The sequence below is a fragment of the Blautia sp. Sow4_E7 genome (genome assembly GCF_052116245.1).
GTDB lineage: Bacteria > Bacillota > Clostridia > Lachnospirales > Lachnospiraceae > Blautia_A.
On record NZ_JBQKLL010000020.1, the window covers coordinates 1 to 57,671 of the forward strand.

Below are 57,671 nucleotides of genomic sequence, written 5' to 3' on the forward strand. Positions count from 1 at the left end.
ACTAGCTAATCCAACGCGGGTCCATCTTATACCACCGGAGTTTTTCACACGGAACCATGCGGTTCTGTGCGCTTATGCGGTATTAGCAGCCATTTCTGGCTGTTATCCCCCGGTATAAGGCAGGTTACCCACGCGTTACTCACCCGTCCGCCACTAGAAATAAATTAAATTGACCGAAGTTTCAATAAAGTATTTCCCGTTCGACTTGCATGTGTTAAGCACGCCGCCAGCGTTCATCCTGAGCCAGGATCAAACTCTCTGATAAAGTGTTTGATGTACTCAAGACAACCAACTAGCTTAGTTATCTCTCGTCATTACTGTTTTTAAAAGTTTCATTCGAAAATGAATTGTATAAAGAAATTTTCGAGAATCGTATGTGTTTCACTGTTTAGTTATCAAGGTTGTTCGCTGTCAGCTCTTTGCGACAGCTAATTTACTTTATCATATCTTCCAGATCTTGTCAAGCACTTTTTTCAAAAGTTTTTGAGATCTTTCAGACCGTATCTAAAGTTGTTTGTTTCTGTCGTTCTGTTTAAGCGACTTGATTACTTTACCATAAGTTCAGTCGATTGTCAACAGTTAATTTGAATTTTCTGAAAACTAATTTATTTTTCAGCATTTCAGAAGCAATTCCTTGCGACAGCTTATTTATAGTACCACTGCCGCAAGGAATCGTCAAGCACTTTTTACAAAAAAGTTGATATTTTTTTGTGTAACTTACTATCCAACATTTTTTCAGATAAAAAAGTCCTATTTCCAGGTCAGTTTTCCATTTTTTATCTGCATTGTATATACCTGATCGTAGCGAAGCCGGAATGGATAGCTGGATCTTTTTACCAGAAACAGGTTCTTATTAGTATGTGCTCTCTGCATACTGCAATCAATCATCCGCCATGAAGAACCAATCCGTACTTCACACCATCCATGCTCTGACAACGGATAGCCGGCTCCGCGAGCAGTAACTCCCCCTCCGGCCACACGGCTTTCATAGCCAAGGACTCTTGCAATATACGCCATTGCCGCTCCATAATAATAACAATCCCCTCGCTTGGACGAGAACATACTTTTTGCAAACGAAGGCATTTTAGATGCACTTACCTTATAATATCTGCCAAAATATGGATATTTGCATAAGGCCTTAAAGCATTGTTTTAAACGTTGGCGGCTGCTGGCTTTTGGATCGGAATTCTTTACCACAAAATTTACAGCCTGTTTTACTTCTTTGTTGGTTACCCTGATCCCATTCTTGTCTACATAGTAATAGCCTTTTTTCTTAGAACCCACAATTTTGTTTTTCGCAAGCCCGTTCTTCCTATCAAAATAATAATATAGCTTTCCTATTTTCTTCCATCCAGTACACTTTTTCCCACCGGCATAATAGAATTTTTTCCCATTCTCTACTCTCCAGCCATAAAAAGTCTTTCCAGTCTCATCACATAGACGACCATTTTGTACCGTATACGTTTTCCGTTGAGTCTCTTCTGCACGCACATGAACCGGCAGCAAAAGCACAGCCAATAACGCTGCGATCAAAATCCAGGTTCTTTTCATTTTCTCTTTCCTCCTTATTTGACCACCACCTTGCAAGTCACCGTTTTCTTTCCGGCTTTTACTTTAATGGTGGCTTTTCCTTTTTTCATAGCTTTGACCACGCCTTTTGAAGTTACCGTTGCAATCTTCTTATTGTAACTGGTATAAGTTAGTTTATCACTGCTGGTAATCGGATTCAAGACCGGTTTTAAAGTAAGTTTTTTTCCTTTTTTCAGAGTTACTGTTTTCTGGACTCCTGTGATCTTAGTGGTGGCAATCTTGCTGTTCTTTACCGTCACTGTCACTTTTGCAGAAGCACCGCTCTTCATAGTTACGGTAATAGTTGCTTTACCTGCCTTCTTTGCTGTGATCTTGAAAGTCTTATTATTGACTGCTGCCACTTTGGCGTTGCTTGTTTTTAAGGAAGAAATGCTGTCACCGAACTTCATGCCTGCGATCAGGGATTTTGCGGAAACAGACTTTTTCACCTGGACTGGCAGGGAGCCAGTGGCGGGAGGATGCAGATAAGACGCAGACTCAGATTGCAGAATACCTTGGTACTTCTCAGACCATGTACGCCCGTTACGAGCGCGGTGCCAATGAGATGCCGATCCGTTATCTGGTTGCTCTGTGCAAGTACTATCAGGTTTCTGCGGACTATATCCTCGGATTTACCAACAGGAAAATCCCCCTGCCCTCTGACACTTCCCGAAGAAAATAACAAATCCGTAACTGTTTTCCTTTTTAGGATGTCCGTTACGGATTTGTTATTTTATACAGGTTATTTGTCGAATCCTGTCGAACTCTTTTTCTTGCAAAATAGCCCAGGCTGTACTATACTATAACAAAGCATTTCATTTCAGTAAGTCTATTTGATATCATCTCTGGTATCCTCGGCGCTCTGCCACTTCAGAAATCTCATGCTTTTCCCATATAACAGCAGGAAGGTTTCTGATCAGAACACAGGAGATCTTATAAGAGGCCTTCCACCATCTTTATAAGGAGGTCTTTTATGAACAACATTCCTTTACCTGTGAACCGAATCTATAAGGACAGGCTTTACAAGATGATCTTCAATGACAAGTCAGAGTTACTGAAACTTTACAATGCAATCAATGGAACCAGCTACGAAAATCCCGAAATGCTCACCATCACCACACTGGATAACGCAATCTACATGACAATAAAGAACGACCTCTCCTTTATCATTGATATGCGCCTGGCCCTTTATGAGCAGCAATCCACGGTGAATCCCAATCTGCCTTTACGTTTTCTCATGTACATAACAGATATTTATTCATCCTACACGAGAGACATGAACCTGTATAGTTCTGCTAAAGTACAGATTCCGCAGCCTTCCTTTGTTATTTTTTATAATGGATCCGCAGCGCAGCCTGACCGGACAGAATATCTTCTGTCAAGTCTCTTCTGTCCTGCCACCGATGAACCAGCACTGGAGCTTAAGGCCATTATGTTGAATATTAATAAAGGACACAACCAGAAATTAATGGATGCCTGCCATACTCTCAGAGATTACTCTGAATATGTTGCACGCATTCGCATCTATTCTGCTGAACTGCCACTTTCTGACGCTGTTGAGAAAGCAATCACCGAATGCATTCAGGAAAATATCTTACGGGATTTTCTACTAAAGAACCGAGCGGAGGCGAAAGCTATGAGTATTTATGAATATGACGAAGAAAAAACAATGCGGATGTTTCGTGAAGAAGCGTTTGAGGAAGGTAAAATCCAAGCGACCATTGAAATGTGTTTGGACTTTAACCTCCCTTCAGATGACATTTTACAAAGGCTAATGACTAAATTTCAGCTTTCTGAAAGCCAGGCCCAGGAATATCTTGACAAATATGGCGCATCCGAGACAGCCCCGTCTCCAAATAAAGACTCTTAACCTATGCAAGCTTTACCCCAAAATGTTACCCCTTCCAAAGGTCAGGCAGAAGATTATCTTAAAGAAATTTTTCAGCCACCAACTCTTGACTAATTATAGTTGTGTAATATTCTTGTACAAAAGCGGCGGGGATAAATTCTTCCCTCGTCTGGAAGGACCTTTATCCCCGCCATCTTATTTCTTACAGAAACTCCTTCAGTTTCTCCACATTTTCCTCTTCAAATTCCTGCAGCCGCTCCATCAGCTTTTTGATGTCTTTTTCCACATCATTTTCGTACTGATGCAGTTTTTTCACGGCTTCGGTGATTCCCATGCTGCTGCCTTGGATCAGCATTTTGGCAATGTGGGAGGTGGAGGCGTCAGCCATAGTCTGGAGATTCACCATCAGGTAAGTGCGGATTTTTTCAAAGGTGCCAAGGCCTTTCTCATCATATCCATTTCGGTTCAGGATGTCCCGGGCTTCATTGTGAAATTTACGGTATCCTGTAAGCTGTTTTTCAAGATAAGACTGAAGCTTCTCATCCTCCGTGATCTCCAGCAGCTGCTCCAGGGTATCCACGCCCATCTGGGAATTCTGATATACATAGTTTAAAAATTCTACATTGGCATTCATTAGCAATTCTCCTTTGCTGTAAAACATATTTCTTACATGTGTTTCTCTATGCTATTGTAGAATTTCCAATTTTGCCATTATTATTCCAAGATGCACTTATGTTTTGCATTCCTGGCTATTTCCCTCATTTTAGCAAGACTTGCAACCATCCTTTTTTCCTTAAGTCATCCATCATTCATACTTCACGATTTCTTTTTTCAGCCTCTTCATGATCCGCTTTTCCAGCCTGGAAATATAAGACTGGGAAATTCCCAGAAGGTCAGCTACCTCCTTCTGTGTTTTCTCCCGCCCTTCCTGCCTTCCAAGTCCGAAACGCAGCTTGATGATGGTCTGCTCCCTTGGAGAAAGTTTGGAGATTGCTTTTCCCAGGAGCTTGATCTCTACCTCATCCTCCAGACGCCTGGAGATCACATCGTCATCCGTTCCCAGAATGTCTGAAAGAAGAAGCTCGTTTCCATCCCAGTCCACATTCAGCGGTTCGTCTATGGAAACCTCCATCTTCGTCTTGCTGTTTCGTCTCAGATACATCAGGATCTCATTTTCAATACACCGGGACGCATAAGTTGCCAGCTTAATATTTTTCACCGGATTAAAAGTATTGATCGCCTTGATCAGCCCGATGGTGCCAATGGAAATCAGATCCTCCACACTCACACCTGTATTGTCAAACTTCTTGGCAATATAAACCACCAGTCTGAGGTTGTGTTCGATCAGAATGGATTTTGCCTCTTTTTCCTCAGAAGTCCCAAGTTTCTCAAGAATCCTCGCTTCTCTCTGGGATTCCAACGGCGGCGGTAAAATGTCACTTCCGCCAATATAATAAACCTCTCCCTGTCTGCCAAGCAGAAATCTTGGCATTACCTGAAATGGATAATAAGCTGCACTTGCTGATCTGTTCATAGATGCGTCCCCTCCTAATGCAATATTCTGGAATTTAACAGTACCTGGTACTCTTTTCCCAAAGCAGAGGGTTCCACAGCCAGCGCCAGCACCGGATTTGCGACATGAATCACCTCCCTGGGAGTGTGAATACAAAGGTCCTCTAACACCACCGCCAGCATCACGCCCTCCTCCCCAATGGTCTGATAGGGTAAAAAGTGCGGGTGCAGGTCGGTAAGTTCTGTACCTTCCAGCTCCCCCGGGTTCTCCTTAAGGTGCCTTAGCCTGTCTGCCTTTTCTTCTGGCATCATCGCTTCCAAAACCTCAGGTTTTATAACAAAAACCTCTTTCTGGTTCATCGGGTCTACAAGCAGATTTCCTGTGTCCAAAAGCCCGAAAAACTGTTGTACATTGCCCTGGTAGGACAAGGTGACCGGATAAATATTTTTCCATCTGGCGCGAAAAGAATCGCTGAGATAGATCAGTGCGTCAAGCCCCATATAGGCTCCAAGTGCCATCACCAGGAACCGGATCAGCGTCATATTTTTTACAGGAGCCGCTTCCATAAGCCCTCCCATAAAAAAAGCCATCAGATAAACGGTCACCAGCGCTTTCAACAGCAGTCCGTTTTTCTTAAGATCCAGTCCAAGCACCAGCATGATCCAGGCGCATCCTCCATGTAAAAGCACCTTCACAGGAAAAATCCCATCCGGCAGTACATATAAGATGAGGCAGGAAAACAGAGCGCCAATGGCTGCCGCCAGCAAAATCCTTCCACGATTTCTTTTTCGCAGGAAAAGCTTTCCCACAATGCGAAGAAGAAGGTAATCCATTAAGAGATTCGTCAGAAAGACGATGTCTATGTATACGTCATAATACATAAAAAGCCCCCTGTGGCCTGTCATCCGCTGCCTTTTACAGCAGCGGCAATCCTTCACTTTGGTAAGTGAACCCATTATACGGTCACAGGGGGCGCAGATTTTGTCAAAAAGGGACGGGAAACCTTAAGAATTTCTCGTCCCAAATCGACAGCATGATCTGTCATTTTTCGTTATTTTATTATTGATTCTTTCTATTATTCAATGTTTCATCTACTGTCATAAGCTGCGCAAACTTGCATTTCTTTGCGCAGATCAGCCTTCTTCATTCTTCTTATGCAAAGCATCCAGAAGACTTCTCAGCTCTCCAATTGGAAACTGTCCCGGTGCAGAAGCGGCGCCTACCGTTCCGAAGGTAATGCCGGAACCGAAATTTTCTCCGGAAATACGGGTAATAGAGCCAATGCTTCCCATAGCCATGGATACCAGCGGTTTTTCACTCTCCTGGCGCATGGCGTTGGTAGCTTCCATAATGGCTGCCACGTCTTCAAAACCTTTTGGCATAACTGCCATCTTCAAAATATCAGCACCGGAGTTTTCCATTTCCCGTAACCGGTTCAGAAGCACCTCCTGGCTGTCTGTTTTGTCAAAATCGTGGGAAGAAGCGATTACTTTCACACCTTCTTTTTGAAGCTCTGCAACCAGTTTTTTCTTCTCCTCCGGATTTCCCATTACTTCCACATCCACCAGATCCGCCTTTTTGCTCTTTGCGGCATTTATGCAGCAGGCAGCGTAATCCTCCAGGGAAATGGAAATATTTCCGCCTTCTTCGCTGGTTCTTATGGTAAAAAGCAATGGCGTTTCTCCAAGGATTTCAGCCAGTGCTTCAAGCACATTCTGGCAGGCTTCGGGATCAAGCAGTCCCTGAAAAAAATCAGCACGCCATTCCACCAGGTCTGCTGCCGCTTTTTTAGCAGCCTCCGCTTCCTGGCAGATTTTTTCCCTGGTGGTTCCGATCAGAGGGACGCAGATTTTCGGGATTCCAGAGCCGATTGTCAAATTCTTTATCTGAATGGGTTTTGTCATTTCTTGACATCTCCTTTCGCATAGAATAATATATACATAGTAACGCTTTAATGATTTCCAGTTTTAAACTAAATGAAAGTTCACGTTCCAATACCTTAAGGCTGTTCATGCCAACCTGGCTCAGTTATGGTGATTGTCCCGAACTTTCACAATAATAGAAACCTCAGGAGGTACCTTATGATTCCAATTACCAGTCACACACAGCTTACCGCACTTCTTGGAAGTCCGGTGGCGCACAGTATTTCCCCCCTTATGCACAATGAAGCTTTCCATCTTCTGGATCTTGATTACACGTATCTTTGCTTTGATGTAAATGAGGAAAATCTGGAAGCAGCTGTCACAGGACTGAAGACCTGCGGCATCCGCGGTTTCAACCTTACTATGCCAAACAAAAATAAGATCGTAGAGCTTCTGGATGAGCTTTCCCCTGCTGCCAGGTTGATTGGTGCCGTGAACACCGTTGTCAATGATAACGGGCACCTGACCGGATACAATACAGACGGTGTGGGCTATATGCAGGCCGTAAAAGATGCCGGATACGATATCACAGGTAAGACCATCACCGTCATGGGTGCCGGTGGCGCTGCTACTGCCATCTGTGCACAGGCTGCACTGGACGGGGTAAAAAAGATCCACATTTTTGCCCGGGAAACCAGCCGTTTCTGGGAGCGCACACAGAAGCTGGTGGAAAATATCAACGCCACACTTCCCTGCCAGGCTGTTCTTCATGAAAACAAGGATAAAGAAGCTCTGGCACATGCCATTTCGGAAAGCGCCCTTCTTCTGAATGCCACTTCTGTTGGAATGGCACCTAATACAGAGGGTACTATTATTGAAGATACCAGCCTTTACCATCCGGATCTGATCGTGTCAGATGTGATCTACAATCCTCGGGAAACACGCTTCCTGAGGGAAGCAAGGGAAGCTGGATGCCGCACCTTCAACGGTATGTATATGCTGCTCTACCAGGGGGCTGAGGCTTTCCATCTGTGGACGGGGAAAGAGATGCCGGTGGAGGAGATTAAGGCAAAATATTTCTCTGAGTCATAGAAAAAACATGCTGCATCGCTTCCCTGCAAGCTCAGCCATTAAACTCAGCAGATTTGCTTTAATATTTATAACATTTTTCAAGAAAGGCGCCGCATCTCACAGCAGCGCCTTTCTTTTATGGAAATCACTTTCCTATTTTTTCACTTCAAAACGTTCTGGCAATCCGGCCAGCGCGTCCAAATTATTTTTTCTCTTCCTGAACCTCTACTTTACGGTTCTCTCTGCTCTTGATCTCAGCTTTGATAGAAGTAATGAACTCACCAAGATCCTTTGCACCTTCGTCTCCAAGGAAACGGCTTCTTACAGAAACTTTGCCCTCTTCCTCTTCCTTCGCACCAACAACCAGCATGTAAGGAATCTTCTGAAGTCTTGCCTCACGGATCTTGTAACCGATCTTCTCTGCACGGGTATCGATTTCAACACGGATGCCAGCCTCTTTCAGCTCATCCAGGACTTTATTTGCATAGTCCATGTATTTGTCAGAGATCGGAAGGACTTTAACCTGTACAGGAGCAAGCCATGTTGGGAAAGCACCTGCAAAATGCTCGATCAGGATACCGATGAAACGCTCGATAGAACCGAATGCAACACGGTGAATCATGATCGGACGATGTTTCTCGCCGTCAGCTCCGATGTACTCGCAGTTAAAACGAAGCGGAAGCTGGAAGTCAAGCTGGATAGTACCGCACTGCCAGGTTCTTCCGATGGAGTCCTCAAGATGGAAGTCGATCTTCGGTCCGTAGAATGCTCCATCTCCCTCGTTTACCACATAGTTCAGGCCAAGGTCATCAAGAGCTCCGCGAAGAGCATCTGTAGCCATCTCCCAGTCCTCATCACTTCCCATGGAATCCTCTGGACGTGTGGAAAGCTCTACATGATATTTGAAACCAAACAGCTGATATACTTCGTCGATCAGTTTGGCTACGCCTTTGATCTCATCACGGATCTGCTCTGGCATCATGAAGATATGGGCATCATCCTGTGTGAAGCAGCGTACACGCATAAGTCCGTGAAGCTGTCCGGATTTCTCATGACGATGTACCAGACCAAGCTCACCCATACGAAGCGGCAGGTCACGGTAAGAACGCGGTTCTGACTGGTATACAAGGATACCGCCCGGGCAGTTCATTGGCTTGATTGCGAAATCCTGGTCGTCGATTACAGTTGTGTACATGTTTTCTTTATAGTGATCCCAGTGACCGGATGTCTCCCAAAGGTGACGGTTCAGCATGATCGGTGTGGAAATCTCAACATATCCTGCTTTCTGATGGATCTCTCTCCAGTAGTCAAGAAGAGTGTTCTTCAGAACCATTCCCTTAGGAAGGAAGAATGGGAATCCAGGACCTTCGTCACTTATCATGAACAGACCAAGCTCTTTGCCCAGTTTTCTGTGGTCACGTTTCTTAGCCTCTTCCATACGGTTGATGTACTCGTCCAGATCTGCTTTCTTTGTGAAAGATGTTCCGTAGATTCTGGTAAGCATTTTGTTCTTCTCGCTTCCTCTCCAGTAAGCACCTGCAATGCTGGTAAGCTTGAATGCTTTTACCGGTTTGGTTGTCATCAGGTGAGGTCCTGCACAAAGGTCCACAAACTCTCCCTGCTGATAGAAGCTGATCTCGGAATCTTCTGGAAGGTCTTCGATAAGCTCTACTTTGTATGGCTCATTTTTCTCTTTGAAGAATGCGATTGCTTCTTCTCTGGATTTGGTGAAGCGGGTGATCGGAAGTGCTTCTTTTACTACTTTCTTCATCTCTGCTTCGATCTTTGCAAGATCCTCTGTAGTGATCGGGTTCTCGCTGTCAATATCATAATAAAATCCGTCTGCAATAGATGGTCCGATCGCAAGCTTTACATCTGGATACAGTCTCTTGATGGCCTGTGCCATAATGTGGGATGTGGTGTGACGGAAAGCGCCTTTTCCACCTTCATCCTCGAATGTGAGAATGCTTAACTCACAGTCCTTGTCAACTACATGTCTAAGGTCAACTACTTCTCCGTCAACCTCTCCTGCACATGCAACTCTTGCAAGTCCTTCGCTGATGTCAGATGCAATGTCGATAACGGATTTTGCTTCTGCGTATTCTTTTTTAGAACCGTCTTTTAATGTGATAATCATGATTCGTGTCTCCTTTTCTTTTTCTGAAACTGTATCTGGCAGGAAACTGTCTGATACGAAAAACGTATGGTAACGTTTGACTGAGCACTGAAAATAAACCTTTTCTTGTACTCCCATGCAGGGACGAGACGGGCAAATTAATAACTTCTTCAATTCGCTCGCTTGCAGTATACGCCAAAGTCTCATACAAATATAAACTTTAGCACATTACTTACATAAAACAAAAAAGCCCCTTACAATGTTCTCACACTGTAAGGGACGAATATACTCGCGGTTCCACCCTGCTTGCCATAGCATACGTATCTGTAAACCAGGCCACTTATTTGATGGTAACGGAATCACCGGACCGGATTAGGGCCACTCAGAGGTAGTTTTCGACTGCTTCCTGATAAGGCATTTCCAGCTGCCTGCCTCTCTCTGAAACATTCCACAGTTTACTCTTCTCGTCAACGTGTTTTCTTATCACTGTGTCCCATTATAGCCTCGGGCCTTAAGTTTGTCAATAATCTGCGAAATAAAGATGATAAAAAATTTCGGTTACCCTTCAGATATTCCCACAGATTTTCGCCTTTATAAGTGCTGCCACTTCCCTTACCACATAATGCACCTGCATGATCGGATCTGATGCGGCGGCAATTCCATATGGATGTTCATAGCCTGCCTTTTCTGCTATTTTTACCGCCCGGTACACATGAAAATTATTAGACAAGACTCCCGTATTTTTCTTACTGCATCCGGTAAGCTCATCAGAAAATTTCAGATTTTCCTTCGTGCTTGTGGACTTTTCTTCCAATACCAGCCGATCACTGGAAATGCCATGTGCCGTCAGATAATTTTCCATACATTTCGCTTCCGTAATGTCCTCCCCGAAGCCCTGTCCACCGGAAAGGATCAAAATGGTATCCTCATTCTCCCTGGCATATTTCAGCGCTGCTTTCAGGCGAAGCTCCAGAGCCTTGGATGGTACGTCGCCTTTTACATGGGCGCCAAGCACTACCACATAGTCCAGATTTTTCTTCGCAGACGTCTTCATTCCGGAAATGATACGGCTACAGAGAAAGCCAAAACAGACAATCCCAGCCAGTACCACCCCAAGAGCTACAGTTCCCAGCCACCCTGGGAAAAATCCCGGATGATTTCTGCCATAGCGGATCAGCACTGCAGTTCCCTCCAAAACTGCCGTAAGCAGCACCCAGAACCATGCAAAATCAGCTGTGATCCCAGCATATACCACGATCAGTACATAATAAGCCAGGCTTAAAATCCCGGCGCAAAAACAAAATAAGCTCAAATTCTCTTCTCTCTTTCTTATATACACGAAACGGATTGCCTGGCAGTTATCCACCATTGCAATCCGTCCCCTCGGCCGGAATCCACCGGATTCCGGTCTATATTCACATTCGATTATTTATTTCTGCCACAGCAGAATTTGTATTTCTTTCCGCTTCCGCATGGACACGGATCGTTACGTCCGATCTTGTGTGCCTTTACAACAGTACCGGATTTCTTCTGCTCAAGATAAAGCTCTTTCCGTTTCTCTGGAGTGAAAATCTTGTCCCACTGTGGAAGATTGTACAGCCAGTCAGCCTTCGCATCTACCATGTTCTTGTAAAGAAGCTCTTTGTCAAAGCAAAGGCTTACGGTAGTGTTCTCATCCATGGTCTCGATCGGGTTCTGGATCTTAAGGCTGTCGTTGATTCCATCAAGGAAACCAACCATGGTAAGTACTTCCTGATTATATTTCTCTGCCAGCTCTTTTACGGTACCGGTAACTACTTCGTCCGGATTCTCAAGAAGCTGTGCATAAATGTTCTTCTCAATGTTAAAATATCTTGCCCAGAACTGCTGAAGTTTATTACGGTCTGCCTGCTGGTCATAGGCAATGGCACGCCACTGCTCTAAAATGGTCTTATCGCTCATTTCTTATTCCTCTTTTCAACAAAATTTCGTAATTGTGCCGTTTTACAGCTGAAATTTATTATACCATCTTTTGCCGGAAAACACAAATCCTATTTTTTCTCCAAAATTTTCTTGCAGATTTTTCATAAAATTCATACTATTTTTCTGTGACATATGTATAAAAAATCAGGAACAGGTTCATACTATGACTGTTCAGTAAAATGAACCAACAAATTCATTGAACCCCTTCAATGATGACGCAGCATTACAAAAGATAAGCGAGATTAACTTATATCCTCCCCGAAGCGCCCCGTATTCTGAAGTACTCGCAGAATCCGGGGCGTTGACTTTATCTATTCTCTGGTTCTATAACGAATCCGATTTCACAGAACCTCGTCTGAAACCATTCTCGTTCTATCTCACATTTTCCATTACAAACCGATCTGCATTTCCATAGAAAATCTTCTCCACCAGGTTCTCATGATACCCATGGGCAAGAAGCGCTTCCCGCAGACTTGGAACTGATTGGACTCCTTGCATTCCAGCGGGAAATCTTCCGGCACAGCCGTCGAAATCGCCGCCCAGTGCCAGGCAGTCTTCTCCTCCCAGTTCCAGCACCTGATCCATATGGCGAAGGATATCTTCCATTCCTGGCTCTTCCCCTACAAAGTTGGAAAAGAAATTCATTCCGATAATCCCTTTTCTGCGAATCAGTTCTTTCAAATGCTCACTTCTGATATTTCTTGGCCGGTCCCACACCTCTCTTACATTAGAATGGGAAGCAATGATCGGTCTGTCCGTAAGCAGAAACAGATCTTCTACCCCCTGGTCAGAAAGATGGGAAACATCCAGCACCAGATCCTGTGAGAGCAGATTTTTCACAAGTTCTTTTCCCTTGGCAGTCAGCCCTTTCTTCTGGTCAAAAGCGGCTCCACATCCGTATTCATTCTCATAATTCCAGGTAAGCATGGCAAAACGAAAGCCCATTTTCCGCACATTTTCCACGTATTTTCCCATAAGGGAAATGTCTTCTATGGACAAAAAGGCGGCAGCTTTTCGCATACTGTGTGCTTTTTTCATTTCCTCGCCGCTTTTACACAACAGGATTTTCCGGTTCTCTTCCTCAAGATAGGCCATAGCCCGGTGATAGAGCCACAGAAACTCTTTCTCCGGATCTTCTTTATCCATCTTCTGGGAATCCTTCCACACTGCAAAAATCTGTGTATATTTTTCCACAAAATCTCCCAGCCGGTTCAGATCCAGATCTCCGGAATTCTGGTTCAGAGTTTCTCCTGTAGGTATCTCCGTAAGTGTATCTGCGTGGCAGTCAAAATAATTCATCTTTGAAACATCCTTTGCACTTATATTTCTATTCTACTTCACACCAAGTTTCTCCAGCTCTTTTGCAGCCTGCTTCAGATCATGGAATTCAATAGCATGAATACCAAGCTTCCTCGCTGCCTCACAGTTCTCCGGGCGGTCATCCAGGAAGACACTCTCCTCTGGCTTCAAGCCATATCTGGAAAGAAGTGTCTTATAAATATCAGCCTCCGGCTTAATCTGCCCTACCTCACAGGAGAAGATTACACCGTCCATGTTTTTCAAGAAAGGCATCTTATTAGGTCTGGTGCGATCCAGCATCAGCTGGCTATAGTTTGAGAGAACATACAAATGGTAGCCCTGACTTTTCAGGTAGCTTGTCCAGGTCTCTGCATAATCTTTGATTCCAACTGTCTTCTCAGATTCGTCAATTACGCGCTTCACGTCTTCCTCATATTCAACCGGAACTGCTGCGATAAACTGTTTCAGATACTCTTCCTCTGGAAGAAGTCCGCGGTCGCGCTCATTCCAGATCTGGCTCTTAAAAACCTTCTCCGCGATCAGCTTCTCCTCTTCTTCCTGGAAATGGAAATCCTTCAGATAGCTCTCCCACTCATAAGAAACCAGAACCTGTCCCACGTCAAAAATAATATTCTTCACTTCACCCTCTGCCTCCTTATTCTCTTTCTTCAGAAGCTTGTAGACCATAAGAAAAACATAGGCCAGCACAGGCACCAGGATCACGCTGCCTACTGCTGCCTTAAAATTCCCCTGAGCATTGTCGCCGCTGCCAAATGCGAAAATCATGGGCAGGCAGCAAACAGCCAGTAAAACCACCACTCCAAGAATGGCAGCTGCACGTTTCAAATTTTTCATTCTTTTCTCCCATATACAACACACGCCGGAGAAAATCCTCCGGCGCAGTCATATCCTTACATGTAAGCAGCATATCCTCTGCCGCTTTTTTCCCAATTATTTATTTCTGTAAATAATATCGTTTCTTCCCGGTCCGTTGGAAACCATGGTAATCGGATATCCGATTTTCTCCTCGATGAACTCGATGTATTTTCTGCAGTTCTCTGGAAGATCCTCGTAGTTCTTGATTCCGCGGATATCGCATTTCCATCCTGGAAGCTTCTCGATAACTGGTTTTGCTTTCTCAAGTTTGGCTGTGGTCGGGAAGTCTGTGGTGATTTCTCCGTCAATGTCGTAAGCAACACAAACCGGAATCTCATCCAGGTATCCAAGTACATCAAGTACAGTAAATGCTACATCTGTAGCGCCCTGAAGACGGCAGCCATATTTAGAAGCAACACAGTCATACCATCCCATACGTCTCGGACGTCCTGTGGTAGCGCCGTACTCTCCGCCGTCACCGCCGCGTCTTCTAAGCTCGTCAGCCTCTTCTCCGAAAATCTCGGAAACAAATGCGCCAGCACCTACAGCACTGGAATAAGCCTTGCTTACTACAACGATCTTCTGGATCTCATATGGAGGTACACCAGCTCCGATCGCGCCGTAAGCAGCCAGTGTAGAAGAAGATGTAACCATTGGATAAATACCGTGGTCTGGATCTTTCAGGGTTCCAAGCTGTCCCTCAAGAAGGATCTCTTTGCCCTCTTTCAGTGCGTTATTCAGATACAGGGAAACGTCGCATACATATGGTGCAACCATTTTCTTGTATTCCATCAGCTCTGCAAAAAGCTCGTCCACATTCAGAAGCGGTTTGTGGTATAAATGCTCAAGAAGAACGTTCTTTGTCTCGCAAACGCTTGCCAGCTTCTCTTTCAGACGATCCTCATCAAAGAGCTCGTTTACCTGGAAACCGATTTTTGCATATTTGTCAGAATAGAAAGGTGCGATACCGGATTTGGTAGATCCGAAGGATTTGCCTCCCAGACGCTCTTCCTCATACTGGTCGAACAGAATGTGGTATGGCATAACCATCTGTGCTCTGTCAGAGATCAGGATCTTCGGGGCCGGAACACCTTTGCTGATCACTTCATTGTACTCTTTGAAAAATACAGGGATATTCAGTGCAACACCGTTGCCGATCACACTTGTGGTGTGTCCGTAGAATACACCTGACGGCAGAGTGTGAAGTGCAAACTTACCATAGTCGTTTACGATGGTATGTCCGGCATTTGCGCCACCCTGGAATCGAACGATAATATCAGCTTTCTCAGCGAGCATGTCGGTAATTTTACCCTTACCTTCATCTCCCCAGTTTGCTCCAACTACTGCTTTGATCATAACTCAAATTCCTCCTGTGTTTGATCGAATTTATTTTTATCAGACATTAATTTCTGCTGTCATTCCAAGCATTTCTTTGTGGGAATCCAGAACCGGATTTACCACCTTGGCAATAAAGGCCTCGGTCTGTTCTTTGGCACGTCCCACATATTTCTTCGGATCCATGGTCTTCTGAAGCTCTTCCAGAGTCAGATTAAATGCAGGATCTGCTGCGATCAGCTCAAGAAGGTTGTTGTCCTTACCTTCTACCTTTACATTCTTTCCTGCTTCCATGGAAAGCTCACGGATGCGCTCGTGAAGCTCCTGACGGTCTCCGCCTGCTTTTACTGCATCCATCATAATGTTCTCAGTTGCCATAAACGGCAGTTCAGCCATCATGTGCTTCTCAATCACCTTCGGATAAACCACAAGGCCGTCTACCACATTCAGGCACAGATCCAGGATTCCGTCGATTGCAAGGAAGCCTTCCGGTACGGAAAGACGTTTGTTTGCGGAATCATCCAGGGTTCTCTCAAACCACTGGGTTGCAGAGGTGATTGCCGGGTTCAGGGCATCTACCATTACATATCTGGAAAGGGAAGCGATACGCTCACTTCTCATTGGATTTCTCTTATACGCCATAGCGGAGGATCCGATCTGGGATTTCTCAAATGGCTCTTCCACTTCCTTCAAGTGCTGAAGAAGGCGGATATCGTTTGACATCTTGTGTGCACTTGCTGCGATTCCTGCAAGCACATTTACAACACGAGTGTCTACCTTACGGGAATAAGTCTGTCCGGATACCGGATAGCATTCCTTAAAGCCCATCTTGGCAGCGATCATTGGATCGATCTTGTCGATGGTCTCCTGGTCTCCATCAAAGAGCTCCAGGAAGCTTGCCTGTGTACCTGTGGTTCCCTTTGATCCAAGAAGCTTGATGGTACTAAGGACATATTCCAGATCCTCAAGATCCATCATGAATTCCTGTGTCCAAAGTGTAGCACGCTTGCCCACTGTAGTAGGCTGTGCAGGCTGGAAATGGGTAAATGCAAGGGTAGGCTGATCTTTGTATTTGTCAGCGAACTTGGAAAGCTCTGCAATTACGTTTACCAGTTTCTTCTGAACCAGCTTCAGGGCTTCTGTCATAACAATGATGTCTGTATTATCTCCTACATAACAGGATGTTGCTCCCAGGTGGATGATTCCCTTTGCTTTCGGGCACTGTACGCCGTAAGCATATACATGGGACATAACATCGTGACGTACTTCCTTCTCACGGGCCTTGGCAACATCATAGTTAATGTCGTCTGCGTGAGCCTTCAGTTCATCGATCTGTTCCTGGGTGATGTTCAGTCCAAGCTCCTTCTCAGTCTCTGCCAGAGCGATCCAGAGTCTTCTCCAGGTGCGGAATTTCATATCCTGTGAAAAAATGTACTGCATTTCCTTGCTGGCATAGCGCTCAGACAAAGGGCTTGTGTATCTGTCTGTACTCATTCTTTCTCTCCTGTTTCTAAGTAAATATTTATAATTCACTTTGCAACTTATATGTAATCGTATAATTAACGATTACAAATACAATGTGGAGCAGGGTTCTGTTCAATGCTGCCTTGAAATCGGATTTATCTTCCTGTCCATGGGCAGACTGATGCCTCAGCCTTTTTTCCACATACAAGGGGATTATATAACATCCAAAGATTTTAAGCAAGCCCCTGATGGAATTTCCCCAGGAATTCCTTCATTCTTACGTGATCGGAGGAAAATACTTCTTCCGGAGTGCCTTCTACAGCGATCAGGCCGTCATCCATGAAGATGATCCGGTCGGAGATATCACGGGCAAAGCTCATTTCGTGAGTGACAATCACCATAGTGATGTGTTCGGCTGCCAGGTCTTTGATGACCTTCAGGATTTCGCCGGTGAGCTCCGGATCCAGGGCAGAGGTTGGCTCGTCGAAGAAAAGGATGTCCGGGTTCATGCACAAGGCTCTGGCGATGGAAACTCGCTGCTGCTGTCCGCCGGAGAGCTGGTAGGGATAGTAGTTTTCCTTGTCGGAGAGTCCCATTTTTTTCAGAAGCTCTCTTGCCTGGGCGTAGACTTCTTTTTTGTCCCGTTTCTGGACTTTAATGGGAGCGTCAACAATATTCTTGATTACGGAAAAATGTGGAAAAAGGTTAAAGTTCTGGAAGACCAGACCGATTTTTCCGTTTTTGATGATTTCGCCGGAATCTGGGGTTTCCAGGCCGGTGGCGCAGCGAAGCAATGTGGACTTTCCGGAACCGGAGGGTCCGATAATGCTGAGGACCTCGCCCTGATCTACTTCCAGGGAAATGTCGCGGAGCACATCTAAGGCTCCGAAGCTTTTCTTTATGTGTTTCATTTCGAATAATTTCATGGTAAGTGACTCCTTTGGTTTCCCGGACGCGGTTTTACAATGTATATTCACCGCCGTGCGTCGCAACGTTCCGGCAAGCTAAGACCTAACTGCGACTAAGCCGCTCGGGAGAGCCCTCTCGGCTAAGTCTCCGTAAGGCCTGGATCTCGCCTACACTAAAACCGCTCCTGAAATGCACGGCTACATGAATATACATTGCAAAACCGCTGGTTATTGGTAAATTTTTAACGATAATAATTCAGTTTCTTCTCAACTTTATCCATGATCACAGCTACCAGCAGGTTAAATACATAGTAGAATACAGCCGCTACCACGAATGGCACCATAGTAGTCTGGGAGCTGGCGATCTGCTTTGCTAGAGTGAACATTTCAGCTACTGCTACTACGAAAGCCAGAGAGGTATCTTTTACCAGAGTAATGACCTCGTTGGTGATGGATGGCAGGATTCGTTTGAATACCTGGGGAAGGATAATGCGAAAGAAGGTCTGGGCTTTGGAGTAGCCGAGGATTCTGGCTGCTTCGTACTGACCTACAGGCATAGACTCAATTCCACCACGATAAATTTCCGCAAAGTAGGCTGCATAGTTGATGGTAAAGGCAATGAATACCGCGATCAGGCTGTAGCCCATGGAAATCCGGATTCCGAAGATAAAATAAGGTCCAAAATATACCACCATCAGCTGGAGCATGAGCGGGGTTCCGCGCATGACGGAAATATAGGCGGACACGATCCACCGGATCACTGGTATTTTGGACATTTTTCCCCAACAGACCAGAAGGCCAAGAGGCAGGGAAAAGATAAGGGTTACAAAGAAAATTTCCGTGGTTACAGTCATTCCCTTTGCAAGCTGGCTTAACATTACACTAAAACTCATAATTATTATGTTCCTCCTGTTGATACTTGTATTCTAAGGAATCTGCCTTTTCTATCTTTCGTTTCGCGGCAATCGCCGAGGTTTCATGCGAGCATGGACTTTCATTCGCCATTCTCGTAAATCAAACTTTTTCTTTGGAAACAGACGCCCTTCTCGCTAAGAAAAGAGGGTGCGCCAGGTACCCTCTTCTCTGCTTTCTATGTACGAAATAATGAATTCTAAATTAAAATTATTCAGCCTCGTCCTCAGCTGCATCTGTTTCTTCTGCATCGGCAGTCTCCTCAGCATCTGCGCTTTCCTCTGCTGCATCAGCGCTGTCTGCATCTCCCAGGCAAAGCATATCAGCCACGCCGTACTGCTCAGCCAGCTTGTCGATCTCGCCCTCGTCATACAGCTTCATAACCTCAGCCCATACAGTATCGCGAAGCTCCTCATTTCCTTTGGCAAAGCCAATGCCATACTGCTCACTCTGGATCGGCTCGTCCAGGATCTTGTATTTGCCATCCTCTCTCTGCGCCAGCTGGTATTTGGCAACTCCGATGTCTACTGCAACTGCGTCAGCTGCGCCGGAATCAATGTTCATAAATGCGGTGTTGTAATCCGGGTTCTCTGTAAGGGAACCGAAGCTGTCTGTCAGGTCTTTATTGTCGTCGCTGTTTAAGGCATCCAAAGCAGCGGAAGCGGCCTGTACAACCACATTCTTTCCAGCCAGGTCAGCCAATGTCTCAATTCCGGAATCAGAAGCAACTACCATTACCTGCTCGTTGTTCAGATAAGGATCTGACCAGGTGTAATCGTCCTCACGTCCATTGATGGTGAATCCATTCCAGATACAGTCAATATTTCCGGAATTCAGCTCCATATCCTTGGAATCCCAGTTGATTGGCTTCTTCACCAGCTCCCAGCCAAGGTTATCACAAACCTTCTGGGCAATATCCAGGTCAAAACCAACATATTCTCCATTTTCGTCCATATATCCAAATGGCGGGTACTCTGCATCAAATCCAACGGTCAGTGTCTTGCTGTCTGCATCTGCATAAACTGTCACACCAGAGCACACACCTGCTGCCATCAGCGCGCTCATCATAATTGCCAGCATTCTTTTTTTCATAATATCTATCCTCCTGAACTATGATTCTCATTATTTTAGTACGTTTTCACACTACCATGCTAAAGTATGGTTGTATGGTAGCATATGAAAGTGAATCTGTCAATATAGTTTTTTAGAAAAAAAGAAACACAGGTCCATCATGAACCTGTGCTCCTATGATACTCTCCCGTCAGCTTCTCCAGCATTTCATCTGTCTTCCCTGGCTTTATGCTGATCTCTTTTTTCTGTGTAAATTCATCCAGCGCCTTTTGCAGCGTATTTTTTACCTCCTCAGACACCTTCAGCTCCTTCAATCTGTTCTCATACTCCTGCGGCTTCTTCACACTGCGGTAAGCAAGCAGGTAACAAACCAGCTCTTTCTCATCGCTCTCTGTAAGAAACGCCTCCCAGAAGCACTCCATAGCCTTCTCCATCTGGAAAAGATAGCTGTACGCACATCCAAGATTGTGCCAGATACTCATGGTCAGCCCTGGCTTCACCTGATCCAGCCCCTCTTTTTTCAGAAGCTGCTGATATACCTTGATGGCACTTACATACATCTTATTCTTCACCAGGGCATCTCCCTTTTGCTTTTTCCTAAGGATCGGGAACTCCTGATCCAGCTTTGAAAGCTTCACGTTTAAGCTCTTTAATTCCTCATAAGTCAGATAATTGATCTCCTTAAACACCGGATACAGCACATCCTCTGCGCTTGCAAACTTGCCAAGGTGAGGGCGCAGCTTGGCCGCCAGCCTGGGCAGGTCCAGCTCCTCGCTGATCCAGGTACAGAGAGTTTCATTTATAATAGAGGCATCCACCAGATAAAGATTGTGGTACAAAAAGTAGCAAAGCTCCTCCAGCGAATAAATATTGGTATTGATGCTCTCCACAAAAAACGGCTTATCCGCCTTCTTTGTCTGACATAAAATATAACCGCTCATCTTCTGCCTCCTTTACCACTCCACCAGTTCGTCCCAGACCCTGCCGCTTGAAGGGAACATTTCCCCGAAGCCAAGATCCTTTACTACAACCCGGCATTTCTTCTGTGACACATAGGCAAGAGACAGCGACAGCCTTGTGGTCTTATTGGGGCGCTCCGGAAGTCCCGGCAGTCCCATGATCACCTTCTTTTTCTGCTTCTCTCCAAAGGTTCCCACAACAAAAACAAGCTCTGTGGTATCATCCAGGATCAGCTCGCATCCAGCCTTACATTCGTACCAGTTCTTTCCAGCCTCGATCAGCGGATAATAAGCCGGAGCTCCCATCACCCGCATCTCCATTCCCACATCCTTCAGAACAAGTGCAGGACTCATATAGCGGTAGCCCTTCAGGATCTTATCCTCCAGCCTTTCTTTGCCAGCTGCACAGGCTCCCTTTGCAAAAAGATTATTTCCATAATAAACCTTTCTTCTCTGCATGCAAAGGCTTCCAACAGACAACTTGGCCCACTCCGGGCTGAATCCATATCCTGTGATCTGGATACTGGAAAAAAGTCCGGTTCCAAGAGTTTCCTTCACAAAGTCACGAAAAGCTTCATCCCTTGCTTCTACCGCCTTTTCACCCTCTTCCTCAGGGGCTGTAAGAGATGGCAGAACTGTGGTCTTCGGCTCTTCCAAACGCACCAGAACCGGTCTTGTGCTTCCGTCCATTGTAAGCTGCTGAAAGCTTACCGCATCCTGATCAAAGGAGTACCAGCCAATGCTGCGGTTCCAGGTCTCTCTTTTCTGGGTAAGGGAATAGTAATAAAAGCTCTCCCCATGGTCCATCAGCATATACTGCTCCTTGCGAAAGCCAATGGCTTCACAGGCTTTTTCCATATTTTTTACCTGGGTATCCTCAAGCTCCGGGCTTGTGATCACCAGACACTTTGTATTTTTTACAATGTCTGCCACTCCAAGGAATTTCAGCATTCCTTCCAGATAAACCTGAAGCAGCTCCCATGGCTTTACCTGCTCTCCTAGGATCTGCACACTTTCTTCCTTCTTACAGATCCCATACAGGTCATCCACCATCTGACCGCCCTTTTCCCTGGCAAAATAGACTGCCTCAAGACCGATGGTATATTCTTTGTGCTCCCCTCGTCTGCAGATACAGGTAGGCGCCTCATATTCTTCGGAACCAACCTTCATAGACACGGAACAGGGTTCCTCCCCTTTCCGGTCATAATAGCAGATCTGGGAATATTCTTTTCCAAAATCAATTCCTATGATCAAATCACGAATTTCGTTCATATATTCAGTCCTCTTCTGTAATGACAAACATTTCTTTCACATACTGCTCCTGGCGGAGATACTGTTTCAGTCCCTTTTTCACTTCGCCATGCTTATCCAGCTTTCTTGCAGACAGGATCTGGTTCAGCATCTGGTATTTGCTGAACGGCGTACCCTCTACCTTGCTCATGCTCAGCACACGCTCCGGTGTTTTTTTGCTCTGACCGTCACATTCCTCCAGGAAATAGTAATGCAGGGTTTCCCCATAAAACATAGTAAATGGTCTGGTAAAAATACCCTCATACACATTCTTAAGGGGTTCTGTCTTGTACTCCAGTGCCCTTCCAAGTCCCGTATCCAGGGCATATACAAGCGTCACCTTCGCATCCGGACTGGTATGATATTCCACACATGTTTTGTCATCCATCTGATACAGGCTTAAGATTTCCGGCGGAAGCCTGTGGAAGAAAGAAAATACCATTTCTTTTTCCATACACAGTTTCAGAAGATCCCTCTCTATGGAAAGAAAAGCCTCTTTTCTGCTCTTCTCCTTGGAAAGCTCCTTGAACAAAGCCAGGTGGCACACCTGATCCACTGGCCATTTCTGCATATAAGCATTTATCAGACAGTTTTTCACAAAAGGACTCATGGTATATTCTTTTACAAAAATACCATAAGATACATGTGTCAGATATCCGCTTACGATCCACTCCCTTCCGGAATGGCGGATATAGGATTCCAGCACATGCTCCCCTTCCTTGCGGTAATCCGTGGTAAACATCAGCAACTGAAGGATCTTTTCCTCCAGGTCATAGGTATCCAGTTCAAAGCCCACTGCACTTTTCCAGATAGCAAACATCTCATCCACAGGTCCGAAACGGTACTTCATCAGATACGTAAGGATCACTTCATCATAAAATCCATTTCTGTACACATCGGAAGCCAGGGCCAGAAGTTCCTCATCCTCCAGCATATCGCAGCGCACGATCATACGGCTGACCAGCTTTAACAGGCTTCGCATATCCACGCCTTCGTATCCGAACTCTTCCACAATGGACTGGGCCTGGGAAAAGAGACCGCGGCTGATCAGGACCACCAGAAGCTTCTCTCTGTCCACCCGGGCATATTCCCGGTAATCCATCTGCTTTAAGTACTGGTCCAGATCTTCCCCATACACATGGGCAGCATAATAATCCAGGATCCTGCGGCGCACCTTCTGCTTGTATTCTGCGCCAAAAGCAGCGGATTCTACCAGCCTCTGGAAAATATCCAGATTGTCCTTATCCAGCTCATGGCTTTCGCAATAGTGAAGAAGAATACCAGGCTCTGTCACACCAAGGGACAGCACCTTCCGCACTGCTTTTTCCTCATCCATGGTCTTTTTCAGACTGTAATCTACTGTAGCGCTGTATCTGCGCTGCTTCTCATCCTGGAAAAGGATGGCAGCGTCTTCTGTATAAATCCTCGGATATGCCACGCCCTGAACGCAGGTATACAGTTCCTCCTGCTCCATCTGGCTGTGACGCACGATCACGTAACGGACCTTTTTGTCATCAAAATAAAGTCTGTGGGTAAACATCTTCTGGGCAAAGGAATCTGCAGCTTCCTTTGTGCGGGGCTCCATAAGGAACTCCTGGTACAACACAGCATAGCTCTCGTTCATCTTGCCCTCAGAGAGCTTTTTCTTCGCAAACTCCCGCATGCTCTGCACATAGCGCTCATATGCTGTCGGCTCTTTCTCCTTGTTTGCAATAATACAGGAGTAGATAAAGGCCCGCTTGGAATCTCCCAGAGAATCGCTGTTATAAGTAAAGTACATCAAAAGCGCCTTGGGAAGTTCAATTCTTCTGGAGGTATCCATGGTCTCCACATAGTACTCATAAAGTCTGGTAAGGCGAAGTCCATGCTCCACTGCCCGGGAAAACCAAGGAAAATATTCCGGTTTTCTTGGGTTTCCCTTCATCACATATTTGCAGATCGCTTCTAAGGTATCATCAGAAGCATACTGGTCATACCCCTTTGTCATGGCATAATAAATGCTCTCGTTATAGTCTTTCTCGTATCCGGAAAGATATGCAAGGCGCATCACCAGCTCCTCGGTAAGAAGATTTCTTCTTGCAGCGAAACGGAACACCTGTCCCCAGAAGCTGTTCAGCCTGTGAAGAAGTGTCATATCCTTGCAGATGATCTTCCATGCTTCCAGATAAAGGAATGGACTGCGGCAGCCTTTGTCAAACTGTTCTTCCAGCACAAACAGGGCCTTGGAAGGTGTCTCCTTGTATGCAGGATCCAGTTTCAGAAGGATCCACAGCAGGACAAAGCTGTCACTTTTTTGCATATAAAAATTGCGGATTCTGGATAAAGCATGAACCTTATCCTTATATAAACCGGTCAGCGTACACAGATACAGGTAAATTCCTGCGAACTCCAGGTCATCTCTTGTGTAAGATTTGTCCTGGTAGCTCTCCAGAAGCTTCCTGGCATCCTCGTGATGATTCTCCATATACAGAAGAAAGGCCTCATACATCTGATGTTCCGGATAATCGCAGCCTGTCTGGTGCAGCTGGTTCAGGGTATAATGGCTGCTTGCACACCATGTAGAAAAATCCATCCAGCCATTTGCCGCCGGGTTATCCCTTCCAGGAAGGCAGCTTGCCACAGCTGTCTCATAGCAAAGATAAGCCAGACAATCACGTAAAAGCTCCAGCTTGCTCTTCTCCTGTGCAATATGGATGTCCACATCCAGCTTGCCGCTTGTGGAGGCTACAATGGTATAGGCAAGCTCCTGATAAGGACTTTTGATCACAATCTTGCCGAACTGGTTCCCATTTCCAAGCTTTTCTTTGTGAACCAGATATTCCACTTCATAGTGGCTGCCGATAAAATCCTCGTCTGTAACAACCTTCCGGGGAACCTCAAGGAAGTCCCCTACGGCTTCCACATCAAGACGCAGATGTCCCCATCCACTTCTCTGGATATAGAAAGATTCCTTTACAGAATCGCTTAGTTCATAGTATTCCTTGCCTAGGTCTCTGGCACTGATGGTCACTTTCTCTTTCTTGCCGGCGGCGATGAGAAATTCTTCCAGATGCTGGTAAGTCACCGGCTGTCTGGACAAGCCCTGATAAAGAGTCTGGATCTTCTTGTCCTCTTTCTCCAGGATTCTTGCGAAGCTTGCCTCCTTAAAAATGCGGAAAGCCTCCTTAAAATCATCCTTCGCAATCTTTACAAACCCGTCCAGATCTTCCACAACACCGGAAAAACTGCGGATCTCTTCTTTTTCAATTTCTATTTCAAATGGAAGACGTGCTTCTCCTACATTTGTTGTAAAACACAGCCATCCCTTCAGACTGTCCCCAGGAGCAAGTCCCACAGTGTCAATGCCAAAAGGAAGGCGCACTGTAGTCCCGGAAATATGGTCCATGCCCGGCACCAGACGGCGGCTGGAAGAGGTTACATAACCGCAGATCTTCTGGTTGTCCTCTGTTCCCACATAGACTTCTCCCCGCTTCGTCTCCCCTGCCTTCATGGTTAGGGCGATCTTCTCCTTGGAAAAAAGAAGCTGTGGCTGTTCATATTCAAACTTTCCGTTTAAAAGCTGTTCGATCTTTTTTTTCAAAATCATTCACCTTACGTCTTTCGTTTTCTTCTGCTGTACGGATACAGCAACATTCTTTCGACTCTGTGTTTATTATAATGATTTTCCCCATTTATTTCAATGTAAATTGTGAAAAAGAATATTGCCAGGCACTTAGAGCCTGTATTTTTCATAGACTATATAGAAATCCCCTTTGAGGTAGCGATTTGAAGACATTTTTGAAACCTTTGACAATGGCCGAGGAGCAGTATTATCTTCAGCAGTACCAAAGGGGCGATATGGAAGCAAAAAATATTCTCATAGAACGCAATCTGCGGCTTGTTGCCCATGTGGTAAAAAAATATCAGGGAACGGATGTGGAGCTGGATGATCTGATCTCCATTGGCACCATCGGACTTATGAAAGCAATCTCCACCTTCGATTCCACCAAGACAGCAAGGCTGTCCACCTATGCCGGGAAGTGTATCAACAACGAATTGCTTATGTTATTCCGTTCACGAAAAAAGCATTCCCGGGAAATATCGCTGTATGAGCCTATCGGCACAGATAAAGAGGGAAATGAGATCAGTCTTCTGGATGTGATGGAAGGCCCAACTGTAGATGTTGTGGAGGAATATTCCACCCGGGAAGACATCCGTCATGTACTGGATTCCATGAAAGCGGTGCTGTCCCCAAAAGAATATGAAGTAATCTGCTGCCGCTTCGGGCTTTTTGGCCGCAGGGAACAGACACAGCGGGAAATCGCCCGGCATCTTCACATCAGCCGTTCCTACGTTTCCAGAATTGAAAAAAACGCCCTGCAAAAACTGCGGACGCTTTTTCCTTAAAACGGGGGTAAAACACGCTCTGCGAGTTTTACCCGTTGGTTATTTTTCTGATTTGCTCACAGACTTACGCTTCACTGCGGCGGAGAATATCGTAAACCTCTGCACCGCCGCCGAGATCTACGAACAGCTTCTGCTGGGGATGGGGAGCGCTTTCTACGGAATTGCCCTCCTCATCATAGATTGCCTTCACCGGTACCAGAAGATTGGTTCCGTCCGGCTTCATGATCTCAATGGTCTCTCCCACGGTGAACTTGTTCCTCTGTGTGATCTGCACATAGCCTCTCTCATCCACTGCTTCTGCAAATCCCAGATAGGTATATCCCTTCTCGTAGGTATTGTTGTCATAGATCTGCGCTTCTTCGCTTGGCTTGCCGTAGAAGAAGCCAGTTGTAAATTTACGGTACGTACAGCCAGCGATCTGCTCCTGATACCAGGACATATTTGCCTGGTATTTGGCTGGGTCTTCCAGGTAATCGTCAATGGCCTTGCGGTAAGTACGCGCAACAGTGGCTACATAAAGAGCTGTTTTCATACGTCCCTCGATCTTCAGGCTGTCGATCCCGCTGGTGAGGATGTCGTCCATATGCTCGATCATGCACAGATCCTTGGAGTTGAAAATATAGGTGCCGCGCTCATTCTCATAAACAGGCATATATTCTCCTGGTCTTGATTCCTCTACAATGGAATATTTCCAGCGGCATGGATGTGTACAGGCTCCCTGGTTTGCATCCCTTCCTACCAGGTAATTGCTGAGCAGGCAGCGGCCGGAATAGGAAATACACATTGCTCCGTGAATGAAGGTCTCAATCTCCATATCATCCGGAATATTGGCACGGATCTGGCGTATTTCCTCCAGGGAAAGCTCACGGGCAGTTACCACACGCTTCGCTCCAAGCTGATACCAGAAACGGTAAGTCTCGTAATTGGTATTGTTAGCCTGGGTACTGATGTGGCGCTCGATCTCCGGACAGATTTCCTTTGCATAGGTGAAGATACCTGGATCTGCTATGATCAGGGCATCTGGCTTTAGTTCCTTAAGCTCTTTTAGGTATTCCCTTACTCCGGCCAGATCGTAGTTATGCGCAAGAATATTCACTGTCACATAGACTTTTACACCATGCTCATGGGCAAATGCAATTCCCTGGGCCATTTCTTCCTTTGAAAAATTACGGGCTTTGGCACGAAGTCCAAAAGCTTCTCCTCCGATATAAACAGCGTCTGCTCCGAACACCGTGGCAATCTTCAAAACTTCAAGACTGCTTGCCGGAACTAATAATTCTGGTTTACGCATATCATTCCTCTTTCTTTACACTGATGGATGCCCCGTCTCCCAAAGGAAGTATGGAAGTCTCCAGCAGCGGATTGTGTTTCAGTTCATAGAGATACTGACGCATCCGCTTGTAAATCGTACGGTTGCGCCGCTCTACAAGATAATGGGATTCAATAATGTCTCCTTCCTGAAGAACATTGTCAGAGACAAGAATGCTTCCCTTATGCATTAATCTTAACACATCCGGCAGCCAGTTAATATACTGCCCTTTGGCAGCATCCATAAAAATAAGATCATAGGTTTCATCCAGTTCTTTCAGGATCTCGCCTGCATCCCCGGTAAGAAACCGGATCTGGGATTCCCGTCCCGCCTTTTTGAAATTCTCCCGGGCAATGGGAATCCTTTTCTCATAATTCTCAATTGTTGTTATCTTCAGATTCTCAGGTCCGTATTCACACATCAGCAAAGTGGAAAAACCAACTGCAGTTCCCACCTCCAGGATCTTCTCCGGACGGGTGGCTGCCAGGAACATTTTCAGAAAGCTCTGCATTTCCTTGCGGATAATAGGAACTCTTCCTGCAAGTGCTTCCTTCTCCAGTTCTTCCAGAAAGGGAGTATTCCCCATATCAAGAGAATTGATGTACGTACGCATCCTTTCCTCAACGATCACTGTCCGGACTCTCCTTCCACTGCAGCTCCATCAGCTGCCTGCGTGTCAGCTGTACCATCTGCATTCTGGGTATCAGCTACATCGGTTCCTGCATCTGTAGTCTGGGTATCGGCCGCCGTATCAGCAGCACCAGTATCCTGTGTGACACCGGTCTGCTCCTCATCCCCGGCAAGGATTCCCATAATACGCGTAGGGGTGTATGCAGTACTTAACAGATAGGTTCCAGCCTTCATTTTCCCCTTGTATGTAGAAAGTTTCTCCTGTGCATAGAACACCAGGCTGTCCTCGATCAGTCCCTTGCTCTTTAGGATCTTGGCTACCTCATAGGTGGATGAGCCTTCCGGAATCACAACTGTCACTTCCTGTCCAGCTCCCGGGCTGACAGCCTGCTGGTTAAAAACATTGTAACCGAACTGATACGCTGACTTGCCGATCCAGAAAACCAGCACTGCAACACAGACGTAAAAAGCAGTACGAAAAATTCCGCCGGCTACAAAAAGCCCTGCCTTTCCCACCTGATCTCTTGTATTACCCATGCTTCCTCCTTATAATTCAGGGATATCCAGATCAATCCCCTCTGTAAGTGTTTTGCAGATCTTCTGCATCAGCTTGCAAAGTGCAAGCTCTGCGTCAAGAAAAGCATTTACAAGGGGATCGCTGCGAAGCTCCCTGGATTCTCTGTTGAGCTGCTCCGTTACCCGGAACAGCTCATCTCTGTTTGCTTCATTCTGTAATCGGAAATTGTTTCCTCTGAACGCATTCACACGGTCCATCAGTTCCGGGTTCTCCTTCAGAAGATCTCTGTATTTCACAAATTCCTGATACTCTTCACTGCCTCGTACAGCCGCCAGAAGGGCGTCTATACACTCTTCCATCTCGTTCATTGTGCCTTTCCTTATGCCTCCATAATGATCGGAAGGATCATCGGACTTCTCTTGGTGCGTTTCCATACGTAGTCGCTCAGTGCATCCTTTACAGCTGCCTTGATCTTGCTCCAGTCTGTAATGCCTTTATCCAGACAGCCGTCAAGAGCCAGTTCCACAACCTCTCTTGCATGATCCATAAGATCCTCGGACTCTCTTACATATACAAAACCTCTGGATACAATATCCGGTCCAGCCAGCACCACATTGCTGTGTCTCTCCAGTGTCATGACAACGATCATAATACCATCTTCGGAAAGATGCTGTCTGTCGCGAAGTACGATATTTCCAACATCACCTACTCCAAGACCATCTACCAGGATCGCACCGGTGTGTACGGAGCCGGTAACAGCAGCACTGTTCTCATCAATCTCCAGAACATTTCCGGATTTCAGGATAAAGATATTATCATTGGAATATCCAAGCTCCTGAGCCACCAGCTTCTGGGCTGTAAGGTGACGGTATTCTCCATGTACCGGGATCGCATATTTCGGCTTCACCAGAGAGTAGATCAATTTGATCTCTTCCTGGCAGGCATGTCCGGATACATGTGCATCCTGGAAAATAACCTTGGCGCCCTTCATTGAAAGCTCGTTGATAACCTTGGAAACAGCCTTCTCATTGCCTGGGATCGGATGAGAGCTGAAAATAATGGCATCATTTGGCTTGATGGTGATCTTCTTATGAATATTGGCTGCCATACGGGAAAGAGCTGCCATAGATTCACCCTGGCTTCCAGTGGTGATCAGTACCAGCTGTTCATCCGGATAATTCTTTACCTGGTCGATCTCGATCAGTGTCTGATCCGGAACACGCAAATATCCAAGCTCTGCGGCAGTGGTGATAACATTTACCATACTGCGGCCTTCTACAGCAACTTTTCGTCCAAAACGGTATGCCGTGTTAATGATCTGCTGCACACGGTCCACATTGGAAGCAAAGGTTGCGATAATGATTCGTGCTGTCTTATATTCATTAAAAAGATTATCAAAAACATGACCTACTGTACGTTCAGACATGGTAAAGCCTGGACGTTCTGCATTTGTGGAATCACACATAAGGGCCAGAACCCCTTTGCGTCCGATCTCTGCAAATCTCTGCAGGTCAATGGCATCGCCAAATACCGGTGTATAATCCACTTTGAAATCGCCTGTGTGTACCACAATTCCAACTGGTGAATAAATAGCCAGAGCAGATGCATCCTGAATACTGTGATTGGTCTTAATAAATTCAATGGCAAAGTCACCAAGATTGATCACCTGACCGTGTTTTACCTCTTTTAACTTGGTGCTCTTAGTCAGATTATGCTCTTTCAGCTTGTTGCTGATCAGCGCAAGTGTCAGCTTGGTAGAATAGATCGGTGCATTTACTTCCTTCAGCACATACGGAAGTGCTCCGATATGATCCTCATGTCCATGGGTGATCACAAATCCCTTTACCTTGGAAATATTCTCTTTCAGATAAGTGATATCCGGAATTACAAGATCGATTCCCGGCATATCATCTTCCGGAAAGGCAAGTCCGCAATCCACTACTACTATACTATCTTCATACTCAAAAGCTGTAATATTCATTCCGATCTGTTCCAGACCGCCCAGTGGGATGATCTTCAGCTTGGAGCCGTTGTTATTCTTACGAGGTCTCTTTAAAGCAGTTTTCCCCTGACTGCGGAACTGTGGCTTATAATTGCCCTTCGCCGGTCTGCCTTCCTGAGAACTCTTCTGTCCATCTTTCTTCGGCTGTGCCTTATATCTATAATTTTTATGTCTGAAATTCGGTTTTCTTGTTCCGTTTCCGGCTGCCGGAGTCTTTTGCCCATTGTTGTTCATTTCATTTTCCGTCTTCAATCAATCCATCCTCCATTTTTGCGCACTTTACCCTCCAGACGGGTTACAATTTACTGGTAACCCAAACGTTCTTCACGGTACAGGATAAAGCGTCTTTTTTAGTTACGGCCATTGTTCGGCCTGCGTAAGGAGCTTACTGCCAGATCATTACACTTCAAGATCCACGTCATCCAGCATCTGTTCAAACACCTTGGAAATTGCAACCAGTTCCTCATCATCCTCTACCATCTCGTAGCTGGCTTCCTCGCTTCCCTCTTCGGAAACATCCTTCATAATGTAGGCATTTGCCTCATCATCCTGGGAATCTGAAACCAAAAGGTAGGTAATTCCTGCAACTGTTGTCTGTTCTTCCACAAAAAATTCTATAATCCCGTCCTCGGATTGAAATTTAATTTTCTCCATTATTTTCGTCCTTATTCATATTCATTCTGTCCAGGTATCCCTGTAAGATCAAAACCGCTGCCATCTGATCGAGAAACTGCTTCCGATTCTCACGTCTGACACCAGTCTCCATCAAAGTCCGCTCCGCTTCCGCTGTAGTCAGTCGTTCATCCCACATCACAACAGGCAGGCCAGTTCTCTTCTCCAGTTTTTCTTTAAACTCAAGAGATTTCACCGCCCGCTCGCCGATGGTATTATTCATATTCTTCGGATATCCAAGGACAATACGCTCTACCTGATATTCCGAAATCAGTTCTTCGATCCGCGCCATAGTCTGACGAAGCTTATTCTCCTGCTTACGCCAGACTGTCTCTACACCTTGTGCGGTCAATCCCAGTGGATCACTGACGGCAACGCCCACCGTCTTGGAACCGTAATCTAATCCCATTAACCTCATAATCAGTATTCCCAGGATCTGTTCTTAATATACTCGGTCAGCAATTCCTCAACAAGTTCGTCACGCTCAACCTTCATGATCATGCTTCTGGCGCCCTTATGACTGGTGATATAAGTAGGATCACCGGACATAATATAGCCTACGATCTGATTCACCGGATTATAGCCTTTTTCTTCCATTGCGTTATAAACCAGGTCCAGGATTTCTTTTACCTCAAGCTCCTGATCTGGTTTTGTTCTGAAATATTGTGTACTTCCCAGATTATTTTCTGCCATTTTTCTCACGTCCTTACGATTATTTCTTTTTTATTTTAATATAATTGCGAGTAAATTACAATCCTAATTTTGCAGAGGTTTCCTTTTTGCCTCTTCCTATGTTACTGTTCACTCCGCTCACAGCAACACGCTTCGCGGAATATTACCTGCAAACAGTAACCCTCCCATTCTTTACAGGATCTTGATTTCTTCTCCCAGCAAAACATGTGGCTGCAAAGCCTTTTGGGCCTTCACTGCCAGAATATCATTAACACCATATTCCCCGCTCTTTGGTACTGCTACCTTCACATATTCCCTGGAATGTCCCAGATAATATGTTTTTCCTTCAATGTCCACTTTCTCCTCCAGAAGCACCTCCAGACTCTTTCCAAGAAGGGAATCCTCATATTCGGTGGCCCGGATCTGATGTAGCTCCAGCATTTTATCACTTCGCACAGCTTTCTGTGCCTCTGTCAGCTGGCCGGACATGGCGGCAGCCTTGGTTCCATGGCGGCGGGAATACTTGAAAATATGGGTCTCATAGAAATGGATATCCTTCACAAAATCATAGGAAGCCTGGAAATCCTCTTCTGTTTCCATTGGGAAACCAACGATCACATCTGTGGTTAACGCTGGATTTCCGAAGTATTTGCGGAGAAGCTCACATCTTTCTTTATACTCTGCGCTTCTGTATCTTCTGTTCATCCGCTCCAGAGTGCTATCGCATCCGCTCTGCAGGGAAAGATGAAAGTGTGGGCAGACCTTTGGCATGGAAGACAGCTCTTTTGCAAATTCTTCTGTTACAATTCCAGGCTCCAGGGAACCAAGACGGATCCGCTGGATTCCTTCCACTTCATTTACGGCCTGGATCAGGGAAAGCAGGGTCTCCTTTTTCTCATCTTTAAAGTCCACTCCATAAGAGCTGAGATGGATTCCCGTGAGCACCACTTCCTTATATCCTGCTTCTGCAAGCTTATGCACTTCTTTTAAAATATTCTCTTTTTCCCTGCTTCGCACACGGCCTCTTGCATAGGGAATAATGCAGTAAGTACAAAACTGGTTGCAGCCATCCTGTACCTTAATATAGGCACGCACATGCTCAGCTGTACGGCTGATCTCCAGTTCTTCATATTCCTTTGTCTGGTTGATCTTGATAATATGGGCCTGACGCTGATGCTCTTTTTCATACTCTGCCAGAACTTCCACAATGTTCTTCTTCTGGTTGTTTCCAAGTACCAGATCCACGGCTTCGTCCTTTTCCAGTTTTCCCTCATCCGTCTGCACATAGCAGCCTGTGGCTACCACTACGGCGCCAGGATTCATTTTTTTTGCTTTGTGAAGCATCTGGCGGGATTTGCGGTCTGCAATATTTGTGACCGTACAGGTATTTATCACATAAACATCAGCTCCTGGCTCAAAAGACACGATCTCATATCCCGCCTGCTCCAGAAGCTGCTGCATAGCTTCCAGTTCATAAGAATTTACTTTACATCCAAGATTGTGTAATGCAACCTTTTTTTTCATTCTTTCCTCCATAACTTGTAAACTTTTTATACAATTTCACTAATTCTATTGCCAATTTTTCTCTTTTTTCACCTTGACTTTTATTCGGGCTACAGGTAATATGGGTACTGTAAAGCAAACCACTAACTATTCAAGGGAGGTTATATCACAATGAAAACAGCAAAAATCTCACTTAACTCTATCGATAAAGTGAAAGCATTCGTAAACGAGATCAGCAAATTTGACTGCGACTTCGACCTGGTATCCGGAAGATATGTGATCGACGCTAAGTCTATCATGGGCATCTTCAGCTTAGATTTATCCAAACCGATCGACCTCAATATCCATGCTGATGGAGCTGCTCTTGACAGCGTTATGGAGATCATCGACAAATATACAGTTGAATAATGAAATATTCGATTGTGTGAGGGACTGTTCGCAGTTCCTCTTTTTTTGCTTATAAAACATCCCCGTCCAGCCAGCCAAGATCACTGGATCTTTCCTGTTCATATCCTCTATAAAGGTACCGAACGCTTTTGGCTGGCACAGGACGGGGAAATATGCATCTACAATTTTCTCTTTTTACTGGATCTCGATCACTTCGGTTGTGCTAAGTGCCACTTCCATCAGCTCATCAATCTTCTCAGCCAGCTTTTCTTCTGATTTGCGGATCACATTCAGATTTGGCTTTGTAACCGGATGCTTGGCAACAAAAATGGTACAGCAGTCTTCATACGGAAGTACGGAAGTATCATAAGTTCCAATCTCCCAGGAACGCTCTACGATCTCCTGCTTATCAAAGCCGATCACCGGACGGTATACCGGAAGTGTGCAAACCTCATTGGTAGCTGCAAGGCTCTGTAAGGTCTGGCTGGCAACCTGTCCGATGCTCTCACCTGTGATGAGACCGAGACAGTTGTCCTTCTTTGCAAAATGCTCGGCAATCCGCATCATGTAGCGGCGCATAATGATGGTAAGCTCATCATGTGGGCACTGATCGTAAATGTAAAGCTGGATATCGGTGAAGTTTACTACGTGAAGCTTGATCGGTCCGCTATATTTTGCTACCAGCTTAGCCAGGTCTACAACCTTCTGTTTCGCACGCTCACTGGTATATGGCGGAGCATGGAAATAAACCGCTTCGATCTTAACGCCGCGCTTGGCGATCATATATCCGGCTACCGGGCTGTCAATTCCGCCGGAAAGAAGCAGCATGGCTTTTCCATTGGTTCCAACCGGCATTCCGCCAGGTCCCTTGATGCTCTTGGAATATACATAAATCTTCTCACGGATCTCAACGGAAACAGTAAGCTCTGGCTGGTGTACATCCACCTTTGCCTCCGGGAAAGCATCCAGAATGCTCTCTCCGATCCTTGCACTTACTTCCATGGAATTTACCGGATAAGACTTCTTGGCACGTCTTGTATATACCTTAAAGGTTCCATTATAGTCCGGATGTACATTCTTCATGTACTCCACAACATCAGCGCGCATCTGCTCAAAACCGTTGTCCTCATAGATCACAACCGGGCAGATGTAAACGATACCGAATACGGTCTTTAATGCTGCTACAGCCTCGTCAAAATCATATTCCTCCGGGCAGAATACATAAACACGTCCCTGCTCCTTCACAACGCGGTAGTCGCCCTCGATCTTGGAAAGGGCAATGTTCATCTGCTTCACCAAGGCATCTTCAAACAGATAACGGTTCTTGCCCTTGATGGCTATTTCTGCATATTTTATTAAAAATGCGTGAAATATCATTTATTTTCCTCCTCAACTTAAACTTTTATGGATTATTTCCTAATTCTATTATCCAACACTATATCAGTGTCTGGAATATCTCCGAAGCATGGGAAGCACCTGTCCGATCACTTCCAATGCATAATCCACTTCCTCAAATGTATTTTCCTCTGAAAAACTGAATCTCAGGGTACTTTCTCTCTGAGCAGCCTCCATTCCCATTGCGCTTAAGGTTCCGGCTGCTTTTCTCTTATGGCTGGAGCAGGCACTTCCAGCAGATACGTAAATGCCCTTTTCCTCCAGAGTATGAAGCAATACCTCGCTTCTCACGCCCATAAAGCTGGCGCTTAAGATCTGCGGCGCTCCTTCCCGCAGCTCCATTCCATTAAGGCGAACATCCGGCAGTTTCAAAAAGCCTTCTGCCAGGCGCTCTTTCAGCTGGTACATATGCTCGATTTTTTCCTCAAAACCGGTATAAACCATCTTGGCAGCCACTCCAAGTCCGGCAATTCCAGGTACATTGTCTGTACCGGAACGCATGCCTGCCTGCTGGCCGCCGCCTAAAATCTGGGGCTGAACCTTGGCTTTCTCATTGACGTATAAGAATCCAACCCCCTTAGGGCCATGGATTTTGTGGCTGCTTACGGAAAGCATGTCGATTCCCAGCTTCTTTGGATAAATACGGTATTTGCCAAATGCCTGGATCGCGTCTACATGGTAAAGAGCCTTCGGGCTTTTCTCATGGACTAATTTGGCGATTTCTTCCACAGGCATCGCAGCTCCAACCTCATTATTTACATACATGGTGGACACCAGAATCGTATCCGGGCGCAAAGCCTTCTCAAGGGCATCCAGCCGCACCACGCCTCTGTGATCTACCGGCACGATCGTCACCTCGTACCCCATCTGCTCCAGGCGCTCCACAGGCTGTCCCACAGCCGCATGCTCCACAGAAGTGGTGATAATGTGGTTTCCGCTTCTTTTATTTGCATCCGCTCCGCCGAACAGCGCCAGGTTATTGGACTCTGTTCCGCCGGAGGTGAAAATGATCTCTTTTTCATTTACTTTCAGGATTCTGGCAAGTGTCTGCGCAGATTCACGGACATACTTCTCTGCTTCCACACCTTTTAAATGCATTGCGGAAGGGTTTCCAAAATCCTCTGTCATTGTTTTTACTACGATCTCTGCCACCTCAGGATAACATCTTGTGGTAGCAGAGTTATCAAAATATGCTTCCATTTCTTACTCGTCCTCTTTTTCCAGCAAAAACATGAGTACAGAAAGCATGGTCATGCCTGCTGTCTCTGTACGCAGGATTCTTTTGCCCAGGGTAACCGGCTTCGCGCCAGCTTCCATGGCATCTTTCACTTCTTCCTCTTCAAAGCCGCCTTCCGGACCGATAAAAACGCCCACAGACTGTCCTGGCTGGATTACCCCCAGGATCTCCCGTGTCTCCTTCATGCCCTTTGCAAGCTCATAGGGAATGAGGAGCACGTCCAGCTCTTTTGCAAGGGCAAGTGCCTCCTTCCAGCTCATCACATTCTTCACTTCCGGGATCAGCATACGCTTGGACTGCTTGGCTGCGCTCTCGGAAATCTGCTGCCATCTGGCTGCCTTCTTCTGGGCTTTCTTTGCATCCAGCTTCACCACGCAGCGCCTGGTCTCAACCGGGACAACAGCATAAGCACCAAGCTCCACAGCCTTCTGGATGATCAGTTCCATCTTGTCCCCCTTTGGAAGTCCCTGAAACAGATAGATCCGGCTTGGGAGCTCATACTGGGGCTCCTGGACATACAGAATGTGAAGAACTGCGCAGTCCTCCTGAAACTCTTCTATGGTACAGTGATACTCTTTCTCACCGCCGTCACTGATCCACACATCCTCACCAATGCGCATGCGCAGAACGTTTTTCATATGGTTCAGGTCCGGACCTGTAAGGGTAATTCTGTGTTCTTCTTCCTGAACCTGGTAAGGTTCCACAAAAAAGCGCTGCATAATTATTCCTTTCTGGCTGTTACAGATACCCACTCTCCCTGATGGGTTACCTCAACCAGCTGAAGTCCGGCATCCTTTACGGCCTGAACAACCACTTCTTCCTTCACATCCAGGATTCCGGAGGTGATGTAGTAAGCGCCTTTTTTCATCTGATCTACAATGACAGGTGTAAGCGGCACCAGTACATCTGCCAGAATATTAGCTGTTACAATATCATATTTCTCATATCCAACGGTGTCCTGAACCTCTTTGTCATCAATGATATTTCCAATGAGCATATCAAAGGTCTCATCCTTGATATCATTTGCTTCTTTATTATCTGCTACGGCCGGGATTGCACATGGATCAAGGTCCGTTCCCACAACATGGGCTGCGCCCAGCTTCAGTGCTACAATTCCAAGAATACCGCTTCCGGTTCCCACATCCAGCATCTGAGTGTCTTTTGTTACAAATTTCATCAGCTGACGGATCACCAGCTGGGTAGTCTCGTGCATTCCAGTTCCAAAAGCGGTGCCAGGATCAATGTGAAGGATCATTTTATCCTTATCTTCTTCCTTCACTTCCTCCCAGGACGGAACAATGAGAATATCATCTACATAGAACTGATGGAAATATTCTTTCCAGTTGTTAATCCAGTCCTTATCCTCTGTCTGGGATTCGGTAATGGTACCCTCTCCGATGTCCATGTATCCGCGCACTTCCTCAAGGACTGCACGTACACGGGCAAGAACAGGCTCCACTTCTGTATCTTCTTCCAGATAAAAATTCAGATAAGCGATTCCGTCATCAGCCGGACCTTCCGGCATAATATCCACAAACATCTGCTCTTTATCAGTCTCTGTCAGGGGCTGTTTATCCTGGATTTCCACGCCCTCAACGCCAACATCTGCAAGGGCAGAAATGATCACGTCTTCTGCTTCAGTCTTCGTTTTAATAGTAAAGCGGTTCCACTTCATACTCTTTCTCCAATCTTTTATAAAAATCTATAGTTACTATAATGTCTGATTCTTTTTCCCCCGGTCAAAAATCCGGTATACCCAGTTGTGCCGCTGTCCGCTCTGGTAAAATCTCCAGAAAACTTCTACCAGAACCAGCGCCGCAATGGCATCCACAATGTAATGCTGCTTCAGCACCTGGGTCGAAATTATGATCAGCACTGCAAACACCAGGGAAAATTTCTGATACCATTTGGGTACCTTTTCTGATCCAGCCACGCCCCGCCAGCACATCCAGCTCACATAGCAGTGAATAGATGGGAAAAGATTAGAAGGACTGCTTCCTCCATCCAGGGAATAAACCAGTAAAAGGATTTTCTCCGAAATAGTATTCCCGGCAATCTCTGGCCGTATATTGGTAGTGGGAATCAGGATAAAACATATAAAACAAATAAAATGTATGGTCAGATCCGTGGCAACGAACCGATAAAACAGATCCTTGCCCCGTCTTGCTGCCAACACATAGCCTGCTGCCCAGAAGGGAAATGCCAGAATATAGAACCACACAAATACAGGCAGTAAGGGTACTGCCCTGTCAAATGCCGTTGTAAAATCATAGTGATACCTGCCAGCAGTAAGTGCGCTGCTTCCCCAGTAGATCAGGCAGTTTACTGCCAGAATCGCTATTAGAGGTGGAAGCGACCACCCGGGAATGTATTCCTTTAGCAGTTCTTTTTTCCTCTTTGTCAAAGCAAAACTCCTTTCCGGATTCTTGCGGTGTCACAGCATTACTGCTCTCTTTATTCACGAAACGCCTCGCACAACCTTACCAGTGAGCAGCAAACACCCGTGACCTTAGGGCTACTCTTTAATATACAATAAGTAACAAAAAAAGAAAAGAGGATATCTCCCCTTTTCTTTATTCTTTTATGGAAAACCTACGTTTTTATTCTTCAAATGTCTCTTTTAATTTGTCCATGAAGCTCTTTTTCTTCTTTTCAGACTTCTCAGCCCCATCACTGTCACCACTTGCCGGACGGTTGCCGCAGGCTTCATCAAACTTCCGAAGAGCCTCCTTGGCTTCCTCGTTTAAGTTGGTCGGTACCTGAACAACAAGTGTTACATAGTGGTCACCACGGACATTCTTATTGCGAAGAGACGGAACCCCTTTGCCCTTCAGACGGATCCTGGTATCTGTCTGGGTTCCTGGCTTCACTTCGTAGAGAGTCTCACCGTCTACTGTATTCAGTTTGATCTCACCGCCAAGTGCTGCCTGCGCATAAGTGATCGGTGCGGTAGAATAAATATTCATATCCTGTCTCTGGAAGATCGGATGGCGTGCTACATTTACCTCTACCAGCAGGTCGCCTCTTGGACCACCGTTTGTGCCAGGCTCGCCTTTATCACGGATACGGATACTCTGGCCATTGTCAATACCAGCTGGAATTGATACTTTGATCTTCTTACGGTTGGAAACGTAACCAGTACCGCGGCAATCCGGACATTTATCCTTAATGATCTTACCGGTACCATGACAATCCGGGCAGACCTGCACATTACGCACCATGCCGAACATGGACTGCTGGGTGTAAACGATCTGTCCTTCTCCATTACATTTCGGACAGGTGACCGGTGAAGTACCAGCTTTGGCTCCAGAGCCGTGGCAGGTGGTACATTCATCCTTCAAAGTGATCTCAAGCTCTTTTTCACAGCCAAATACAGCGTTCTCAAAGGTGATGTTCACACGTGCACGTAAGTTTGCGCCCTTCATAGGACCATTGTTGGCACGTCTGCGGCTTCCACCGCCTCCGAACAGGTCTCCGAAAATATCTCCGAAGATGTCACCCATATCTGAACCGGAGAAATCAAAGCCGCCGAAGCCGCCTGCTCCGCCACCGCCGCCGTTTTCAAAAGCGGCATGACCAAACTGGTCGTACTGTCTTCTCTTGTCCGGGTCACTTAAGATACTGTAAGCTTCTGTTGCCTCTTTAAATTTCGCTTCAGCTTCCTTATCTCCCGGATTTACGTCGGGATGATACTTCTTGGCAAGCTGACGATATGCTTTTTTTAATGTAGCCTCATCAGCGTTTTTATCAACGCCTAAGACTTCATAGTAATCTCTTTTATCAGCCATGATTTCTTTCTTTTCCTAACTTTTTGTATTTGGTTCTCTTACGGAAAAGCGCTCTAACATGCTCTCCCTGTAATATGTCTTCTACCACCACTGCCCGGTCATGAATCATGGCCGGGCTGCAGTTTCATGTTCCAAGTGTTGGAACTCAATTATCTATTCAATTAAACCTCTTTGTAATCAGCGTCTACAACATCATCGCCGTAGCCTGCTTCGTTACCGCCCTGGGAAGTTCCTCCCATGTCCGGTCCTGGGCCAGCCTGGCCAGCGCTGCCCTGTGGGTTCTGTGCCTCATACATCTTTGCGAAAAGCTTCTGGGCACTTTCCATCATCTTCTCCTGAGCAGCTTTGATCTCAGCAACCTGAGCATCGCCGATCTCATCTGTGTTTGCATATTTTGCAAGGATGTCTTTTAACGCATTTAAGTCAGCCTCTACAGAAGCCTTGTCATTTGCATCGATCTTATCTCCTGCTTCTTTCAGTGCATTCTCAACCTGGAATACCATGGAGTCTGCATTGTTCTTTGTATCAATTGCCTCTTTACGTTTCTTATCCTGAGCCTCGAACTCAGCAGCTTCTTTAACAGCTTTGTCGATTTCAGACTCAGACATGTTAGAACCAGCTGTGATTGTGATGTGCTGCTCTTTGCCAGTTCCAAGATCCTTAGCAGATACATTTACAATACCGTTTGCATCGATATCGAATGTAACCTCGATCTGCGGAACACCACGACGTGCTGGCGGGATTCCATCCAGACGGAACTGTCCAAGGGACTTGTTGTCTTTCGCGAACTGACGCTCACCCTGTAATACGTTGATATCTACAGCTGTCTGATTGTCTGCTGCTGTAGAGAAGATCTGGCTCTTCTTGGTCGGGATTGTTGTATTTCTCTCGATCAGACGAGTTGCGATACCACCCATTGTCTCAATGGACAGGGAAAGTGGTGTAACATCAAGAAGAAGGATGTCACCGGCACCAGCCTCACCAGAAAGCTTACCACCCTGGATAGAAGCACCAAGTGCAACACACTCATCTGGGTTCAGGGCCTTGCTTGGCTCTTTGCCTGTCAGCTGTCTTACTTTATCCTGTACAGCCGGGATACGTGTAGATCCACCAACCAGAAGTACCTGGCCAAGATCAGCAGCTGTAAGGCTTGCATCAGAAAGTGCACGACGAACCGGCTCTGCTGTCTTCTCAACAAGATCATGTGTAAGTTCATCAAATTTAGCTCTTGTAAGGTTCATATCAAAGTGCTTCGGTCCCTCAGCAGTTGCTGTGATGAATGGCAGGTTGATATTGGTTGTTGTTGCAGAAGAAAGCTCTTTCTTAGCTTTCTCAGCAGCTTCTTTCAGTCTCTGAAGAGCCATCTTGTCGTTGCTTAAGTCAACGCCCTCTGTTCTCTTGAACTCAGAAAGCATGTAGTCTGTGATTCTCTGGTCAAAGTCATCACCACCAAGACGGTTGTTACCAGCTGTTGCAAGAACCTCGATAACTCCATCACCGATCTCGATAATGGAAACATCGAATGTACCACCACCAAGGTCATAAACCATGATCTTCTGCTCTTTCTCATTGTCAAGACCATATGCAAGAGCTGCTGCTGTAGGCTCGTTGATGATACGTTTTACATCAAGGCCTGCGATCTTACCAGCATCCTTGGTTGCCTGACGCTGAGCATCGTTGAAATATGCAGGAACTGTGATAACTGCTTCTGTAACAGACTCTCCAAGGTATCCCTCAGCGTCTTTTTTCAGTTTCTGAAGGATCATAGCGGAAATTTCCTGTGGGGAATATTTCTTGTCGTCGATTGTTACACGGTAATCTGTACCCATCTCTCTCTTGATGGAGGAGATTGTTTTCTCTGCATTTGTTACAGCCTGACGTTTTGCAGGCTCACCTACCAGACGCTCACCTGTCTTTGTAAATGCTACAACAGATGGTGTTGTTCTGGATCCTTCTGTATTTGCGATAACGGTTGGCTGTCCACCTTCCATAACAGCTACACAGCTGTTTGTTGTACCTAAGTCAATACCAATGATTTTTCCCATGATAATTTTCCTCCTGTTTAAAAATCTATGGTTACTGTTCACTACGTGATCAGTAACCGCTTCGCGATGCACAGAAATCATGCATTCGCATGATTTCGCGCTGCAATTCTCGGGTTTTCTGTAAACTTTGTTCACAAAAAACACCTCGCGGAACGCTACCAGTGAACAATAACAATTTATATTCTGTTTTAGTACTTAATTGGCTACCTTAACCATGCTGTGTCTTACAACGAAATCCTTGTAGGTATATCCCTTCTGGAATTCCTCTACGACGATGTTCTCGCCGACGGATTCGTCTTCCACATGCATGACTGCATTGTGCAGATTTGGATCAAATTCCTTGCCTACAGCTTCGATTGGCTTCACACCCATCTCATCGAAGGCTGTCATCATCTGCTTGTATATCATCTTCATACCTTCTGCAAATGGATCTTCCTCAGGTGCCTGTGCAAGGCCTCTTTCGAAGTTATCCACGATTGGAAGCATCTTTTCAACGATGTCCTTGGCGCCGATGATGTACATGCTGGATTTCTCTTTCTCCGTTCTTTTACGGTAGTTGTCGAACTCAGCCATGCTGCGCTTCAGTCTGTCTGTAAGCTCCTCGATCTGCTGTTCAAATTTATCTTTTTCTTTTTTCTTCTTGCCGAAGAAAGAAGTTTTTGTCTTAGATTCCGGTTCCTTCTGGGATTCTTCCTCCTGAGCTGGCTGCTCAGTTTCTTCTGCCTGGGCTGTCTCTTCGGAAGCTTCCTCTTCTGCTGTCTGGGCTGTATCTGCTGCCTCTTCTTCACTTCCGTCGGTTACCGGAATGTCAACTGCTTCTTCCTGTACTTCGGCTTCTTTATTCATTTCTTCTGACACGCTTTCAACCGCCTTTCTAGGTTTTCTTATTTACCATTTCATCAAGCTGGACTTTTAATTTCTTTAAGCTGTCCACTACATTCTCGTAATCCATTCGCTTGGGACCAATGATTCCGATTGTTCCCCGCATTCCATCGCCCAGCTCGTAAGTAGCTGTGACCACGCTGCAGTCCTTCATGGTACGTACCGGAACTTCATCTCCGATGTATACCTGAACTCCTGTGTTCTGGGGATCTCCCATTTCCTCACGGACCATATCCGCAAGTTCCTGCTTATCCTCAAAGGTGGAGATCAACTCACTGGCCTTGGATGTATCTGCCAGCTCTGGATACTTAAATATGTTGGTCGCTCCCGATGTATATACCTTCATATCTTCTTCATCCACATGAATGGTAGCTGCAACTGCGTCCAGCACATCTGCAACCACACCGCTGTGGCTTCCAGCCTGTTCTTTCAATCTGGCGATCATGCCAAGATTGATGTCCTGGATCGGAACACCGTTCAGATTGGTGTTAAGAAGAAGATTCAGCTTCAGGATCGTCTGATCATCCATCTCCTCTTCAATATTAATGATCTGGTTCCGGATGACATTGCCTTCACATACAACTACAGCGATCAGCTGGTGTTCATTGACACGTGAAAGCTGAATGAACTTCAGGGTGCTTCCTTTATACTGAGGAACAGCAACCATGGTCGCATAGTTGGTATTCGTGGCAAGAACCTTGGCTACCTGCTTCAATACCTTATCCATCTTGTCTGATTTCTCAATCATCAGATCACGGATTTCTGCGATCTCGGCTTCCTTCTCCCTGGTAAGCTCATCTACATAAAGGCGATAGCCTTTATCGGATGGAATTCTTCCGGCTGAGGTGTGGGGCTGTACAATGTAACCCATATCCGTCAGGTCGGACATCTCATTTCGGATGGTAGCGGAGCTGACATTCAAGTCCGGATACTTGGAAATGGTTCTGGAACCAACCGGCTCTCCTGTTTCCATATAAGTCTTGATGATTGCTTTCAGTATTTTCCGTTTGCGCTCATCTAATACTTCATCCATGAAATATCTGCTCCTTTCTGAAAAGCGGACGGTCAAACCTGATTCTGATTCCCGTCTGGCTTCTTCGAATTCCTTTGTTAGCACTCATTATTTAGGAGTGCTAACATCTATGTTCTTAAGATACACCTCAGTATTCCGTTTGTCAATATTTTTTACAAATTTTTTTCATCTTTTTTGATAGTTTTTACCTTAAACTTAAATCCATCCAGCTAAAATACAAATCAGTTAAGGCTATTGTTCACTCTGTTCGCAAAACACCCTTCGCGGAATATTGCCAGGAGACCGTAACAGATATAGCACATTCTGTCAGTTTTGCCTTATCACTCACGAAAAAAAGATGTCATGGAAATTTTTCCTCTGACATCTTTCTTCTGTTTATTACTTCCTATAATTTTCCAAATAATCTAAAACCTCTTCCGGATCATCCAGAAATACCACCAGATCCAGCACAGAAGGATCCATGAATTTTTCTTCCGCTGTATACTCCAGCAGGGCTTTCATCTTATTATAATATCCATCAATGTTATACAGTACAATAGGACGGTCAATACGCTTCAGGCTTTTTAAGGTAAGAATCTCGAAAAACTCTTCATAAGTGCCGATTCCTCCAGGAGTTACAATGGTAGCTTCTGATTTTTCCTCCAGAAGCTTCTTGCGTTCCCTCATATTCTCTGTAAAAATAAATTCCGTGCATTTCTCATATAAAACTCCCGGCTGGTCAAAAAAACGGGGAGCGATTCCAAGTATGTACCCCTTCTCTGCTGCCACGCCTCTGGCTGCTGCCCCCATCATTCCTGTGGCTCCGCCGCCAAACACCAGCCCGTGACCTCTTTTTCCCATTGCTCTTCCAAGCTCTTCTGTTTTTTCATAATAAATATCTTTCAGCAAGGCACTTGACGCACCGTATACACAAATATTCAACCTGTTATCCCCCTTATTTTTATCTCAAACTCCCAAGTTTCCACTTTTCCCTTCAAAGATAACGCATAATCCTTCGTTCTGTCAATGGGGCCTGGTTTAAATCTTCCAGAACAAGCATTCGATTTTGTACTGTACTTTTATATGTGGGGATGATATACTAAGATAAATAGAAAATATGAGTAATATTTACACTGGCAACAAAATAAATGGAAACTATCGAATGAACGTAACAAAAACAAGTGCACGGAAAATATCAATTGAGAAACAGATGTAAACTGGTTATAATAAAATCAGAACAGCAATTGCACCATGAGTTACTTATTATTATCAGTAAAATGAGGTGATAATATATGTCAAAAATTATGCAGGATTTGATTAAACAGTATGTAGAAGCTGTAAAAAAAATTTATGGTTCACATGTACGTCAGATAATTCTTTATGGTTCTTATGCAAGAGGTGACTTTCGTCCGGATTCAGACGTCGATATCATGATCCTGGTAGATATGTCTGATCTGGAATTAAAGGCATATGCCCAGCAGCTCTCTTACATGACGTATGATTTCAATCTAGATCATGATCTGGATATCAAACCTATTGCCAAAAGCGAAGCACATTTTAACAAGTGGATTGTGAACTATCCATTTTATTCCAACATCCATAAAGAAGGAGTAGTTTTATATGGAGCAGCATAATCAGGAAATTGGTACAAGGCGGGATCTGGTGCTATACCGCCTCGAAACAGCTCGAAATGATCTGAAATCGGCAAACGCGTTGTTTGCTATTGCTGACTATAAAGGAGCCAATAACAGAGCATACTATTCTATCTTTCATGCAATTAATGCAGTACATGCAGTCAGTAGCAAGGCATATAAAAGACATAAAGATGCTGTGGCAAATTTCAATAAGGATTATGTGAAAACATCTATATTTCCAAGAGAAATGGGAAGAAAAATCGGTCAAGCCGAAGAAATTCGCCATGCCAGCGATTATGACGATTTCTACATTGCAAGCAAAGATGAATCAGAACGACAAATTTCAGTTGCAGAGGAATTCATAATTCTGGCAGAAAAATATTGTTTGGAACAGCTTGAAAAGTAAAAAAGAATTATTAACCACTACAGATGATAGAATGCAAGATACTAAAAAACAAAAGAAAAAAGCCATGAGGTATACAACATGAAAATTATTACATTATACAATCATAAAGGCGGAGTTTCCAAAACAACTACAACATATAATTTGGCAAGGTACTTAAAAAATAAAGGAAAAAAAGTTTTGGTTGTTGATGCAGATCCGCAATGTAATATGACTGAAATGTTACTATGTGATCTGATAGAAGAATTAGACGAAGAAGCAGAAAAAACAGGAAATGTCAAAGATTTACCAGGAACAAGTTTATTAGAAATATTACAACCACGTTTTGATGGCGATGTTCCTGCTGTCCAAATTGAAAATATTGAAAACGTAAAAGTTGATGAAAACTTATGGCTCATTCGTGGAGATGTATCGTTAAGCAAATTAGAAGACTCAATGGCAGAGTCACATTCTCAAAGATTTTCAAATAAAATCCACGAAAAGAGAAATTATGTTGCGTTAGGGGATATGTTACAACGTTATGGTAAAAAAATAGGCGTTGATTATATATTGATTGATGTCGGACCAAGTTCAGGAGCTTTAACTCGTTGTTGCTTTTTGGCATGCGATGCTTTTTTGATTCCAATGAGTGCAGATCGCTTTAACGTTCAAGCTATACATACATTAACAGAAATATTACATAGGTGGATACAGGAACATGATCAGGTATATAGTGATTTTTCAAAACTAGGATTACCGATTAGAATTGGAAAACCACAATTTCTTGGTGCAATACCTCAGCATTTTAAAAAATATAAAGGAAAACCCAAAGCAGGATTTGAGCTTTGGATGAATAGAATACAAAACACTTTAATGCGTGAGCTAGTTCCAAGTTTGTCTGAAATTGATACAAGCATTGTTGAAGGAATTACATCAGAAAATATTATTGTAACCAAAATTCCAGATTTTGGAAGTTTGGCTGTTTGTGCACAGGAATGTGGAAAAGCAGTTTTTGAAGTCCAGCAAGAAGATACCGCATTAATTAATAATGGTGTTAAATGGTCAGGAGCAACATGGAATGATGCAAAAGAGCGAATGAAATTGTACGAACGAGAATTCGAAAAAATATACCAGAGGTTGGAGTGGTTAAATTAATGGTACAAACATATTACGATTTAGACTATGCTATTGTTGCTTTTGTTGATATTTTAGGTTTTTCAGAAATGGTAAAAAGCGATTGCGAAAATAAAAGTGGATCTTTAAAATTTTTTGAGATTTTGAAAAATATTAATTTGAAGGCAAAAAGAATTAGCGGTTGTAATATTACTCAGTTTTCTGATTCAGTTATATTTTCATTGCCTTTAAGCGAAAAAAATTATTTAAAAATGATAAAAATAATTTCTGATTATCAATATGAATTATTACGCAACTCCATAATATGCCGAGGTGCAATGGCCTATGGAAAACATTATATTGAAAACGAGTTTATGTTTAGCCAGGCTTTAATAGAAGCCTATCAATTAGAAACAACAGAAGCTAAATACCCAAGAATTATAATTTCATCTAATTTAAGGGAATTTTTCGAAACAAAATATAAACACATTCCTAATACAATAAAGGAAAAAGATGGCTATTTCTTTATTGATTATTTAAAAAGAGAAAACAAAGACGAAATCAAAAAAATTTTACAGAAATATAATTCAAATTTATATAAATATAGTTTAGGAGTAAGAGAAAAATACTATTGGTTATTTGAATATTGGGAATTTATTTTTAACGAAAAGTTAGAATTTAACCAACAAAAATTTCAGGCAATAAATAATTAATCTATTAATAGGAAAGTACAGAACAAGCATTTGTTTATTCTGTGCTTTTTATTATATATGATATATTATAAGGATAAGATAATAAATACAGAAATTTTTATTGTATAAATTCAAAAATTTAAGCCGGAGGAGAAAACTATGGATCATTTCGAATTACATTCTGAATACAAGCCTACTGGAGACCAGCCGCAGGCGATTGCGAAGCTGGTGAAGGGATTTAAGGAGGGGAATCAGTTTGAAACTTTGCTGGGAGTGACGGGGTCTGGTAAGACGTTTACTATGGCCAATGTTATCCAGGCGTTGAATAAGCCTACACTAATTCTGGCGCATAATAAGACGCTGGCAGCGCAACTTTATGGGGAGTTTAAGGAGTTTTTCCCAGAGAATGCTGTGGAGTATTTCGTTTCCTATTATGATTATTATCAGCCGGAGGCATATGTCCCTTCTTCTGATACGTATATTGCCAAGGACTCCGCTATCAACGACGAAATCGATAAGCTTCGTCTCTCCGCTACCGCTGCCATGTCAGAGCGAAAGGATGTTATTATCATCTCCTCAGTCTCCTGCATTTACGGATTAGGTTCCCCACAGGAATTCCAGGACATGATGATCTCCCTGCGTCCCGGCATGACCAAGGACAGAGATGAGGTTATCCGGGAGTTGATTGACATTCAGTACACCAGAAATGAAATGGACTTCCACCGAAGTACCTTCCGTGTCCGCGGTGATACTCTGGAGATTTTCCCGGCGAACAGTTCGGATACAGCTGTTCGAGTGGAATTTTTCGGAGACGAGATCGACCGGATTTCTGAGATTGATGTTCTCACTGGGGAGATCAAGTGCCAGCTTGCCCACATCGGTATCTTCCCTGCTTCCCACTATGTTGTGCCTGCGGAGCAGATCCAGAAGGCTGCCATTGCCATTGAAGAAGAATTAAAAGAGCGGGTAGATTATTTCAAAAGCGAGGATAAACTTCTGGAGGCCCAGCGGATCTCTGAGCGCACCAACTTTGACATTGAGATGATGAAGGAAACCGGATTCTGTTCCGGTATTGAGAACTATTCCCGTCATCTTTCCGGGCTCAAACCAGGCCAGCCGCCTTATACGCTCCTGGATTACTTCGGGGATGACTTCCTTCTTATTATTGATGAATCTCATAAGACCGTTCCCCAGGTTGGCGCTATGTACGCCGGTGACCAGAACCGTAAGCAGACCTTAGTAGACTATGGCTTCCGTCTGCCCTCTGCCAAGGATAACCGGCCCTTGAGCTTCGAAGAATTTGAGAATAAGCTGGACCAGGTTTTATTCGTATCGGCTACCCCTGGGGATTACGAATATGACCACGAGCTTCTTCGTGCAGAACAGATCATCCGTCCTACCGGACTTCTGGATCCTAAGGTAGAGGTTCGCCCTGTGGAGGGACAGATTGACGATCTGATTTCCGAGGTAAATAAGGAAACTGCAAAGAAGAATAAAGTATTAATCACCACCCTCACCAAACGTATGGCAGAGGATCTTACCCAGTATATGAAAGATGTGGGAATCCGCGTCCGTTATCTTCATTCCGATATTGACACTCTGGAGCGTGCGAAGATCATCCGTGACATGCGTCTGGATGTATTTGATGTGCTTGTTGGTATTAACCTTCTGCGAGAGGGACTTGATATCCCCGAGATCACTCTGGTGGCTATTCTGGATGCTGACAAAGAAGGCTTCCTTCGTTCTGAGACTTCCCTGATCCAGACCATCGGACGTGCCGCCCGAAACAGTGAAGGCCATGTTATCATGTACGCAGATGTGATGACCGATTCCATGAGAAATGCCATTGATGAAACCAACCGTCGTAGGAAAATCCAGGAAGCCTATAATGAGGAGCATGGAATTACTCCTACTACCATTAAGAAAGCCGTCCGTGATCTGATCGCAGTTTCCAAAGCAGTAGCTGAAACCGAAGTGAAGCTGAAGAAGGATCCGGAATCCATGAGCAAAAAGGAGCTGAAGAACCTGATTTCCCAGCTGGAGAAGCAGATGCGCCAGGCCGCCGCAGACCTGAACTTCGAACAGGCGGCAGAGCTGCGCGACAAGATGATAGAATTGAAGAAGAACCTGGCGGATGCAGAAAAATAGCCCTTCAACTGTGCCGCGTACGCCTCTTCTTCCCTTTTAAATTTTGCTATTTAGTGTGCTAAGTTCCAGCCAGTACACAGCGTTCGGGCAATGGGTATTACTCCAGCGAACCATTTCAGGCGCGCCCTTAGCGTAGATGAAATCCAGCGCTTACTGAGACTTAGGAGTGACGGCTCTCCGGAACTCCTTAGTCGCAGTTAGCGATTAGTTCATCGTAGCGTTGCGCCGGTGAGTGAGTAATACCCATTGTCCGAATGCGTCCCTCCTGAAGAACTTTTAACCCACAAAATAGCAATTCCTTTAACTAATTTTTGTTTGCTTTCACTGCAAAATTTCTAAAATATCCCACCTCATTTTCCGCGAACATTCCAATATAAGTTCCAGTAAAGCTCATATACATAGTTCCTTCTGTAGCCAGCCCTGCAGTGGAGCCGCTTCCCAATTTCTCATAATGCTCTCCGTCTTCGCTGTACCAGAACTCATAATTCAGTGGATCACTGGTAATCCGAAGATGAATATTTTCCCCGGACGCAACCACTGCTTCTGCAGTTCTTGCAAACATATCATGAATATGCTTTGCAAGACAAACCTTATATTGACCACTCTCTCTGGTAAGATAAATTTCATAGTGATAAAATTGATTGTAGAAGGCACCTAGCCCTGCTCGTTTCGTCTTGGAGCCATTCTTTTCACATTGACCAAGATCTGAATCTATCTCTTTTCCACCGTTTTGTTCCAGGCTCACCACAACATCTGCCTTAATCTCAAACTCCTTCTGCCGAACCCCGATCCAGGTAGGAGTATCTGTATCATTTAAGGTCACATCCGTTCCCTTCAGGATCAACTGTCCGCTGACAGTATCCCGGACATAATTTTCCATATGTGGATTTCGAACCCAGTTATAATGGAGACTAAATTTCTCTTCTGAGACATCATCTGCGAAATCCCGGCAGACAGGCTGTACCATTTCTCCTGGAAGCGGTCCCTCCATCTCCAATGCAATCCTTCCGTTCTTTCCAACAACCGGCCAGCCCTCTTCATCCCAAATTACAGGGCTTAAGAATGTCTCCCTTCCCAGATGGTGAAGCTTCAATCCGCGCTGCGGAGTACAGGACGGCCGGATTCCCAGGCAGACCAGCCACCAGTTTCCATTCTGATCCACTTCCAGATCTGCATGCCCTGTGCAGGCAATGGAACCGTCCGGATTATCCTTATGACTAAGAATAGGATTATGCGGGCATGCCTCATAAGGACCAAAAGGAGAATCTGCTCTTTGCATCGTCACCATATGACCATATTCTGTACCGCCTTCTGCAAGCAGCAGATAATATTTTCCATTCAGCTTATAAATATGCGGTCCCTCCGGGCAGATTCCGCCGCAGCCATAGCTGATGCACACGCTCTCAGACAGTTTTTCTCCCGTGTATGGATCAATTTTGCACATAAAAATACCATCTCTGCCCTCTTTGTCTCTGGACGTAGAAGCAAAGTAAACATCCTCACCGTCAAACAACAAGGTAGGATCAATTCCACCCTGGTCAATCCATACCGGCTTAGACCATTCCCCATAAATATCACTGGTATGTACGATCAAATGCCCCTTATGTGACACATTGGTAGTCGTCATAAAAAACTCACCCTTATGGTAACAGAGCATTGGAGCATAAATTCCCCCAGATGGCCATGCCCCATCCAGATAAAGCTGTTCCTTATCTTTCAGGCAATAATTGATCAGTTCCCAGTTCACCAGGTTCTTACTGTGATAAACCGGCACTCCCGGGTAAAATTCGAAGGTTGAGTTTACAAGATAAAAGGCATCTCCCACTCTGCAAATGGAAGGGTCTGGATTATATCCGGAAATAATGGGATTTTGATATTTCATTACTTTCCTCCTGATTTTTTCATGTCGTATTGCAAATCGTTCTGTCGTTTATTATAATAACATTATAGTTATAAATTTCAACAACATAATAAGGAGGAAACTATGAAAAAGACAAAGAAATTAACCGCTTTGTTATTTCTATTCTGTTCTCTGTTCCTTTGTCTGACTGTGTTTTCCCAGCCTGCAAAGGCAGCTGATTCACTTACCCCGGCTGCACAGGACAATCTGAATGTCAGCTTGAGACGCACTTCAGATCTGGTTCCCGTTTCTGATGGATACATGCGGGTCTTCTATAAGAAAACAGCTGTGGGAATCGAGTATTACGACAATAGCCTTCAGATCAAAAGCCGAAAAGAGATTGCCCTGGAACTGCCATTATGGGGTGGTTTTTATGCTGGCTCTGACGGCTATTATCTGGTAGAAGGACAGAGCAACACTACAGAAGACGATACAGCAGAAGTGATCCGTGTCATCCGCTATGACAAAAACTGGAAACGAAATGGCGCAGCTTCTATTACAAGTAATTCCGATCTTTTTGGTGGGGAAGTCCGTTACCCATTTGATTACGGCTGTGTGGAAATGAGTGAAAATAACGGAAAACTCTATATCGTTACCGGTCATCAGGGATATGTGGATGAATCCGTCGGACAGGGGCATCAGGGATTTCTTATGATCCAGGTCGATCAGTCTTCTATGACTGGAAAGATCGTTTCCTGTGACCTGTGGCACTCTTTTGCCCAGTATATTAAATCCAAGGATAACTACATGTATGTTCTGGAGCAAAGTGAAGGCTCCCGCTGCACCAAGCTTTCCAGATACGACAGAGATACCCTTGAGAAGACTACCATTGAACTATTTCCATATGGCGGTTCCCGTACTTCCGTGTGGGCTCTTAACTGTTATGCAAGTGTAGACGGCATGGCCGTTTCTTCGGATCATGTATTATGTATTGGAACCTCCATCGACCAGTCTAAATATGACCAGGTAACCGAGGATACCCCGCATAATATTTACCTCACTGCCACGCCTACATCTGATTTTTCCCAGAAGGCTACGGTGACACGCCAGCTCACCAACTTTACCAACAACGGAAAAAGCTTTATGGGTGTAAAGATCACCAAGATCAGCGACAACCGTTTCATGATTTCCTGGGAAGAATATGTGGATCAGGAAAACGAAAAATATGCAGATGACGACAACCTTTCTTCCAGTACTCTGCATTACCTTTTTGTAGACGGAAAAGGCAACACCATCAGCAAAGAATTTACAACAGTAGCTCCAATCTCCGATTGCCAGCCAGTTGTAAAGGATTCTAAAGTTGTTTATTATGCTTCCAATGCAAATACGGTAAACTTTTATTCCATTGATTCCAATAGCGGCACAGCATCCAAAAAGAGCTATCAGATTGCTGGTGACAACGCTTCCTGGAGTTTTAAGAATGGTGTTCTTACCATTTCCGGTCAGGGTGCCATTTCCATCTCTAAGGACGAAAACTACCGCCAGCCTGTTTCTTCCACTCAGTATGGCTATTTCTTTACAAATGGAACTTCATGGAAATCCATTCAGAACAAAGTAAAAAAAATTGTGATCAAAACCGGTATTACCAGTATCTCAGATAATGCATTTGATTTCCTTCCAGCCTTGGAAGAAGTTGAGATTGAAAAGGGTGTACAACGAATCGGAAAAGAAGCCTTTGCTTACTGTGACAATCTTCGAACTGTCACATTGCCAGCCAGCGTGATCAGTATTGGAGATGACTTTGTATGGACAGGAAGCTACTGGTGGGGAGATAATGAGCATGTCAATTACGCCGCCATCCACGCCCCATACAATTCTTATGCGATTACCTATGCTAAGAAAAACGGTCTCCGTTATGCCTGCGATATTACAGAAGCCAAAGTGACCGGATTACAGAAATCTTACAATTATACAGGTTCCCCGATCACACCCGCTCTGACGATCACGCTTGGAAACCAGAAGCTTGACGGAACCACCCACTATTCCGTGTCTTATGACAACAACATAAAGGCCGGAACTGCCACCATGAAGATCACTGGTAAAAACGGTTATTATGGAACTATTACCTTAACCTTCCAGATTGTGTCTTCCAATAATAGCAATAGTGGTAATGGTAATAATAGCAGCAATAACAGTAACAATAATAATAACAATGGCAATAATACACCGCAGGCAACAGTTAAAACCTTCAGCGATGCCTATAATGTTTACACTGTCAATAAATCAGGTTCCACTGTTACTTTGAAGAAACCGCGTTCCCGCAATGTTACCACAGCCAAAATTCCATCCACGGTAAAAGCCAACGGTAAAACTTACAAAGTAACCGCAATTGCTTCTAATGCATTTAAAAACTGCCGTAAGCTGAAACAGGCAACCATTTCAGGAAACATTACAAGCATCGGTTCCAGCGCTTTCCAGGGCTGCAGTGCTCTGCGCACTGTAAAAATCGGTTCCAGGGTTACCTCCATTGGAGCAAAAGCTTTCTACGACTGTAAGGCTCTTACTTCCGTCACCATACAGACCAAGAAATTATCTTCCAGTAAAGTAGGAAAAAGCGCCTTTACCAAAGCCGGCCACAGCAACTATAAGAAATTGAAAGTAAGAGTTCCAAAGAGTAAGCTCTCCGCTTACAAGAAGCTGCTCAAGAGCAAAGGACTCTCTACCAAGGCTAGGGTTAGCAAATGATCCACTAATTTTTAAACAGAATATCAGCTTCGCAAAGATTCGCAGGCAGTCACCAAATTTTCGTGTAAATACGTATTTCGGTAACTGCCTGCGATAATTTATTTGTAAACCAAAACAAAGACTTCTTTTTCCTAAAAGTTTCGACCCTCTCATTTTTAATTAAGTATCCAGTTTTCGTTTGCATTATAATTATATTTTTAGTATACTATAATTATATGTTAATATTTTCCAAAGAAAGGAGGTTTGTCAATGACACCCAAACGTCTATACACCTGTAACGATATTCTGAATCTGCCTGATTTTATTCATGTAGAATTGATTGATGGCATCATTTATACTGATGACTGGACCAACTTAGTTCTGGCTATTCAAAATTTACCAATATTTTTCCACGTATTCTGTTGCTTTTTCTTCTGGCAGAGAAAATTCTTTTACAATGTTTCTAATTGTATCAGATTTACTGACATTAAAGTTCTTACAGGTTCGGATATTCGCTAAAATTCCTTCCAGCTATCCTTTCATCAGCCCTTCCTGGATTCCCTCTTGTCTGCCTTTCTGAACGCCCTCATTTACCAATTCCTCTAATGCTCCACACATATAAATCTGCTCTCCTTTTTTCTCTGATTTCAAAGCATAGTTAATCAGCTTCTGGGATTCGGTGATTGCTCCAATTACTACTCCAAGTTCCGCTGGAATCGCTTTTTCCTTATACACCGTATTGATTTTTTCAAAATTCCGTTCATAGATGGAGCGGCTTACATCAAATACAGTGTCCACATCTGAATTGTGAAAACACAGCGATCCGCTTGACCTTAACTGAATCAGATTCATTTTATAATCAGATACCAATGGTTTCAGTTTTTTCAGAATTTCCAGCATATCTGTCAGACAAAACGGTCCATCCCATTCGTTCTCTCCGTAATATACACACAGGCTTATTACAGGATGGAGACGATCTGTTTTTTTAAGATTAGATAGAAATTCATCGGAGGATTCAAAGCCTTTTTCCTCTCTGTTTTTCGCCGCAATTTCGTTATATTCTTTCAAATAGGAAAAGGAATCTCCGATCATATGCCGAAGGGGCATTGCATAATGTATTTTGCCTGGTTCTCCAAGCCCCATATCACAAAGTCCACTCCATATGCAGTTTTTTCACCACGTCCAGCACTTTCTGGACGGTTTCTGCGTGTCCGTTAAATTTCACCAGAGAAGATACATCTGTGTCCACTTCCATAAGGTCACGGGGATTTAATACCTGTTCCCCATCAAATAGTGCAGCATTGAATAAATCTGCAAAGTGGTTATTATCTCTCCAAAACGTCTTTAGTATGGTATCCGGTTTTACATAATTTCTCTCAGCCGTTTTCGACACCTCCGTTTCTATAATCACTATATCACAATTCCAAAGTCATTTCCATTAAAAGAAATAGCTAATAGATTGCAATATCTAATTTTATTATATTTAATATGCTTAAAGCAGCTCTCAAATATAACTTTTTGCAAAAGTGGGTACGGACACATTTCCCCTTGCATTCCTCTCCCAAATGTGCTATACTCATGCCCGTTGAAAAGCCCTGAAAAATAAGGTCTTAAGCGGCTTTTCCGCCGATTCCCGGCGCAAAATGAATCGAGTGTTCGTGACCTTCCACTCGTAAAACAAAACTAAAGGAGACAAATGAATATGAAAAACAAGAGTACCCTGTTTCTGGTGCAGGCAGCGCTGATCGCGGCTGTCTATGTTGTATTGACACTGGTATTTGCACCGTTTAGCTATGGAGAGATCCAGGTTCGAATTTCCGAAGCCCTGACCATTCTTCCATTCTTCACACCAGCTGCCATTCCCGGTCTTTTTGTAGGCTGCATCCTGGCCAACCTGCTTGGCGGTGCCATTCCTCTGGATATTGCATTCGGAAGTATTGCAACCCTCATCGGAGCTGTATTTACCTACAAACTTCGTAACAGCAGCAAATGGCTGGCACCAGTTCCACCAATCGTAGCCAACGCCGTTCTGGTACCGTTCGTACTTCGTTACGGATATTCCGTTAATCTGCCGATCCCGCTTATGATGCTTACTGTAGGCACCGGAGAGGTCATTTCCTGCGGAATCTTCGGAATGGTGCTTCTCACCGCACTTTCCAAGTACAAGAACACACTGTTTGGTAAACAGGCCGCTGCAAAATAAATTTTTCGAATTCACCAATCCGGATAAGACGCTTTTATCATTCGTCTTATCCGGATTTCTTTTTCAGATTCCTTCCTATTTTCTTCCGCATTCCGCCTCCATAGCAATTACATTTCTTCTCTTTTTACAAGCTGATTTTTCTATTTTCCCAAATTTTGTCCATTTTCCACTAAATTCTTATATATTTTGTTGCGAAGTCCCCCTATATACTATATAATTAATTCATTAATCTTTTATCAAATTAAAGAGGGAAAGAGGTAGAGAAACAAATGAAAAATCTATGGCACAAATGGACCGAGATTGCTCTGGTAAAGCGAATCGTCGTCGGTCTGATCCTGGGTGCCATCCTTGGAGTGGCAGCACCCGGCGCAACCAGCATTGCCATCCTTGGTGATGTATTTGTAGGTGCCCTGAAAGCCATCGCACCACTTCTGGTATTCTT

General features: G+C 44.6%; 54 protein-coding genes and 1 rRNA gene (1 of these 55 running past the window's edge). 13 read left to right on the forward strand and 42 right to left on the reverse strand.

Going from position 1 to position 57,671, the window contains the following annotated elements:
- From ACTQ50_RS11835 to ACTQ50_RS11845, 3 genes are all read right to left on the reverse strand, one after another.
- Positions 1 to 265: ribosomal RNA gene (locus tag ACTQ50_RS11835) — 16S ribosomal RNA — on the reverse strand; the annotation flags it as partial.
- Positions 266 to 750: 485 nt separating this feature from the next.
- Complete coding sequence (locus ACTQ50_RS11840; RefSeq protein WP_226817810.1) at positions 751 to 1,551, reverse strand: transglutaminase domain-containing protein; 801 nt, start codon at positions 1,549 to 1,551, stop codon at positions 751 to 753.
- 14 nt (positions 1,552 to 1,565) lie between these two features.
- Positions 1,566 to 2,018: an Ig-like domain-containing protein gene (locus ACTQ50_RS11845; protein ID WP_441484379.1), complete on the reverse strand. Its 453-nt coding sequence runs from the start codon at positions 2,016 to 2,018 to the stop codon at positions 1,566 to 1,568.
- Here ACTQ50_RS11845 and ACTQ50_RS11850 point away from each other — a divergent pair.
- A complete protein-coding gene (locus ACTQ50_RS11850) occupies positions 1,997 to 2,251 on the forward strand; it encodes a helix-turn-helix domain-containing protein (protein ID WP_226817812.1) in 255 nt (84 codons plus the stop codon). The two genes, ACTQ50_RS11845 and ACTQ50_RS11850, sit on opposite strands and share 22 nt — an antisense overlap.
- A 291-nt stretch (positions 2,252 to 2,542) precedes the next feature.
- Complete coding sequence (locus ACTQ50_RS11855; protein WP_226817813.1) at positions 2,543 to 3,439, forward strand: hypothetical protein; 897 nt, start codon at positions 2,543 to 2,545, stop codon at positions 3,437 to 3,439.
- Positions 3,440 to 3,620: 181 nt separating this feature from the next.
- Here the strand turns inward: ACTQ50_RS11855 and ACTQ50_RS11860 are convergent, their stop codons facing one another.
- The 4 genes from ACTQ50_RS11860 to aroD all read right to left on the reverse strand — a co-directional run bounded on the left by ACTQ50_RS11860 (position 3,621) and on the right by aroD (position 6,835).
- Positions 3,621 to 4,052 carry a hypothetical protein gene (locus ACTQ50_RS11860; RefSeq protein WP_226817814.1) on the reverse strand — a complete coding sequence of 144 codons (432 nt, stop codon included), beginning with the start codon at positions 4,050 to 4,052 and terminating at the stop codon, positions 3,621 to 3,623.
- 171 nt (positions 4,053 to 4,223) lie between these two features.
- A complete protein-coding gene (sigE, locus tag ACTQ50_RS11865; RefSeq protein WP_441484380.1) occupies positions 4,224 to 4,952 on the reverse strand; it encodes an RNA polymerase sporulation sigma factor SigE in 729 nt (242 codons plus the stop codon).
- 14 nt (positions 4,953 to 4,966) lie between these two features.
- A complete protein-coding gene (locus ACTQ50_RS11870) occupies positions 4,967 to 5,812 on the reverse strand; it encodes a sigma-E processing peptidase SpoIIGA (protein WP_441484381.1) in 846 nt (281 codons plus the stop codon).
- Between the two features lie 252 nt (positions 5,813 to 6,064).
- Positions 6,065 to 6,835, reverse strand: a complete 771-nt coding sequence (gene aroD / locus ACTQ50_RS11875; protein ID WP_441484382.1) for a type I 3-dehydroquinate dehydratase — start codon at positions 6,833 to 6,835, stop codon at positions 6,065 to 6,067.
- Positions 6,836 to 7,012: 177 nt separating this feature from the next.
- Between aroD and ACTQ50_RS11880 the strand changes: the two genes are divergently transcribed.
- Entirely contained in the window at positions 7,013 to 7,885 is an 873-nt protein-coding gene (locus tag ACTQ50_RS11880; protein WP_441484383.1) for a shikimate dehydrogenase, read from the forward strand.
- Between the two features lie 181 nt (positions 7,886 to 8,066).
- Here ACTQ50_RS11880 and thrS read toward each other — a convergent pair whose 3' ends face one another.
- The 13 genes from thrS to ACTQ50_RS11945 form a co-directional block, all read right to left on the reverse strand.
- On the reverse strand, positions 8,067 to 10,001 hold the full coding sequence (thrS, locus tag ACTQ50_RS11885; protein WP_441484384.1) for a threonine--tRNA ligase: 1,935 nt from the start codon (positions 9,999 to 10,001) through the stop codon (positions 8,067 to 8,069).
- Between the two features lie 544 nt (positions 10,002 to 10,545).
- A complete protein-coding gene (locus ACTQ50_RS11890; protein ID WP_441484385.1) occupies positions 10,546 to 11,349 on the reverse strand; it encodes a YdcF family protein in 804 nt (267 codons plus the stop codon).
- Positions 11,350 to 11,405: 56 nt separating this feature from the next.
- Positions 11,406 to 11,921: an SEC-C metal-binding domain-containing protein gene (locus tag ACTQ50_RS11895; protein ID WP_226817821.1), complete on the reverse strand. Its 516-nt coding sequence runs from the start codon at positions 11,919 to 11,921 to the stop codon at positions 11,406 to 11,408.
- A 393-nt stretch (positions 11,922 to 12,314) separates the two neighbouring features.
- Entirely contained in the window at positions 12,315 to 13,241 is a 927-nt protein-coding gene (locus tag ACTQ50_RS11900; RefSeq protein ID WP_441484386.1) for a dipeptidase, read from the reverse strand.
- Between the two features lie 33 nt (positions 13,242 to 13,274).
- Positions 13,275 to 14,096, reverse strand: coding sequence for an HAD family hydrolase (locus ACTQ50_RS11905; protein WP_441484387.1), 822 nt, complete (start codon positions 14,094 to 14,096; stop codon positions 13,275 to 13,277).
- A 96-nt stretch (positions 14,097 to 14,192) separates the two neighbouring features.
- On the reverse strand, positions 14,193 to 15,473 hold the full coding sequence (locus ACTQ50_RS11910) for an adenylosuccinate synthase (RefSeq protein ID WP_441484388.1): 1,281 nt from the start codon (positions 15,471 to 15,473) through the stop codon (positions 14,193 to 14,195).
- Positions 15,474 to 15,512: 39 nt separating this feature from the next.
- A complete protein-coding gene (gene purB / locus ACTQ50_RS11915; RefSeq protein ID WP_441484389.1) occupies positions 15,513 to 16,946 on the reverse strand; it encodes an adenylosuccinate lyase in 1,434 nt (477 codons plus the stop codon).
- Between the two features lie 203 nt (positions 16,947 to 17,149).
- Complete coding sequence (locus tag ACTQ50_RS11920) at positions 17,150 to 17,842, reverse strand: amino acid ABC transporter ATP-binding protein (protein ID WP_441484390.1); 693 nt, start codon at positions 17,840 to 17,842, stop codon at positions 17,150 to 17,152.
- A gap of 224 nt (positions 17,843 to 18,066) precedes the next feature.
- Positions 18,067 to 18,717, reverse strand: coding sequence for an amino acid ABC transporter permease (locus ACTQ50_RS11925; protein ID WP_295309383.1), 651 nt, complete (start codon positions 18,715 to 18,717; stop codon positions 18,067 to 18,069).
- A 229-nt stretch (positions 18,718 to 18,946) separates the two neighbouring features.
- Positions 18,947 to 19,828, reverse strand: coding sequence for an amino acid ABC transporter substrate-binding protein (locus tag ACTQ50_RS11930; RefSeq protein WP_441484391.1), 882 nt, complete (start codon positions 19,826 to 19,828; stop codon positions 18,947 to 18,949).
- A gap of 137 nt (positions 19,829 to 19,965) precedes the next feature.
- On the reverse strand, positions 19,966 to 20,748 hold the full coding sequence (locus tag ACTQ50_RS11935; RefSeq protein WP_441484392.1) for a hypothetical protein: 783 nt from the start codon (positions 20,746 to 20,748) through the stop codon (positions 19,966 to 19,968).
- Between the two features lie 12 nt (positions 20,749 to 20,760).
- Positions 20,761 to 22,038, reverse strand: coding sequence for a DUF5716 family protein (locus ACTQ50_RS11940; RefSeq protein WP_441484393.1), 1,278 nt, complete (start codon positions 22,036 to 22,038; stop codon positions 20,761 to 20,763).
- 4 nt (positions 22,039 to 22,042) lie between these two features.
- A complete protein-coding gene (locus ACTQ50_RS11945) occupies positions 22,043 to 25,636 on the reverse strand; it encodes a DUF5717 family protein (RefSeq protein WP_441484394.1) in 3,594 nt (1,197 codons plus the stop codon).
- Positions 25,637 to 25,821: 185 nt separating this feature from the next.
- On the opposite strand from ACTQ50_RS11945, the gene sigK reads away from it, so the two are divergent.
- Positions 25,822 to 26,442, forward strand: a complete 621-nt coding sequence (gene sigK / locus ACTQ50_RS11950) for an RNA polymerase sporulation sigma factor SigK (RefSeq protein ID WP_441484395.1) — start codon at positions 25,822 to 25,824, stop codon at positions 26,440 to 26,442.
- A gap of 64 nt (positions 26,443 to 26,506) precedes the next feature.
- Here the strand turns inward: sigK and ACTQ50_RS11955 are convergent, their stop codons facing one another.
- The 9 genes from ACTQ50_RS11955 to mtaB form a co-directional block, all read right to left on the reverse strand.
- Positions 26,507 to 27,733 carry a peptidase U32 family protein gene (locus ACTQ50_RS11955; RefSeq protein WP_441484396.1) on the reverse strand — a complete coding sequence of 409 codons (1,227 nt, stop codon included), beginning with the start codon at positions 27,731 to 27,733 and terminating at the stop codon, positions 26,507 to 26,509.
- A gap of 1 nt (position 27,734) precedes the next feature.
- On the reverse strand, positions 27,735 to 28,382 hold the full coding sequence (locus ACTQ50_RS11960) for an O-methyltransferase (RefSeq protein ID WP_441484397.1): 648 nt from the start codon (positions 28,380 to 28,382) through the stop codon (positions 27,735 to 27,737).
- Positions 28,379 to 28,918 (reverse strand): endolytic transglycosylase MltG, encoded by a 540-nt coding sequence (locus ACTQ50_RS11965; RefSeq protein WP_441484398.1) that lies wholly within the window; start codon positions 28,916 to 28,918, stop codon positions 28,379 to 28,381. Before ACTQ50_RS11965 ends, ACTQ50_RS11960 begins: the two co-directional genes overlap by 4 nt.
- A 9-nt stretch (positions 28,919 to 28,927) precedes the next feature.
- A complete protein-coding gene (locus tag ACTQ50_RS11970) occupies positions 28,928 to 29,266 on the reverse strand; it encodes a YlbF family regulator (protein ID WP_441484399.1) in 339 nt (112 codons plus the stop codon).
- Between the two features lie 11 nt (positions 29,267 to 29,277).
- Entirely contained in the window at positions 29,278 to 31,134 is a 1,857-nt protein-coding gene (locus ACTQ50_RS11975) for a ribonuclease J (RefSeq protein WP_441484428.1), read from the reverse strand.
- Between the two features lie 165 nt (positions 31,135 to 31,299).
- Positions 31,300 to 31,554: a DUF1292 domain-containing protein gene (locus tag ACTQ50_RS11980; RefSeq protein WP_441484400.1), complete on the reverse strand. Its 255-nt coding sequence runs from the start codon at positions 31,552 to 31,554 to the stop codon at positions 31,300 to 31,302.
- On the reverse strand, positions 31,541 to 31,990 hold the full coding sequence (gene ruvX / locus ACTQ50_RS11985) for a Holliday junction resolvase RuvX (RefSeq protein ID WP_226817837.1): 450 nt from the start codon (positions 31,988 to 31,990) through the stop codon (positions 31,541 to 31,543). Before ruvX ends, ACTQ50_RS11980 begins: the two co-directional genes overlap by 14 nt.
- 2 nt (positions 31,991 to 31,992) lie before the next feature.
- A complete protein-coding gene (locus ACTQ50_RS11990) occupies positions 31,993 to 32,265 on the reverse strand; it encodes an IreB family regulatory phosphoprotein (RefSeq protein WP_021925017.1) in 273 nt (90 codons plus the stop codon).
- A 171-nt stretch (positions 32,266 to 32,436) separates the two neighbouring features.
- Positions 32,437 to 33,768 (reverse strand): tRNA (N(6)-L-threonylcarbamoyladenosine(37)-C(2))-methylthiotransferase MtaB, encoded by a 1,332-nt coding sequence (gene mtaB / locus ACTQ50_RS11995; RefSeq protein WP_441484401.1) that lies wholly within the window; start codon positions 33,766 to 33,768, stop codon positions 32,437 to 32,439.
- Between the two features lie 150 nt (positions 33,769 to 33,918).
- Here mtaB and ACTQ50_RS12000 point away from each other — a divergent pair, with 150 nt between their 5' ends.
- Positions 33,919 to 34,155 (forward strand): HPr family phosphocarrier protein, encoded by a 237-nt coding sequence (locus tag ACTQ50_RS12000; RefSeq protein WP_021925019.1) that lies wholly within the window; start codon positions 33,919 to 33,921, stop codon positions 34,153 to 34,155.
- Positions 34,156 to 34,329: 174 nt separating this feature from the next.
- Here ACTQ50_RS12000 and thiI read toward each other — a convergent pair whose 3' ends face one another.
- The 10 genes from thiI to ACTQ50_RS12050 all read right to left on the reverse strand — a co-directional run bounded on the left by thiI (position 34,330) and on the right by ACTQ50_RS12050 (position 45,435).
- Entirely contained in the window at positions 34,330 to 35,511 is a 1,182-nt protein-coding gene (gene thiI / locus ACTQ50_RS12005; protein WP_441484402.1) for a tRNA uracil 4-sulfurtransferase ThiI, read from the reverse strand.
- Positions 35,512 to 35,574: 63 nt separating this feature from the next.
- On the reverse strand, positions 35,575 to 36,729 hold the full coding sequence (locus tag ACTQ50_RS12010) for a cysteine desulfurase family protein (RefSeq protein ID WP_441484403.1): 1,155 nt from the start codon (positions 36,727 to 36,729) through the stop codon (positions 35,575 to 35,577).
- 3 nt (positions 36,730 to 36,732) lie between these two features.
- The gene (locus ACTQ50_RS12015; RefSeq protein WP_441484404.1) at positions 36,733 to 37,485 is read right to left on the reverse strand and encodes a 16S rRNA (uracil(1498)-N(3))-methyltransferase; all 753 of its coding nucleotides are present in this window, start codon (positions 37,483 to 37,485) and stop codon (positions 36,733 to 36,735) included.
- Positions 37,486 to 37,487: 2 nt separating this feature from the next.
- Positions 37,488 to 38,441, reverse strand: coding sequence for a 50S ribosomal protein L11 methyltransferase (prmA, locus tag ACTQ50_RS12020; RefSeq protein WP_441484405.1), 954 nt, complete (start codon positions 38,439 to 38,441; stop codon positions 37,488 to 37,490).
- A gap of 36 nt (positions 38,442 to 38,477) precedes the next feature.
- Positions 38,478 to 39,170, reverse strand: coding sequence for a phosphatase PAP2 family protein (locus ACTQ50_RS12025; RefSeq protein WP_441484406.1), 693 nt, complete (start codon positions 39,168 to 39,170; stop codon positions 38,478 to 38,480).
- A gap of 196 nt (positions 39,171 to 39,366) precedes the next feature.
- Positions 39,367 to 40,554: a molecular chaperone DnaJ gene (gene dnaJ, locus ACTQ50_RS12030; RefSeq protein WP_441484407.1), complete on the reverse strand. Its 1,188-nt coding sequence runs from the start codon at positions 40,552 to 40,554 to the stop codon at positions 39,367 to 39,369.
- A 161-nt stretch (positions 40,555 to 40,715) separates the two neighbouring features.
- Complete coding sequence (gene dnaK / locus ACTQ50_RS12035) at positions 40,716 to 42,599, reverse strand: molecular chaperone DnaK (RefSeq protein ID WP_441484408.1); 1,884 nt, start codon at positions 42,597 to 42,599, stop codon at positions 40,716 to 40,718.
- Between the two features lie 195 nt (positions 42,600 to 42,794).
- A complete protein-coding gene (gene grpE, locus ACTQ50_RS12040; RefSeq protein WP_441484429.1) occupies positions 42,795 to 43,445 on the reverse strand; it encodes a nucleotide exchange factor GrpE in 651 nt (216 codons plus the stop codon).
- A 28-nt stretch (positions 43,446 to 43,473) separates the two neighbouring features.
- Positions 43,474 to 44,514 carry a heat-inducible transcriptional repressor HrcA gene (hrcA, locus tag ACTQ50_RS12045; protein WP_441484409.1) on the reverse strand — a complete coding sequence of 347 codons (1,041 nt, stop codon included), beginning with the start codon at positions 44,512 to 44,514 and terminating at the stop codon, positions 43,474 to 43,476.
- A 378-nt stretch (positions 44,515 to 44,892) separates the two neighbouring features.
- The gene (locus ACTQ50_RS12050; protein WP_441484410.1) at positions 44,893 to 45,435 is read right to left on the reverse strand and encodes a TIGR00730 family Rossman fold protein; all 543 of its coding nucleotides are present in this window, start codon (positions 45,433 to 45,435) and stop codon (positions 44,893 to 44,895) included.
- Between the two features lie 350 nt (positions 45,436 to 45,785).
- On the opposite strand from ACTQ50_RS12050, the gene ACTQ50_RS12055 reads away from it, so the two are divergent.
- The 5 genes from ACTQ50_RS12055 to uvrB all read left to right on the forward strand — a co-directional run bounded on the left by ACTQ50_RS12055 (position 45,786) and on the right by uvrB (position 50,462).
- Positions 45,786 to 46,127: a nucleotidyltransferase domain-containing protein gene (locus ACTQ50_RS12055; protein ID WP_441484411.1), complete on the forward strand. Its 342-nt coding sequence runs from the start codon at positions 45,786 to 45,788 to the stop codon at positions 46,125 to 46,127.
- Positions 46,114 to 46,533 (forward strand): HEPN domain-containing protein, encoded by a 420-nt coding sequence (locus tag ACTQ50_RS12060; RefSeq protein WP_441484412.1) that lies wholly within the window; start codon positions 46,114 to 46,116, stop codon positions 46,531 to 46,533. The genes ACTQ50_RS12055 and ACTQ50_RS12060 overlap by 14 nt, the downstream gene beginning before the upstream one ends.
- A 78-nt stretch (positions 46,534 to 46,611) precedes the next feature.
- Positions 46,612 to 47,664, forward strand: a complete 1,053-nt coding sequence (locus tag ACTQ50_RS12065; RefSeq protein ID WP_441484413.1) for a ParA family protein — start codon at positions 46,612 to 46,614, stop codon at positions 47,662 to 47,664.
- Positions 47,652 to 48,335 carry a hypothetical protein gene (locus ACTQ50_RS12070; RefSeq protein ID WP_441484414.1) on the forward strand — a complete coding sequence of 228 codons (684 nt, stop codon included), beginning with the start codon at positions 47,652 to 47,654 and terminating at the stop codon, positions 48,333 to 48,335. The genes ACTQ50_RS12065 and ACTQ50_RS12070 overlap by 13 nt, the downstream gene beginning before the upstream one ends.
- 138 nt (positions 48,336 to 48,473) lie before the next feature.
- Positions 48,474 to 50,462 carry an excinuclease ABC subunit UvrB gene (uvrB, locus tag ACTQ50_RS12075; RefSeq protein WP_441484415.1) on the forward strand — a complete coding sequence of 663 codons (1,989 nt, stop codon included), beginning with the start codon at positions 48,474 to 48,476 and terminating at the stop codon, positions 50,460 to 50,462.
- Between the two features lie 304 nt (positions 50,463 to 50,766).
- On the opposite strand, the gene ACTQ50_RS12080 is transcribed toward uvrB, so the two are convergent.
- Positions 50,767 to 52,344, reverse strand: coding sequence for a glycoside hydrolase family 43 protein (locus tag ACTQ50_RS12080; RefSeq protein ID WP_441484416.1), 1,578 nt, complete (start codon positions 52,342 to 52,344; stop codon positions 50,767 to 50,769).
- Positions 52,345 to 52,446: 102 nt separating this feature from the next.
- On the opposite strand from ACTQ50_RS12080, the gene ACTQ50_RS12085 reads away from it, so the two are divergent.
- The gene (locus tag ACTQ50_RS12085; RefSeq protein ID WP_441484417.1) at positions 52,447 to 55,047 is read left to right on the forward strand and encodes a leucine-rich repeat protein; all 2,601 of its coding nucleotides are present in this window, start codon (positions 52,447 to 52,449) and stop codon (positions 55,045 to 55,047) included.
- A 510-nt stretch (positions 55,048 to 55,557) separates the two neighbouring features.
- Here ACTQ50_RS12085 and ACTQ50_RS12090 read toward each other — a convergent pair.
- The gene (locus ACTQ50_RS12090) at positions 55,558 to 56,169 is read right to left on the reverse strand and encodes a hypothetical protein (protein ID WP_441484418.1); all 612 of its coding nucleotides are present in this window, start codon (positions 56,167 to 56,169) and stop codon (positions 55,558 to 55,560) included.
- Position 56,170: 1 nt separating this feature from the next.
- Complete coding sequence (locus ACTQ50_RS12095) at positions 56,171 to 56,437, reverse strand: hypothetical protein (protein ID WP_441484419.1); 267 nt, start codon at positions 56,435 to 56,437, stop codon at positions 56,171 to 56,173.
- Positions 56,438 to 56,728: 291 nt separating this feature from the next.
- On the opposite strand from ACTQ50_RS12095, the gene ACTQ50_RS12100 reads away from it, so the two are divergent.
- Positions 56,729 to 57,229, forward strand: a complete 501-nt coding sequence (locus tag ACTQ50_RS12100) for a QueT transporter family protein (protein WP_441484420.1) — start codon at positions 56,729 to 56,731, stop codon at positions 57,227 to 57,229.
- A 269-nt stretch (positions 57,230 to 57,498) separates the two neighbouring features.
- On the forward strand, positions 57,499 to 57,671 hold the 5' portion of the coding sequence (gene sstT / locus ACTQ50_RS12105) for a serine/threonine transporter SstT (protein ID WP_441484421.1). The gene runs 1,051 nt beyond the window's last position; 173 of the gene's 1,224 nt are visible here — the first part of the coding sequence; the start codon lies at positions 57,499 to 57,501; the stop codon falls past the right edge of the window.

What these genes read in the sequence shown, in the direction of transcription:
- ACTQ50_RS11910 (WP_441484388.1), bottom strand. Translation starts at nt 15,473, where the DNA reads ATGATCAAAGCAGTAGTTGGAGCAAACTGGGGAGATGAAGGTAAGGGT.
- ACTQ50_RS11855 (WP_226817813.1), top strand. Translation starts at nt 2,543, where the DNA reads ATGAACAACATTCCTTTACCTGTGAACCGAATCTATAAGGACAGGCTT.
- ACTQ50_RS11940 (WP_441484393.1), bottom strand. Translation starts at nt 22,038, where the DNA reads ATGAACGAAATTCGTGATTTGATCATAGGAATTGATTTTGGAAAAGAA.
- ACTQ50_RS12060 (WP_441484412.1), top strand. Translation starts at nt 46,114, where the DNA reads ATGGAGCAGCATAATCAGGAAATTGGTACAAGGCGGGATCTGGTGCTA.
- hrcA (WP_441484409.1), bottom strand. Translation starts at nt 44,514, where the DNA reads ATGGATGAAGTATTAGATGAGCGCAAACGGAAAATACTGAAAGCAATC.
- ACTQ50_RS11980 (WP_441484400.1), bottom strand. Translation starts at nt 31,554, where the DNA reads ATGGAGAAAATTAAATTTCAATCCGAGGACGGGATTATAGAATTTTTT.
- ACTQ50_RS11955 (WP_441484396.1), bottom strand. Translation starts at nt 27,733, where the DNA reads ATGCGTAAACCAGAATTATTAGTTCCGGCAAGCAGTCTTGAAGTTTTG.
- dnaJ (WP_441484407.1), bottom strand. Translation starts at nt 40,554, where the DNA reads ATGGCTGATAAAAGAGATTACTATGAAGTCTTAGGCGTTGATAAAAAC.
- uvrB (WP_441484415.1), top strand. Translation starts at nt 48,474, where the DNA reads ATGGATCATTTCGAATTACATTCTGAATACAAGCCTACTGGAGACCAG.
- thrS (WP_441484384.1), bottom strand. Translation starts at nt 10,001, where the DNA reads ATGATTATCACATTAAAAGACGGTTCTAAAAAAGAATACGCAGAAGCA.
- sigE (WP_441484380.1), bottom strand. Translation starts at nt 4,952, where the DNA reads ATGAACAGATCAGCAAGTGCAGCTTATTATCCATTTCAGGTAATGCCA.
- ACTQ50_RS11905 (WP_441484387.1), bottom strand. Translation starts at nt 14,096, where the DNA reads ATGAAAAATTTGAAACGTGCAGCTGCCATTCTTGGAGTGGTGGTTTTA.
- ACTQ50_RS12015 (WP_441484404.1), bottom strand. Translation starts at nt 37,485, where the DNA reads ATGCAGCGCTTTTTTGTGGAACCTTACCAGGTTCAGGAAGAAGAACAC.
- prmA (WP_441484405.1), bottom strand. Translation starts at nt 38,441, where the DNA reads ATGAAGTGGAACCGCTTTACTATTAAAACGAAGACTGAAGCAGAAGAC.
- ACTQ50_RS12010 (WP_441484403.1), bottom strand. Translation starts at nt 36,729, where the DNA reads ATGGAAGCATATTTTGATAACTCTGCTACCACAAGATGTTATCCTGAG.
- ACTQ50_RS12065 (WP_441484413.1), top strand. Translation starts at nt 46,612, where the DNA reads ATGAAAATTATTACATTATACAATCATAAAGGCGGAGTTTCCAAAACA.
- ruvX (WP_226817837.1), bottom strand. Translation starts at nt 31,990, where the DNA reads ATGAGGTTAATGGGATTAGATTACGGTTCCAAGACGGTGGGCGTTGCC.
- ACTQ50_RS12080 (WP_441484416.1), bottom strand. Translation starts at nt 52,344, where the DNA reads ATGAAATATCAAAATCCCATTATTTCCGGATATAATCCAGACCCTTCC.
- mtaB (WP_441484401.1), bottom strand. Translation starts at nt 33,768, where the DNA reads ATGAAAAAAAAGGTTGCATTACACAATCTTGGATGTAAAGTAAATTCT.
- grpE (WP_441484429.1), bottom strand. Translation starts at nt 43,445, where the DNA reads ATGAATAAAGAAGCCGAAGTACAGGAAGAAGCAGTTGACATTCCGGTA.
- ACTQ50_RS11965 (WP_441484398.1), bottom strand. Translation starts at nt 28,918, where the DNA reads ATGGGTAATACAAGAGATCAGGTGGGAAAGGCAGGGCTTTTTGTAGCC.
- ACTQ50_RS12100 (WP_441484420.1), top strand. Translation starts at nt 56,729, where the DNA reads ATGAAAAACAAGAGTACCCTGTTTCTGGTGCAGGCAGCGCTGATCGCG.
- ACTQ50_RS11900 (WP_441484386.1), bottom strand. Translation starts at nt 13,241, where the DNA reads ATGAATTATTTTGACTGCCACGCAGATACACTTACGGAGATACCTACA.
- ACTQ50_RS11840 (WP_226817810.1), bottom strand. Translation starts at nt 1,551, where the DNA reads ATGAAAAGAACCTGGATTTTGATCGCAGCGTTATTGGCTGTGCTTTTG.
- ACTQ50_RS11975 (WP_441484428.1), bottom strand. Translation starts at nt 31,134, where the DNA reads ATGAACAACAATGGGCAAAAGACTCCGGCAGCCGGAAACGGAACAAGA.
- dnaK (WP_441484408.1), bottom strand. Translation starts at nt 42,599, where the DNA reads ATGGGAAAAATCATTGGTATTGACTTAGGTACAACAAACAGCTGTGTA.
- ACTQ50_RS11925 (WP_295309383.1), bottom strand. Translation starts at nt 18,717, where the DNA reads ATGAGTTTTAGTGTAATGTTAAGCCAGCTTGCAAAGGGAATGACTGTA.
- ACTQ50_RS11990 (WP_021925017.1), bottom strand. Translation starts at nt 32,265, where the DNA reads ATGGCAGAAAATAATCTGGGAAGTACACAATATTTCAGAACAAAACCA.
- purB (WP_441484389.1), bottom strand. Translation starts at nt 16,946, where the DNA reads ATGAGTACAGACAGATACACAAGCCCTTTGTCTGAGCGCTATGCCAGC.
- ACTQ50_RS11860 (WP_226817814.1), bottom strand. Translation starts at nt 4,052, where the DNA reads ATGAATGCCAATGTAGAATTTTTAAACTATGTATATCAGAATTCCCAG.
- ACTQ50_RS11870 (WP_441484381.1), bottom strand. Translation starts at nt 5,812, where the DNA reads ATGTATTATGACGTATACATAGACATCGTCTTTCTGACGAATCTCTTA.
- thiI (WP_441484402.1), bottom strand. Translation starts at nt 35,511, where the DNA reads ATGATATTTCACGCATTTTTAATAAAATATGCAGAAATAGCCATCAAG.
- ACTQ50_RS12090 (WP_441484418.1), bottom strand. Translation starts at nt 56,169, where the DNA reads ATGGGGCTTGGAGAACCAGGCAAAATACATTATGCAATGCCCCTTCGG.
- ACTQ50_RS11920 (WP_441484390.1), bottom strand. Translation starts at nt 17,842, where the DNA reads ATGAAATTATTCGAAATGAAACACATAAAGAAAAGCTTCGGAGCCTTA.
- ACTQ50_RS11970 (WP_441484399.1), bottom strand. Translation starts at nt 29,266, where the DNA reads ATGAACGAGATGGAAGAGTGTATAGACGCCCTTCTGGCGGCTGTACGA.
- ACTQ50_RS12000 (WP_021925019.1), top strand. Translation starts at nt 33,919, where the DNA reads ATGAAAACAGCAAAAATCTCACTTAACTCTATCGATAAAGTGAAAGCA.
- aroD (WP_441484382.1), bottom strand. Translation starts at nt 6,835, where the DNA reads ATGACAAAACCCATTCAGATAAAGAATTTGACAATCGGCTCTGGAATC.
- ACTQ50_RS12085 (WP_441484417.1), top strand. Translation starts at nt 52,447, where the DNA reads ATGAAAAAGACAAAGAAATTAACCGCTTTGTTATTTCTATTCTGTTCT.
- ACTQ50_RS11890 (WP_441484385.1), bottom strand. Translation starts at nt 11,349, where the DNA reads ATGGTGGATAACTGCCAGGCAATCCGTTTCGTGTATATAAGAAAGAGA.
- ACTQ50_RS12055 (WP_441484411.1), top strand. Translation starts at nt 45,786, where the DNA reads ATGTCAAAAATTATGCAGGATTTGATTAAACAGTATGTAGAAGCTGTA.
- ACTQ50_RS11880 (WP_441484383.1), top strand. Translation starts at nt 7,013, where the DNA reads ATGATTCCAATTACCAGTCACACACAGCTTACCGCACTTCTTGGAAGT.
- ACTQ50_RS11930 (WP_441484391.1), bottom strand. Translation starts at nt 19,828, where the DNA reads ATGAAAAAAAGAATGCTGGCAATTATGATGAGCGCGCTGATGGCAGCA.
- ACTQ50_RS11895 (WP_226817821.1), bottom strand. Translation starts at nt 11,921, where the DNA reads ATGAGCGATAAGACCATTTTAGAGCAGTGGCGTGCCATTGCCTATGAC.
- ACTQ50_RS11935 (WP_441484392.1), bottom strand. Translation starts at nt 20,748, where the DNA reads ATGAGCGGTTATATTTTATGTCAGACAAAGAAGGCGGATAAGCCGTTT.